General features: G+C 63.7%; 54 protein-coding genes and 1 tRNA gene (2 of these 55 only partly in view). 22 read left to right on the forward strand and 33 right to left on the reverse strand.

The features are described 5' to 3' along the window. The 3 genes from pabB to O3299_RS20270 all read right to left on the reverse strand — a co-directional run. Positions 1-1,582, reverse strand: partial view of an aminodeoxychorismate synthase component I gene (gene pabB, locus O3299_RS20260; RefSeq protein WP_305053698.1) — the 5' portion only. 257 nt of this gene lie to the left of the window's left edge; 1,582 of the gene's 1,839 nt are visible here — the first part of the coding sequence; the start codon lies at positions 1,580-1,582; the stop codon falls past the left edge of the window. A 21-nt stretch (positions 1,583-1,603) separates the two neighbouring features. Further along, positions 1,604-2,179, reverse strand: coding sequence for a nucleoid occlusion factor SlmA (gene slmA / locus O3299_RS20265; RefSeq protein ID WP_305053699.1), 576 nt, complete (start codon positions 2,177-2,179; stop codon positions 1,604-1,606). 102 nt (positions 2,180-2,281) lie between these two features. Then, positions 2,282-3,016, reverse strand: a complete 735-nt coding sequence (locus O3299_RS20270; protein WP_077398423.1) for a pyrimidine 5'-nucleotidase — start codon at positions 3,014-3,016, stop codon at positions 2,282-2,284. 95 nt (positions 3,017-3,111) lie between these two features. Here O3299_RS20270 and O3299_RS20275 point away from each other — a divergent pair, with 95 nt between their 5' ends. Beyond that, positions 3,112-3,981 carry a TraB/GumN family protein gene (locus O3299_RS20275; protein WP_305053700.1) on the forward strand — a complete coding sequence of 290 codons (870 nt, stop codon included), beginning with the start codon at positions 3,112-3,114 and terminating at the stop codon, positions 3,979-3,981. Between the two features lie 170 nt (positions 3,982-4,151). Here the strand turns inward: O3299_RS20275 and O3299_RS20280 are convergent. Then, positions 4,152-4,226, reverse strand: a tRNA-Thr gene (locus tag O3299_RS20280). 65 nt (positions 4,227-4,291) lie between these two features. Continuing rightward, positions 4,292-5,185: an acetylglutamate kinase gene (argB, locus tag O3299_RS20285; protein WP_010393729.1), complete on the reverse strand. Its 894-nt coding sequence runs from the start codon at positions 5,183-5,185 to the stop codon at positions 4,292-4,294. A gap of 231 nt (positions 5,186-5,416) precedes the next feature. On the opposite strand from argB, the gene O3299_RS20290 reads away from it, so the two are divergent. The 3 genes from O3299_RS20290 (at position 5,417) to O3299_RS20300 (ending at position 9,949) form a co-directional block, all read left to right on the forward strand. Continuing rightward, the gene (locus O3299_RS20290; protein WP_305063077.1) at positions 5,417-5,614 is read left to right on the forward strand and encodes a cysteine-rich CWC family protein; all 198 of its coding nucleotides are present in this window, start codon (positions 5,417-5,419) and stop codon (positions 5,612-5,614) included. A 95-nt stretch (positions 5,615-5,709) separates the two neighbouring features. Beyond that, positions 5,710-8,766 (forward strand): response regulator, encoded by a 3,057-nt coding sequence (locus tag O3299_RS20295; RefSeq protein WP_099665915.1) that lies wholly within the window; start codon positions 5,710-5,712, stop codon positions 8,764-8,766. Between the two features lie 31 nt (positions 8,767-8,797). Further along, positions 8,798-9,949, forward strand: coding sequence for a two-component system response regulator (locus O3299_RS20300; RefSeq protein ID WP_251349544.1), 1,152 nt, complete (start codon positions 8,798-8,800; stop codon positions 9,947-9,949). Here the strand turns inward: O3299_RS20300 and O3299_RS20305 are convergent. Continuing rightward, on the reverse strand, positions 9,942-11,195 hold the full coding sequence (locus tag O3299_RS20305) for a PHB depolymerase family esterase (RefSeq protein ID WP_305063078.1): 1,254 nt from the start codon (positions 11,193-11,195) through the stop codon (positions 9,942-9,944). The genes O3299_RS20300 and O3299_RS20305 overlap by 8 nt on opposite strands. Positions 11,196-11,249: 54 nt before the next feature. After that, positions 11,250-11,663 (reverse strand): CopG family transcriptional regulator, encoded by a 414-nt coding sequence (locus O3299_RS20310; protein ID WP_289899651.1) that lies wholly within the window; start codon positions 11,661-11,663, stop codon positions 11,250-11,252. A 277-nt stretch (positions 11,664-11,940) separates the two neighbouring features. Between O3299_RS20310 and O3299_RS20315 the strand changes: the two genes are divergently transcribed. The 3 genes from O3299_RS20315 to O3299_RS20325 all read left to right on the forward strand — a co-directional run bounded on the left by O3299_RS20315 (position 11,941) and on the right by O3299_RS20325 (position 14,158). Continuing rightward, on the forward strand, positions 11,941-12,174 hold the full coding sequence (locus tag O3299_RS20315; RefSeq protein WP_305053704.1) for a DUF1289 domain-containing protein: 234 nt from the start codon (positions 11,941-11,943) through the stop codon (positions 12,172-12,174). 8 nt (positions 12,175-12,182) lie between these two features. Next, on the forward strand, positions 12,183-13,106 hold the full coding sequence (locus O3299_RS20320; RefSeq protein WP_305063079.1) for an MBL fold metallo-hydrolase: 924 nt from the start codon (positions 12,183-12,185) through the stop codon (positions 13,104-13,106). 98 nt (positions 13,107-13,204) lie between these two features. After that, positions 13,205-14,158 (forward strand): nitronate monooxygenase family protein, encoded by a 954-nt coding sequence (locus O3299_RS20325; RefSeq protein ID WP_099665909.1) that lies wholly within the window; start codon positions 13,205-13,207, stop codon positions 14,156-14,158. 48 nt (positions 14,159-14,206) lie between these two features. Here the strand turns inward: O3299_RS20325 and O3299_RS20330 are convergent, their stop codons facing one another. From O3299_RS20330 to O3299_RS20370, 9 genes are all read right to left on the reverse strand, one after another. Then, the gene (locus O3299_RS20330; protein WP_099377742.1) at positions 14,207-14,788 is read right to left on the reverse strand and encodes a hypoxanthine-guanine phosphoribosyltransferase; all 582 of its coding nucleotides are present in this window, start codon (positions 14,786-14,788) and stop codon (positions 14,207-14,209) included. A 63-nt stretch (positions 14,789-14,851) separates the two neighbouring features. Then, positions 14,852-16,108 carry a phenylacetate--CoA ligase family protein gene (locus O3299_RS20335; protein ID WP_305063080.1) on the reverse strand — a complete coding sequence of 419 codons (1,257 nt, stop codon included), beginning with the start codon at positions 16,106-16,108 and terminating at the stop codon, positions 14,852-14,854. Further along, positions 16,105-16,464 carry an MmcQ/YjbR family DNA-binding protein gene (locus O3299_RS20340; protein ID WP_099665907.1) on the reverse strand — a complete coding sequence of 120 codons (360 nt, stop codon included), beginning with the start codon at positions 16,462-16,464 and terminating at the stop codon, positions 16,105-16,107. The genes O3299_RS20335 and O3299_RS20340 overlap by 4 nt, the downstream gene beginning before the upstream one ends. A gap of 17 nt (positions 16,465-16,481) precedes the next feature. Next, on the reverse strand, positions 16,482-17,327 hold the full coding sequence (locus O3299_RS20345) for an ABC transporter ATP-binding protein (RefSeq protein WP_305063081.1): 846 nt from the start codon (positions 17,325-17,327) through the stop codon (positions 16,482-16,484). A gap of 67 nt (positions 17,328-17,394) precedes the next feature. Continuing rightward, positions 17,395-18,714, reverse strand: a complete 1,320-nt coding sequence (locus O3299_RS20350) for an ABC transporter substrate-binding protein (protein ID WP_251349537.1) — start codon at positions 18,712-18,714, stop codon at positions 17,395-17,397. Positions 18,715-18,772: 58 nt separating this feature from the next. After that, positions 18,773-19,831: a branched-chain amino acid ABC transporter permease gene (locus O3299_RS20355; protein ID WP_034752817.1), complete on the reverse strand. Its 1,059-nt coding sequence runs from the start codon at positions 19,829-19,831 to the stop codon at positions 18,773-18,775. A gap of 54 nt (positions 19,832-19,885) precedes the next feature. Further along, positions 19,886-20,782: a branched-chain amino acid ABC transporter permease gene (locus tag O3299_RS20360; protein ID WP_200880402.1), complete on the reverse strand. Its 897-nt coding sequence runs from the start codon at positions 20,780-20,782 to the stop codon at positions 19,886-19,888. A 19-nt stretch (positions 20,783-20,801) separates the two neighbouring features. Beyond that, positions 20,802-21,617: an ABC transporter ATP-binding protein gene (locus tag O3299_RS20365; protein ID WP_305053710.1), complete on the reverse strand. Its 816-nt coding sequence runs from the start codon at positions 21,615-21,617 to the stop codon at positions 20,802-20,804. A gap of 14 nt (positions 21,618-21,631) precedes the next feature. After that, positions 21,632-23,563 (reverse strand): AMP-binding protein, encoded by a 1,932-nt coding sequence (locus O3299_RS20370; RefSeq protein WP_305063082.1) that lies wholly within the window; start codon positions 23,561-23,563, stop codon positions 21,632-21,634. A 180-nt stretch (positions 23,564-23,743) separates the two neighbouring features. Between O3299_RS20370 and O3299_RS20375 the strand changes: the two genes are divergently transcribed. The 7 genes from O3299_RS20375 (at position 23,744) to O3299_RS20405 (ending at position 30,822) form a co-directional block, all read left to right on the forward strand. After that, complete coding sequence (locus O3299_RS20375; RefSeq protein ID WP_099665901.1) at positions 23,744-24,442, forward strand: Crp/Fnr family transcriptional regulator; 699 nt, start codon at positions 23,744-23,746, stop codon at positions 24,440-24,442. Beyond that, the gene (locus O3299_RS20380; protein ID WP_305063083.1) at positions 24,429-26,483 is read left to right on the forward strand and encodes a DUF4132 domain-containing protein; all 2,055 of its coding nucleotides are present in this window, start codon (positions 24,429-24,431) and stop codon (positions 26,481-26,483) included. Before O3299_RS20375 ends, O3299_RS20380 begins: the two co-directional genes overlap by 14 nt. Positions 26,484-26,547: 64 nt before the next feature. After that, on the forward strand, positions 26,548-28,371 hold the full coding sequence (locus O3299_RS20385) for an aminopeptidase P family protein (RefSeq protein WP_305063084.1): 1,824 nt from the start codon (positions 26,548-26,550) through the stop codon (positions 28,369-28,371). Continuing rightward, positions 28,371-28,625, forward strand: a complete 255-nt coding sequence (locus O3299_RS20390; RefSeq protein WP_077398459.1) for a hypothetical protein — start codon at positions 28,371-28,373, stop codon at positions 28,623-28,625. Before O3299_RS20385 ends, O3299_RS20390 begins: the two co-directional genes overlap by 1 nt. After that, positions 28,626-29,366 (forward strand): MgtC/SapB family protein, encoded by a 741-nt coding sequence (locus O3299_RS20395; protein WP_099665898.1) that lies wholly within the window; start codon positions 28,626-28,628, stop codon positions 29,364-29,366. A 16-nt stretch (positions 29,367-29,382) separates the two neighbouring features. After that, positions 29,383-29,970, forward strand: a complete 588-nt coding sequence (locus O3299_RS20400; RefSeq protein ID WP_289906103.1) for a DUF924 family protein — start codon at positions 29,383-29,385, stop codon at positions 29,968-29,970. A gap of 9 nt (positions 29,971-29,979) precedes the next feature. Further along, complete coding sequence (locus tag O3299_RS20405) at positions 29,980-30,822, forward strand: Rossmann-like and DUF2520 domain-containing protein (protein WP_305063085.1); 843 nt, start codon at positions 29,980-29,982, stop codon at positions 30,820-30,822. Position 30,823: 1 nt separating this feature from the next. On the opposite strand, the gene O3299_RS20410 is transcribed toward O3299_RS20405, so the two are convergent. Further along, the gene (locus O3299_RS20410; protein ID WP_305060502.1) at positions 30,824-32,278 is read right to left on the reverse strand and encodes a sensor domain-containing diguanylate cyclase; all 1,455 of its coding nucleotides are present in this window, start codon (positions 32,276-32,278) and stop codon (positions 30,824-30,826) included. A 265-nt stretch (positions 32,279-32,543) separates the two neighbouring features. Here O3299_RS20410 and O3299_RS20415 point away from each other — a divergent pair, with 265 nt between their 5' ends. Further along, positions 32,544-32,906 (forward strand): hypothetical protein, encoded by a 363-nt coding sequence (locus tag O3299_RS20415; protein WP_251349529.1) that lies wholly within the window; start codon positions 32,544-32,546, stop codon positions 32,904-32,906. Positions 32,907-33,052: 146 nt separating this feature from the next. Here the strand turns inward: O3299_RS20415 and O3299_RS20420 are convergent, their stop codons facing one another. Further along, complete coding sequence (locus tag O3299_RS20420) at positions 33,053-33,634, reverse strand: molybdopterin-dependent oxidoreductase (RefSeq protein WP_305063086.1); 582 nt, start codon at positions 33,632-33,634, stop codon at positions 33,053-33,055. A 225-nt stretch (positions 33,635-33,859) separates the two neighbouring features. Between O3299_RS20420 and O3299_RS20425 the strand changes: the two genes are divergently transcribed. Continuing rightward, positions 33,860-34,441 (forward strand): porin family protein, encoded by a 582-nt coding sequence (locus O3299_RS20425; protein ID WP_099665893.1) that lies wholly within the window; start codon positions 33,860-33,862, stop codon positions 34,439-34,441. Positions 34,442-34,613: 172 nt separating this feature from the next. Here the strand turns inward: O3299_RS20425 and ettA are convergent, their stop codons facing one another. Next, positions 34,614-36,281 carry an energy-dependent translational throttle protein EttA gene (gene ettA / locus O3299_RS20430; RefSeq protein WP_034752850.1) on the reverse strand — a complete coding sequence of 556 codons (1,668 nt, stop codon included), beginning with the start codon at positions 36,279-36,281 and terminating at the stop codon, positions 34,614-34,616. 97 nt (positions 36,282-36,378) lie between these two features. Further along, positions 36,379-37,263 carry an EamA family transporter RarD gene (gene rarD, locus O3299_RS20435; protein ID WP_305053717.1) on the reverse strand — a complete coding sequence of 295 codons (885 nt, stop codon included), beginning with the start codon at positions 37,261-37,263 and terminating at the stop codon, positions 36,379-36,381. A 238-nt stretch (positions 37,264-37,501) separates the two neighbouring features. On the opposite strand from rarD, the gene O3299_RS20440 reads away from it, so the two are divergent. Both O3299_RS20440 and O3299_RS20445 read left to right on the forward strand, forming a co-directional pair. After that, on the forward strand, positions 37,502-39,379 hold the full coding sequence (locus tag O3299_RS20440) for a potassium transporter Kup (RefSeq protein WP_077398475.1): 1,878 nt from the start codon (positions 37,502-37,504) through the stop codon (positions 39,377-39,379). A gap of 145 nt (positions 39,380-39,524) precedes the next feature. Further along, positions 39,525-40,004 carry an FKBP-type peptidyl-prolyl cis-trans isomerase gene (locus O3299_RS20445; RefSeq protein ID WP_257218787.1) on the forward strand — a complete coding sequence of 160 codons (480 nt, stop codon included), beginning with the start codon at positions 39,525-39,527 and terminating at the stop codon, positions 40,002-40,004. A gap of 66 nt (positions 40,005-40,070) precedes the next feature. On the opposite strand, the gene O3299_RS20450 is transcribed toward O3299_RS20445, so the two are convergent. The 3 genes from O3299_RS20450 to O3299_RS20460 are packed head-to-tail and all read right to left on the reverse strand — an operon-like array spanning position 40,071 to position 42,164. After that, positions 40,071-40,742 carry a diphthine--ammonia ligase gene (locus O3299_RS20450; protein ID WP_305063087.1) on the reverse strand — a complete coding sequence of 224 codons (672 nt, stop codon included), beginning with the start codon at positions 40,740-40,742 and terminating at the stop codon, positions 40,071-40,073. Continuing rightward, a complete protein-coding gene (locus tag O3299_RS20455; protein WP_251349524.1) occupies positions 40,739-41,215 on the reverse strand; it encodes a GNAT family N-acetyltransferase in 477 nt (158 codons plus the stop codon). The genes O3299_RS20450 and O3299_RS20455 overlap by 4 nt, the downstream gene beginning before the upstream one ends. Before the next feature lie 40 nt (positions 41,216-41,255). Beyond that, complete coding sequence (locus O3299_RS20460) at positions 41,256-42,164, reverse strand: LysR family transcriptional regulator (RefSeq protein ID WP_305063088.1); 909 nt, start codon at positions 42,162-42,164, stop codon at positions 41,256-41,258. 103 nt (positions 42,165-42,267) lie between these two features. Between O3299_RS20460 and O3299_RS20465 the strand changes: the two genes are divergently transcribed. Then, positions 42,268-43,104, forward strand: a complete 837-nt coding sequence (locus tag O3299_RS20465; RefSeq protein WP_305063089.1) for a type 1 glutamine amidotransferase domain-containing protein — start codon at positions 42,268-42,270, stop codon at positions 43,102-43,104. A gap of 68 nt (positions 43,105-43,172) precedes the next feature. Here O3299_RS20465 and O3299_RS20470 read toward each other — a convergent pair whose 3' ends face one another. After that, complete coding sequence (locus tag O3299_RS20470; protein ID WP_034783746.1) at positions 43,173-43,598, reverse strand: organic hydroperoxide resistance protein; 426 nt, start codon at positions 43,596-43,598, stop codon at positions 43,173-43,175. Positions 43,599-43,884: 286 nt separating this feature from the next. Between O3299_RS20470 and O3299_RS20475 the strand changes: the two genes are divergently transcribed. Next, positions 43,885-45,150: a histidine kinase gene (locus O3299_RS20475; protein ID WP_305053721.1), complete on the forward strand. Its 1,266-nt coding sequence runs from the start codon at positions 43,885-43,887 to the stop codon at positions 45,148-45,150. Beyond that, positions 45,137-45,919 carry a LytTR family DNA-binding domain-containing protein gene (locus O3299_RS20480; RefSeq protein WP_305053722.1) on the forward strand — a complete coding sequence of 261 codons (783 nt, stop codon included), beginning with the start codon at positions 45,137-45,139 and terminating at the stop codon, positions 45,917-45,919. Before O3299_RS20475 ends, O3299_RS20480 begins: the two co-directional genes overlap by 14 nt. Before the next feature lie 6 nt (positions 45,920-45,925). Here the strand turns inward: O3299_RS20480 and O3299_RS20485 are convergent, their stop codons facing one another. From O3299_RS20485 to O3299_RS20515, 7 genes are all read right to left on the reverse strand, one after another. Further along, positions 45,926-46,969 (reverse strand): histone deacetylase family protein, encoded by a 1,044-nt coding sequence (locus tag O3299_RS20485; protein ID WP_099665884.1) that lies wholly within the window; start codon positions 46,967-46,969, stop codon positions 45,926-45,928. A 25-nt stretch (positions 46,970-46,994) separates the two neighbouring features. After that, positions 46,995-48,596: a glutamate--cysteine ligase gene (gshA, locus tag O3299_RS20490; RefSeq protein ID WP_305063090.1), complete on the reverse strand. Its 1,602-nt coding sequence runs from the start codon at positions 48,594-48,596 to the stop codon at positions 46,995-46,997. A 215-nt stretch (positions 48,597-48,811) separates the two neighbouring features. Then, entirely contained in the window at positions 48,812-49,642 is an 831-nt protein-coding gene (prmC, locus tag O3299_RS20495; protein ID WP_305053724.1) for a peptide chain release factor N(5)-glutamine methyltransferase, read from the reverse strand. 11 nt (positions 49,643-49,653) lie between these two features. Continuing rightward, positions 49,654-50,124 carry a disulfide bond formation protein B gene (locus O3299_RS20500; RefSeq protein WP_077408913.1) on the reverse strand — a complete coding sequence of 157 codons (471 nt, stop codon included), beginning with the start codon at positions 50,122-50,124 and terminating at the stop codon, positions 49,654-49,656. A 185-nt stretch (positions 50,125-50,309) separates the two neighbouring features. Beyond that, on the reverse strand, positions 50,310-51,386 hold the full coding sequence (gene prfA / locus O3299_RS20505) for a peptide chain release factor 1 (RefSeq protein WP_077398497.1): 1,077 nt from the start codon (positions 51,384-51,386) through the stop codon (positions 50,310-50,312). 84 nt (positions 51,387-51,470) lie between these two features. After that, on the reverse strand, positions 51,471-52,745 hold the full coding sequence (gene hemA / locus O3299_RS20510; protein ID WP_077398499.1) for a glutamyl-tRNA reductase: 1,275 nt from the start codon (positions 52,743-52,745) through the stop codon (positions 51,471-51,473). An 81-nt stretch (positions 52,746-52,826) separates the two neighbouring features. Further along, positions 52,827-53,516, reverse strand: coding sequence for a response regulator transcription factor (locus O3299_RS20515; RefSeq protein WP_099665880.1), 690 nt, complete (start codon positions 53,514-53,516; stop codon positions 52,827-52,829). A 169-nt stretch (positions 53,517-53,685) separates the two neighbouring features. On the opposite strand from O3299_RS20515, the gene O3299_RS20520 reads away from it, so the two are divergent. Next, the gene (locus O3299_RS20520) at positions 53,686-54,189 is read left to right on the forward strand and encodes a YcjF family protein (RefSeq protein WP_251349519.1); all 504 of its coding nucleotides are present in this window, start codon (positions 53,686-53,688) and stop codon (positions 54,187-54,189) included. Positions 54,190-54,192: 3 nt separating this feature from the next. Here the strand turns inward: O3299_RS20520 and minE are convergent, their stop codons facing one another. Together minE and minD are read right to left on the reverse strand one after the other, a co-directional pair. Further along, complete coding sequence (minE, locus tag O3299_RS20525; RefSeq protein ID WP_034752886.1) at positions 54,193-54,444, reverse strand: cell division topological specificity factor MinE; 252 nt, start codon at positions 54,442-54,444, stop codon at positions 54,193-54,195. A gap of 1 nt (position 54,445) precedes the next feature. Further along, positions 54,446-55,069 carry the 3' portion of a septum site-determining protein MinD gene (minD, locus tag O3299_RS20530; protein ID WP_034783730.1) on the reverse strand. The gene runs 192 nt beyond the window's last position, so 624 of the gene's 816 nt are visible here — the last part of the coding sequence; its start codon lies off the right edge, out of view; it ends in the stop codon at positions 54,446-54,448.

Here is a 55,069-nt window from a genome sequence, read left to right on the forward strand (position 1 = left end):
CGAAGCTGCCTCGCGCCTCGGCCGCGCGCCAGGCCGCGTCGTAGCGTGCGCGCACGCTGCTCTTGTGACGCAGGAACAGGTCGCCGGCAGTCGTGGCGTCAGGCGCCAGCAGGATGGTTACCATGTCCGGCAGGGCGGTGAGCGCACTGCTTTGCGTCGTGAACTGGCCATCCTGGCGCAGCGCCAGACGCAGGCGGAAGGGCGCGTCGTCGGGGCGCGCCGCGCAGGCCGCCTGCAGCGCGGCCTGCGCGGCACTCTCACTCCAGGCAAAACCGAAATAGGCGCAGGAGGCGGCCAGGCGCGCCAGGTGGCGCTCTTGCTGGCGACAGCCGCCGGTGCGGCTGGCGTGCAGGGTCTCGAACAGTTCGAAGTCATTGGCCAGCCCCGTCAGGAAGCGGGCCTTGAGCTGGCACTCCGCAAATTCCTCGTGCGGGTCGCTGTCGAGCACGATGCCGGCACCCACGCCCATCTCGCCGCGCCGGATGCTGTCAGGGCCAGCCGGCTGCAAGGCCAGGGTGCGGATCGGCACGGACATGCAAAAGTCGCCCACCGCGTGGGTAGCGCCGGCGGCGGGAGGGTCGAACCAGCCGATGGCGCCCGTATAGATGCCGCGCGGCGCCGGCTCCAGCTCGGCGATGATTTCCATGGTGCGGCGTTTCGGCGCGCCCGTGATCGAGCCGCACGGGTACAAGGCCAGGAAGACGTCGGCCAGGCTGGCGTCGTCACGCAGGCGCGCCTGCACGGTGGAGGTCATTTGCAGCACGCTGCTGTAGCGCGTCACCTCGAACAGTGCCGGCACCTTGACGGAGCCGGTGACGGCGATGCGGCCGATGTCGTTGCGCAGCAGGTCGACGATCATCAGGTTTTCCGCGCGGTTCTTCGGGTCATTGGCCAGGGCGCTGGCGCGGCGCATATTTTCTGCCGTTTGGTCGGCAGGGGCGGCAGGCGCCGTGCCTTTCATGGGGCGCGCCATCAGCTCGCCCTGTGCATGGCGCACGAACAGCTCCGGCGACAGCGACAGCAGGGCGCCGCCATCGGGCAGCATCACCAGCGCGCCGTAGGGCACGGGCTGACGCGCGCGCAGCCGCGCATACAGAGCCAGGGGCGAGCCGAAGGCGTCGAAGCGCAAGCGATACGTGTAGTTGACCTGATAGGTGTCGCCGGCCACGATGTAGTCGTGGATGCGGTCAAGCGCGCGCGTGAATTCGGCTTGGTCGACATTCGCGCGGATATCGGCCACGCCGGCCGGCGCTGCGTCGGCGTGGACACGCACGTCCAGCCATTGCGCCACCTCGTCCTGTGAAAGCTGCGTGCAATGGTCGAAGACAAGCACTTGCGCCAGCGGCGGCGCGTTGATGCCTGCCGCGCGCGGCGGCATGGCCAGCAAATGCGCCCCCAGCTCGTAGCTGCATACGCTGACGGCGTACTGGCCGCGATGTAAGGCGTCTTGCAGGCCTTCCAGCAGCTCGGGCCAGGCCTGCCCCTCGGTGCACTGCAAGACCGCCGCCAGGCCCGTGTACAGGCGCGAACCGGCGCCTGGGGTGCTGGCGTCGTCGAGCAGGGCGAAACAGTCGGTATGCATGGGGACAGCCGCGGCGGTGATTTACCCCAGCAGCATGGCGATTTGCAGCGCCGCTTCCTGGGAGGGATTGATCTTGAAGCCGCTCTTGGCGTAGCGGTGCCAGCGTCCGATGACGAAGCCGACGATCAGGGTGGCGCGCGCCGCCACTTCGCTTTCCTTGCCATGGCCTTCGGCGGCGGCCACGCGCAAGGCCTGCTTGAGCGCCAGTTCCACGCGGTCGTAGAACTGGTTCATGCGCACTTGCAGGCGTTCGTCCTCATTGACCAGCGCATCGCCGATCAATACGCGCGTCATGCCCGGATTGCTGATGGCGAAATTGAGCAGCATGCCGACGATGTCGCGCGTTTGCGTCATGCCATCGCTGTGCTTTTCCGCGATCTGGTTGATCAGGCCGAAGACGCTCGACTCGATGAATTCGATCAGCCCTTCGAACATTTGCGCCTTGCTGGCGAAATGGCGGTACAGGGCCGCTTCCGACACGGTCAGTCTGGCTGCCAGTGCGGCAGTGGTGATCTTTTCGCCTTTCGGCTGCTCCAGCATTGCGGCGAGGGCCTGAAGAATTTGTAGCCTGCGTTGGCCCGGCGGTGTGCTTGCCATATTTTCTCTTGTCGTTAAAAAAAATGCTGCCTTGATGGGGAGGTCCGTCACCGCCGCTAGCGGTGCAGCTTCCGGCGTCAACCGGAAGCCCAGGAGTTCCCTTCAACGCAGACGGTGAAGGCGGCGTGCCAAATGCCGGACAGATTTTACTTTGACATCGACGTAAGCGGGGCGATTTAACGCCTTGGGCAACTTCGCCACGCCGATCGGATCCGCCATTTTCAGGTATTGCGTGACCCATGCCGTGCGCAGGCCCAGTTTTTTCGCACCCTTCAGGTTGGCCAGGGTGTCTTCCACCAGGATGCAGCGGCCAGGGCGGATCTGGTGCTTGCGCATCAGTTTGCGCAGCATCAGGGTCGATGGCTTGGGCCGCAGCTGGCGGTGCACATGCATCGCCTCGATGGCGATATGCTGCGAAAAATGCTGGCGCAAGCCCAGGTGGCGCATCACGTCGCTCGAATAGCGCAGCGGCGCGTTGGTGAGTAAAATTTTACGGCCAGGCAGGCGTTTGAGTAAAGCCCCCAGCCCCCGCTCGGCGCGTATCATGGCGCGCAAATCGTCGAATGCATGCGTCTCGTGCAGAAAATGCGCTGCCTGTACCTGATGGTGCTTGACCATGCCCAGCAAGGTGGCGCCATAGCGGCGCCAGTAGGCCGCGCGCGCCGCATTGACGATGGCGTCGTCGGCCGGCGTCACGCCGTCGCCCAGCACGCGGGCAATATACGTGTTCATATTGGCCGTGATGGTGGGGAAGATGGCGTGCGAGGCATTGTGCAGCGTGTTGTCGAGGTCAAACAGCCAGACCGGCGACGAGCGGTTAAGATGGGACACAGGCACAGGAGTCTTTAGGCAAGATGATAAGCAAGATGAAAAATTCAACAATCAGGAAAACCATGCGACGCCAGATTATAGTGATGTTTTGCGGATTATTCTTGCTGCCGTTGCCGGCGGCCTTTGCCGAAGCACCGCCTGCGGCGCAAAACCGGGGCGCCCTGTTCAAGGTGCAGGACGCCAGCCATACCCTGTATCTGTTCGGCACCATCCACGTCGGCGCGCCCGATTTTTATCCGCTCGAGCCGACGGTGACGCAGGCGCTGCACCAGGCTGGCGCGCTGGCGCTGGAGATCGATCCCGGCGCCGACCCGCGCGCCGCCCTGGGCGCCGTGCTGAAGTACGGCATGGAGGCGCCGGGCAGCCAAGTGCCGCTTGATTGCCGTCAGACTCTGGCCCCGCGCCTGGCCCCGCTGTTGCAAAAATACGGCATTCCAGCCGAGTCGGTGGCGCCGATGAAGCCGTGGATGCTGGCCAGCATGCTGGCCATCGGCGAGTTCTCCACCCTGGGCTACCGCTCCGACCTGGCCGTCGACAATTATCTGTCGCAACAGGCCAAGGCGCGCAAGATTCCCGTGGTGGAACTCGAGTCGATGGAAGGCCAGATGGCGCTGTTCGGCGCCATGTCGCCGGCCGACCAGTGCCGTTTCCTGGAAGACGGCGTGGCGTCGATCGAGGACCAGGAACAAAGCCAGGAAGCGCGCGAGATCGCCAACGCCTGGCGCACGGCCGATGCCGCCGCCTTCGACAGGCTGGCCGCCAAGGCAGCGACAGACCCGTCGTTCGCCGCCCAGTTCGTGCAAAAGGTGTTGCTGGATGGCCGCAACCCCGCCCTGGCCGACGGCATCGCCAGGTTGCTGGCGCGCGAAAAGTCCAGCCTGGCCGCCATCGGCGTGCTGCACCTGGTGGGAACGAAAAGCGTTCCGGATTTATTGCGTCAGAAGGGCTTGAAGGTCGAGCGGATTTATTAGTTTTAACGACAGCAGGAAGAATAGATGACGCTAGCTCCGCCGCGCAAAACACGCGGCAGAGCAGATGGAAAAGTGTTCAGGGCAAGGCGTACTGACGAAGACAGTACGCATGTACGGCGAGGCAGTACAACGCCGCCATAGACATTTTCTCAGCTGCGGGGAAAGGATACTGGTGCCCTTGACGTGGATCGAACACGTGGCCTCTCCCTTACCAAGGGAGTGCTCTACCACTGAGCTACAAGGGCAAATTAAAAGCGGCGCCAGGTGATCTGCGCCGCCAAACTACTCGCTGTGATCCGTTGCGATTTTTTTAGTGCGAACGGATCATAGTACCAAAAGCTTGCTCGGTCAACACTTCCAGCAATAATGAGTGTTCGATGCGGCCGTCGATGATGTGCACCGTGTTCACGCCGGACTTGGCGGCGTCGAGCGCGGACGAGATCTTCGGCAGCATGCCGCCCGAGATCGTGCCGTCGGCGAACATCTCGTCGATTTCACGTGCCGACAGGTCGGTCACCAGGTTGCCCTGTTTGTCCTGGACGCCGGCGATGTTGGTCATCATGATCAGCTTTTCCGCTTTCAGGATTTCCGCGATCTTGCCGGCTACCACGTCGGCGTTGATGTTGTAGGCCTGGCCATCCTGGCCGAAACCGATCGGCGAGATGATGGGAATGAAGGCGTCGTCCTGCAGCGCCTTGACGACGGCCGGGTTGATCGCGTCGATCTCGCCGACGAAGCCGATGTCGAGGAATTCGCCCGGATGTTCGCGGTCCGGCATCTGCATCTTGCGCGCGCGGATCAAGCCGCCATCCTTGCCCGTCAGGCCCACAGCCTGACCGCCGTAATGGTTGATCAGCATGACGATATCCTGCTGCACTTCGCCGCCCAGCACCCACTCCACCACTTCCATGGTTTCTTCATCGGTGATGCGCATGCCTTGCACGAAGGTGCCTTGCTTGCCGATTTTTTTCAGCGCGTTGTCGATCTGCGGTCCGCCGCCGTGCACCACGACCGGGTTCATGCCGACCAGCTTGAGCAGGATGACGTCGCGCGCGAAGCCGTGCTTCAGGCGTTCGTCCGTCATGGCATTGCCACCGTACTTGATGACGATGGTCTTGCCATGGAAATTGCGGATGTAGGGCAGGGCCTCGGCCAGAATCTGCGCCTTGATTTGTGGCGACACCGCCGTCAAGTCGTCATTCATGTCCAGGTTCAAGTTAGCTAGTTGATTCATGGCGAGTCCGGAAAATAGATTTGTGAGATTTTACAGGGAAGAAGAAAATCTTGGAGGCATTATAGGGCGATCTTGTTGTATTTTCCCTGATGATCCTATAGTCTGGCCCGATATGCCCCCCAGCCAGCCCTTTTACTGCCCGTTACATCTGCGTCGCACCCCGGCGCGGCAGGACACACACTTGCCAATTCAAACACAGCCATGAGCGTATGCAGCCTGTGCGGCGCCACCTTCCAGTGTGGTCAGCGCGATCCGGACGCCAAAGAGCCCTGCTGGTGCCTGGCTCTGCCGCCGGCCGTTCCCGTGCCCGGCAGCGCTGCCGTGGGCTGCTGGTGCCCCGCCTGCCTGCAAGAGCGCATCGCCGCCTTGACCCCTCCAGCAGCAACGCCGGCCAAATAAGCGCATCGGCGCGTTTTTTCCTTTGCAAAAGACCTTGCATTTTGTAGGGGAATACGTTCAGACTTCGATTTTTAAGAATTTCTTACAGGAAAGTTATGCGCTTCAGGGATATCCGCATCGGCGTGCGCATCAATGCCGGTTATGCCATTTTGATCGTGCTGATGCTGGTCGTCATCGTCCTGGCGGGGAGCCGCATCTATGCCATCCGCGCCGAGACCGACGATATCTTGCAGCGCGACTGGGTCGCCGCCAAGGCCACCAGCAAGATCCATGGACTGGCGCGCGAGGCGGCCACGCGCATCGGCAACCTGCCGAGCCAGCACGAGCCGGCGCTGCGCCAGGCGAACCAGGCGCGCCTGGAGGCGATCAAGCAGGGCATCGATGAGCAGGTGCGCATCCTCGACGGTCTCGACGCGCGGCCCGAGGAACGGCGCCTGCTGGAGCAGATGCACCTGGCGCGCGCCGACTACTATGTGTCGCTCAAGACGATGTTCGAATTGGTCGAGCGCGGCGAGGATGCCCGCGCCGAGCAGGCCATGCAGACGCAGACCTTGCCGGTGCTGGAAAAAGTGCTGCTGTACGTGAGCCAGCTCGATGACTTGCAGCAGCAACTGATCCGCGACAGCGCGGCCCGGATACGCAACGACATCGATACCTCGCTGCTGCTGATGGGCGGCATCGGCCTGGCAGCCTTGCTGACCGGTCTCGCCTTTGCTTGGTCGGCGCGCTCGATCACGCGTCCGCTGGGCGAGGCGGTGGCGATCGCCACGCGCGTGGCCAATGGCGACCTCAGTTCCGTCATCGAAGTGACGTCGCGCGACGAGACGGGCGAATTGCTGCAGGCGCTCAAGGACATGAGTACCAGTCTGGCTGTCGAGCAGGATCTGCGCCACGCCGTCGAAGTGGCCGAGGATGCGACCAAGATGAAGTCGGACTTCCTGGCCAACATGTCGCACGAGATCCGCACGCCGATGAACGGCATCATCGGCATGACCCACCTGGCACTGCAGACGGACCTCACGTCGACCCAGCGCAACTATCTGGAGAAGGTGGAATCGGCTTCGAAGAACCTGCTGGCCATCATCGACGACATCCTCGATTTCTCGAAGATCGAGGCGGGCAAGATGGCCTTTGAAAAAGTCGATTTCTTCCTCGAGGACGTGCTGGCGCAGATCGCCGACCTTTCCGTGATGCGCGCCCAGGACAAGGGGCTCGAACTGCTGTTCGACATCGCCCCCGATGTGCCGAACGCCTTGCAGGGCGACCCGCTGCGCCTGGGCCAGGTGCTGATCAACCTGACCAACAACGCGATCAAGTTTACGGACAAGGGCGAGATCGTCGTCAGCATCCGCCTGCAGCAGCTGGAAGAACATGCGGCTGTCTTGCGCGTCGATGTGCGCGACACGGGCATCGGCCTCACGCCGCCCCAGCGCAGCAAATTGTTCCAGGCCTTTACCCAGGCCGACACCTCGACCACGCGCCACCATGGCGGCACGGGCCTGGGACTGACCATCAGCAAGCGCCTGGTGGAAATGATGGAAGGCGAGATCGACCTGGTCAGCGAAGCGGGCGTGGGCAGCACCTTCTTCTTCACTGCCCGCTTCGGCCTGGCCGCCGTGCCGCGCGACAGCCTGTCGCAACTGCAGCATCAGCAGCAATTCCAGGGCCTGCGCGTGCTGGTGGTCGATGACAACCCCAGCGCGCGTGAAATCTTCGTCAGCATGCTGACGGCGCTGGGCTTCGAGGCGCGTGCCGTGTCTGGCGGCGTGCTGGCCATCGGCGCCGTGGCGCAGGCGCGCGCCGAGGGGCGAGGGTACGGACTGGTGCTGATGGACTGGAAAATGCCGGGCATGAACGGCCTCGATACCCTGGCCGGCATCCGCGCCGATGCCGCCGGCATCGATGCGACGCCGGCCTGCATCATGGTCACGGCCTTCCATCGCGAAGCGCTGCTGGAGGCGGCGCGCCAGCGGGACTTGCCGTTCGACGGCGTATTGAACAAGCCGGTCAGCGCCTCGACCCTGCTCGACCAGATATCGTTCGTGTTTGGCGGCGTGACGGGGCAGAGCCGCAAGACGCAGCGCCAGAGCAGCTACCGCGACGACGAACGTGCCTTGCGCGGCGCCTGGCTGCTGCTGGTGGAGGATAATGAAGTCAACCAGGAAGTGGCGCAGCATATTCTCAACGACGCCGGCATCCGCGTCGACATCGCGGGCAATGGCGCCATCGCGCTGGCGAAGATCGAGGAAAACGCCTATGACGGCGTGCTGATGGATTGCCAGATGCCGGTGATGGATGGCTACCAGGCGACGCGCAAGCTGCGCCAGGACCCCCGTTATTCGAATTTGCCCGTGATCGCCATGACGGCCAATGCCATGGTGGGCGACAAGGAAAAATGCCTGGATGCCGGCATGAACGATTTCATCGCCAAGCCGATCGACGTGGCGCAGTTGTTCGGTACCCTGGCACGCTGGATCGCTCCAGCCACGCCGCAGGCAATGACGGCGGTGGTGGCGCAGCCGGAAGCGGAGTTGCCCGTGATCGCCGGTCTGAAAATGGCGGAAGCCATGCGTCGCGTGGGCGGCAATGCCGTTTTGATGCGAAAATTGCTGGACCGTTTTGTGGAAACCCAGTTCGACGCCATGCAGCGCATCGTTGCCGCCATCGAGAACAACCAGCTCGAGACGGCGATCCGCGAAGCGCATACCCTGAAGGGCCTGGCCGGCAATATCGGCGCCGGCGGCCTGGCCGACAGCGCCGCGCGGGTCGAGCACTTGCTCAGCCTGGGTTCGCACGACGGCTTGCCGCAGGCGCTGGCCGCCTGCACCCTGGCGCTCGACGAGTTGGTGCCGAAGATCGTGCTGGCCATGCAGTCGCGCGGCCATGTGGCCGAGGCGGGCGGCGCGGCGGTGGCGCCAGTGGCGGCGGTGGACCGGGCGCACCTGGAAGCGGGCTTGCGCGAATTGTCGCAGCTGCTGCTGCAGGACGATGCGCAGGCCGTCAAGCACCTGGACGGCATCGGCCCCGTGCTTGTCGCGGCCGGGCAGGCGGAACACGCGCGCCAGTTGAAGCGCATGCTGGGACAATACGATTTCGAAGGTGCGCTGGCGCAGCTGGGCGAGGTAGCCGATGCGCTGGAGCTGACACTGTGACAAGGATAACTATGCAGAGCGAAGGACGGGCATGAGAGCGCCGGCAAGCAAGCCAACCATTCTGGTGGTCGACGACACACCAGACAATATCGACCTGCTGCGCGCGGTGCTGGAAGACGATTACCGCACCAAGATCGCCGTCAATGGCGAACGCGCCCTGAAGATCGCCGCCGGCAGCGACCAGCCCGACCTGATCCTGCTCGACATCATGATGCCGGGCATGAGCGGCTACGATGTGTGCCGCGCGCTGAAGGCCGATCCCGCCACGGCCGGCATCCCCGTGATTTTTGTCACTGCCATGAGCGAAGTGGCCGACGAGCAGCTGGGTCTGGCGCTGGGCGCCGTCGACTACATCACCAAGCCGATTTCGGCGCCCATCGTGCTGGCGCGCATCAGGACGCAGCTGGCGATGAAGCAGATGCAGGATTTCTTGCGCGACCAGAACCAGTACCTGGAAACGGAGGTGGAGCGCCGCGTGCAGGAGGTGGCGGCGCTGCAGGACGTCACCATCCACGCCATGGCCTCGCTGGCCGAAACGCGCGACAGCGAGACGGGCAACCATATCCGCCGCACCTCGCACTATCTGAAAGCGCTGGCCGAGAAAGTGCGCGGCCTGCCGCGTTTCCGCGATTTTTTGACGGACAAGAATATCGAACTGCTGTTCAAGACGGCGCCGCTGCACGATATCGGCAAGGTGGGCATTCCCGACCATATCCTGCTCAAGCCGGGACGTTTCGAGCCGCACGAAATGGCCATCATGAAGACGCATACCACGCTCGGGCGCGACGCCATCCTGGCGGCCGAGCACGAGCTGGGCATCGAGGTCGATTTCCTCAAGTACGCGAAGGAGATCGCCTACAGCCACCATGAAAAATGGGATGGCAGCGGCTACCCGCAAGGCCTGGCTGGCGAAGCCATCCCGATTTCAGCGCGCCTGATGGCGCTGGCCGACGTGTATGACGCCCTGATCAGCCGGCGTATCTACAAGCAGGGCATGGACCATGCGCAGGCCGTGCAGATCATCGTCGAGGGGCGCGGTTCGCATTTCGACGCCGAGATCGTCGACGCCTTCCTGCAGATCCAGGACCAGTTCATCGCCATCTCCAACCGCTATGCCGACGGCGTGTGCGAGATAGCCGACAAGCAGCGGCAGATCGCGCCGTTCGCCGAAAACATCAGCTGACGGTCTTGAAGAAGCGCAGCATCTCTCGGCTGGCGTCCGGCCCTTTGCCGTCCGTGTAACTGCCGTTATCGCTGCCGCCGGACCAGGCATGGCCGGCGCCGTGGATGACCCAGTGTTCGCCCAGCGGCGAGCCATCGGCCTGGCTGTGCGTGGTGCGCGTGTAGCGGTGGCCATTCGGCACGCTGCCATCGACGGAAGCGGCTTTGGCCGCCTTGCCGCCCGCCTGGCTGCGCACGCCCTGGGCGATCAGTTCATCGCCATTGCGCGGGTTGACGGTGGTGTCGCGGTCGCCGTGGAAAACGATGATGGGCACGCCGCCCGCCGGCGCCTTGCGCTGGGCATTGGGCATGGCGCCGCCCTTCATGGCGGCCAGCGCCGACGGCAAGTCCTGCGCCGAAGCGAAGGGCAGACCCGAATGCACGCCGACAGCGGCAAACAGGTCGGGGTACAGGGTGCCGACGATGACGGCCATGGCGCCGCCCGCCGACAGGCCGGCGACAAACACTTCGCGCTCGTTGACCGGGTAGTCGTCGATGACTTGCCGGGCGATGCCGGCGATCAGCGACGGTTCGCCCTGGTCGCGCTGCTGGTCGATGGCGTTGAACCAGTTCCAGCAGCGCGAACTGTTGGCGCCCTGCGTCTGCGCCGGGTAGACGACAAAACACTCCTTTTCTTCTGCCAGCGCATTCATTTGCGTGCCGGCGGCAAAATCGTCGGGATTTTGAGTGCAGCCGTGCAGCATCACGATCAGCGGCATGGCCTGGCCATGATAGCTGCTGGGGATATACAGCTTGTACGAACGCGTGCCCGCATGGTTGCGGTACACGCCGTCGATGAATTGCGCGCCGGCGGGTATCTCCGCTGGTGTGGCGGCCGGCGCGTTGAAGCCGGACGGGTGGAAGTTTGGCAGCTCGAAGCTGGGCATGTCGAAGCTGTGCTGGCCTAGGCCTGCCGGCACGCCCAGGCGCGCCATGAAATCCTGCGCGAAGTCCTGCGCCGCCTGCGCGGGTGTGGGGGGCGCGGCGTCAGCTTGCGGTTGCGTTGCCGCAGATGGTTGCGCCGGTGGTGGCGCAGGTGGCTGATTGATATCGCGCATCGGCTGCTGTTGTGTGGACGCCGCCTGCGGCGCCAGGCCGGCGGCGGACAGCGCCTGCTGAATGGCTTCGGTGGCGGCGGCGGGACCGCTGCCCAACAGATTGCGGGTTGCGGCGCGCATCTGCGCCAACATGTTGAGAGGTAGTTTCATGACCATCCTTAACGGTGCCGCGCATCGGCCGGGTCATCGCCGCGAACCAATACGCTAGTGAATTCGCCCTGCGAGCGCCGTCTTGACGACGGTGCTGGCGTGCAGGGCACCTAATACGAAGATCGACTCGATGGTGGCAAGTGCCAGTTCCACGGAGACGTCGCTGGCGATGCTGGCCAGTCCCAGCACCTGTATCTGCAGGCGCTGGCCGGCTGCCTGGATCGCTTCCAGGTCGGCGCGCGAATAATGCTGCATGCCCAATACCAGGCTTTTACGGGCGACGGTTTGTTTCACCACGTCGGCGTGCGTATTGAGTTGATTGCGTATGGCCGTACGGATCAGATCCGTGCGGTTGGAATAAAATCCCTCCTGGACCAGCAAATCGATCTGCCCCAGGTCGATCAAGCCGAGGTTGATCGTGATTTTCTCGGATTCCCCAATTTTGGGCTTGCTGTCTTGCTTGGCCATATCTCTCCAAAAACTCCACGTGGCATCCAATTGCCATCTGTATGGATGGTAGTATAGTTCTGAAATATCTCAAGTCAAGCAGGATCTGGCCTGATCACGTTGTAGGACGGGCTCCCGCAGAGTGAGACGGGCCGCAAAATAAATTTTCAAATAATGTATTTTCGATTACTTTTCCGTCGGAAAATATGTTGACAGTGTCATTGCAGGGCGATGCCGCCGACTCGCCGGCGCGGTTTCGCGGCATAATGAATGCCTTCACGTTTACCGATGCCGCTCCATGATGGTCGCTACCCCACCTCCGCCAGCCGCTCCGCTCACTTTGCCGTCGCCGGTGCCGTCGCCCTGCGTCAGTCTGTGCAAGATGAACCGCAACAGCGGCTTGTGCGAAGGCTGCCTGCGCACGCTCGACGAGATCATCGCCTGGAGCAAGGCCGACGACGACTTCAAGCGCGCCGTGTGGGCCGAATTGCCTGGGCGCGAATCCCTGCTCGACTTCGAGCCCGATTACTGAGGAAGCCCATGCCGCGATCGCCAGCGCTGTTCCCCGATTCCATTCAGGTGTTCGAACGCGGCTGGCTGTCGTCGAATAACATCCTGTTCCAGGGCAGGGACGACACGGCCCTGATCGACAGCGGCTATGTCACGCATGCGCCGCAAACCCTGGCCCTGCTGCGCCACAGTCTCGATGGCCGTCCCCTGGACCGCTTGTTCAATACGCATCTGCACTCCGACCATTGCGGCGGCAACGCGCTGCTGCAAGCCGAATACGGCTGCCATACGGCCATTCCCGTATCGGAAGCGGACAAGGTGCGCGCCTGGGATATCGATGCCCTCAGCTTCCAGGCCACGGGCCAGCAATGCCCGCGCTTCGGCTTTGACGCCACCGTCTCGCCCGGCGACACGTTGACCTTGGCCGACATGGCCTGGCAGGCGCTGGGCGCACCGGGCCACGACCCGCACTCGCTGATTTTTTACTGCGGCCAGGAGGGCATCCTGATTTCCGCCGACGCTCTGTGGGAAAACGGCTTCGGCGTGATCTTTCCGGAACTCGATGGCGGCTCCGGCTTTCTGGAAGCGCGCGCCACCCTGGACCTGATCGCCAGCCTGGACGTGCGCGTGGTGATCCCCGGCCACGGGCGGCCATTCACGGATGCCGCCGGTGCCCTGCAGCGCGCGTATTCGCGCCTCGATTACCTGGCGTCCGACCCCGTGCGCAATGCGCAGAACGCCGTGAAGGTGCTGCTGAAATTCCTGCTGCTGGAACGCCAGCGCATCGCCCTCGCCGACATACCGGCCCTGTTGCGCGGCATGCCCATCTTCGAGGAAGCCAACCGGCGCTTTCTGCGCCAGGAGGCGGCCGCGCTGGCCGAGTGGGCCGTGTCCCAGCTGGTTAGGGCTGTAGCGGCGCGCGTCGAGGGTGAGTACTTGCTCAACGAGGGTTGAAGCGTCGGTGCGATAAATTCAGCACGATCGTACTTTTTCTGCACTATAATCAACGTTCAGTGTTTTTTACGTCCGATCAACTTTCCAGCGAGTCCGCCATGGCATTGCCTGTTGCGTTGCAAAACCTCTCCTTACCCGTTATCGCCTCGCCGATGTTCATCGCCAGCGGCCCGGCCCTCGTCGCGGCGCAGTGCAAGGCCGGCATCGTCGGTTCCTTCCCGGCCCTGAATGCGCGTCCCGCCGAATTGCTCGACACGTGGCTGACGGACTTGCAGGCCGAACTGGCCGCCTTCCAGGCCGCCAACCCGGACAAGAAAGTCGGGCCGATCGCTGTCAACCAGATCGTGCACCAGTCGAACGACCGCCTCGCGCACGACGTGGAAGTGTGCGTGAAACACCAGATCCCCATCATCATTTCCTCGCTGCGTGCGCCGCCCAAGGAAATGCTCGACGCCATCCACAGCTATGGCGGCATCGTGCTGCATGACGTGATTTCGATCCGTCACGCGAAAAAGGCGCTGGAGGCGGGTGTCGATGGCTTGATTCTGGTCGCCAGCGGCGCCGGCGGCCACGCGGGCACCCTGTCGCCGTTCGCGCTGGTGGGCGAAGTGCGCAAATTCTTCGACGGTCCGCTGGCGCTGTCCGGTTCCATCGCCACGGGTGACGCCGTGCTGGCCGCGCAAGCGATGGGCGCCGATTTCGCCTACATCGGCTCGCGCTGGCTGGCGACCAAGGAATCGAACGTCAGCGATGGCTACCGCGACGCCATCGTCGATTCCAGCGCGGCGGACATCGTCTACACGAACCTGTTTACTGGCGTGCACGGCAATTACCTGAAAAAATCGATCGAAGCGGCCGGACTCGATCCGGAAGCCTTGCCCGAAGCGGACAAGAGCGCGATGAATTTCGGCTCGGGCAGCGCCAAGGCCTGGCGCGACATCTGGGGCGCGGGTCAGGGCGTGGGCTTGATGGATGACGTGCCGAGCGTGGAAGAGATGGTGGCGCGCCTGAAAGCCGAATACGATGCGGCGCGCGCGCGGTTGAAGCTGTAACTCTGCTGCTGCCGGATGACGCGGCATGCCGCGTCATCCAAGCCATCCTTATTCCTGCTTCAAATCCTCAGGCTTGATGGCCCACAAGCCCGGCAGGTTGCGCCAGTAGCCATACGCATCCATGCCGAAGCCGACGACGAAGCGGTTCGGGATCACCAGGCCGACGATGTCGGCTTGCACGGGTTTTTTCTTGCCGATGGCCTTGTCGGCAAACACGGCCAGGATCACTTCCGAGGCGCCCATGTCCAGCAGGCGCTGCTTGACGTGTGCCAGGGTTTCGCCTTCGTCGAGAATATCGTCGAGCACGATGACGGTGCGGCCCGCTACATTCGAGCGGGGGATGACTTTCCACACCACTTCGCCGCCCTTGTCGTCGTCGCCGTAGCGGCTCACGTGGATGTAGTCGAATTCGAGCGGAAAGCTCAGTTGCGGCAGCAGGTTGCCCGTAAAGACGACGGCGCCGCCCATCACGCCCAGCACCAGCGGGAACTCTTTCGAATCCTCGGCGTTGAAGCGCGTGTTGAGCACATCGGCCATGCGCGTGATCGAAGCCTGCACGGCGTCTTGGTCGAACAGCAGTTCCGCGTTCTTGATCAGGTCACGGGCACGGTTGTGATGAAATTCTTGCATGGACTCTTGCATGGCGATGAATGGGGCTGATGGTCAATGCCGGTATTATCCCGCAAATCGGCCTTATTTGTAATCGCGCATGTCGTCGATGATTTTCCCATCTTGCGCCAGGCTGCCCACGGCCACGAGCACTACGTCGCCGCGCAGCTTGGTCAGTTCGCGGATCGAGCCGATGATGGCTTCCACGCCGCTGGCGTCCAGCGGATCGTCGACTTCGCAATGCAAAGTCATCTCGTCGTTGGCCATGCGTCCCGATACCACCAGCCGTGCTTTTTTGATCTGCGGGTGGCGGCGTGCAATTTCATGCACCTGCGACGGATGCACGAACATGGCGCGCACCTTGGTGGTTTGATCCGCGCGCCCCATCCAGCCCTTGATGCGCGTATTCGTGCGGCCGCACGGCGACTCCGGCGCGTTCGTCAGCACGGCGGACAAGTCTCCCGTGGCGAAGCGGATCAGCGGGTAGTCGGCATTGAAGACGGTGACGACCACTTCGCCTACTTCGCCCGGCGCGACGGGAATGCCGCTGCCCGGATGGACGATTTCCAGCAGCACGTTTTCGTCAACGACCATGCCGGGATTGAGCTTGCCATTGCTGGCCGTTTCATAGGCGATGCTGCCGATGTCGGCCGAGGCATAGGTCTGGAACACGTGCGGCACGCCGTTCTCCGCAAACCAGCTGCGCAGGGACTCGGGCAAGGCTTCCGCACCCATCACGGCCTTGGTGACGCTGCTGATGTCGGCGCCCATTTCGCGCGCTTTCTCGATGATCAGTTTCAGGAATGACGGCGTGCCGATATACGTGTCCGGCTTCAGGTCGACCATCGCCTGCACCTGCATTTCCGTCTGGCCGATGCCGGCCGGGATGACGGTGCAGCCGATGCGCGCGGCGCCGCCTTCGACCATGAAGGCGGCCGGCGTGAAGTGATACGAAAAGCAGTTCTGCAGCAGGCCGCCGGCGCGCACGCCGGCAGCGTACATGGGGCGCGCGAAGCGCCACCAGTCGGGGCCGCGGCCTTCGGGATCGAAGATGGGGCCGGGCGAGACGAACACGCGCGACAGGGCGTTTTTCGGCGTCGTGTTCAAGCCGCCGAACGGCAGTTGCGTGTGCTGCAATTGCTTGAGGTCGGACTTGCGCGTCACGGGCAGCTGCGCCAGCGCGGCGCGGCTGGTGATGTCGGCTGCGTTGACGCCATCGAGGATGCGGGCCCAGCCCGGCGCCTGTTGCGCGCGCGCGATCAGCTGCGGCAGGCCGGCCATCAATTCGCGTTCGCGCGCCTCGGGGGCGCGTGCTTCCAGACTGTCGAGCGTATCGGTCATGTTGCGGATTCTCCAATGTCACGTTGCATTTTTTTCGTCAGCCCCGCAACAATCAGGCTGTATGAGCGCTGCAGCAGGGCGGCCATTTCGTCGTCGTCGAGGGCGTCGGGGCTGGCGACCAGCACCCACTTGGCCCGCGCCAGATAGGGCGCCGGGCGAAAGCCGGGACGGTCCGTCAATTCCAGGAAGCGCTCCGCATCGACCTTGAAGCTCATGCCGCGCGTGCTGTGCGCTTCCGCGCCGCACAGGGCGAACATCTTGCCGCCAACGCAAAACGCCAGTACGTTGCTCCACTTGATGTCTTGCGTCGCGCCGGGAAAGCCGCGGCACACTTGCTTCGCCCGTTCCAGGTCCATGACGGCGACTCCCGATGTCAGGCCAGCCAGCGCTTGCGGCGGCGGTAGAACTTCATGTCGCGGAAGCTCTTGCGCCCGGCGCTGGACACGCCCAGATAAAACTCTTTGACGTCTTCGTTGCTGGCCAGTTCCTGGGCTTGTCCTTCCATCACGACCCGTCCGTTTTCCAGGATGTAGCCGAAGTCGGCATAGCGCAGCGCCACATTGGTGTTCTGCTCGGCCAGCAGGAAAGACACGTTTTCCTTGTGGTTCAGGTCCTTGACGATGCCGAAGATCTCTTCGACGATCTGCGGCGCGATGCCCATCGACGGCTCATCCAGCAAAATCATCGACGGCTTGGCCATCAGCGCGCGGCCGATGGCGCACATCTGCTGTTCGCCGCCCGAGGTGTAACCGGCCTGGCTGCTGCGCCGCGTTTTCAGGCGCGGAAAGTAGTGATACACCTTGTCCAGCGCGTCTTTCAGCTCGCCGCGCGACAGGCTGCGCGTGTAGGCGCCCGTCAGCAGGTTTTCCTCGATGGTGAGGTGGCCGAAACAGTGGCGTCCCTCCATCACTTGCGACAGGCCCCGCTTCACCAGTTCATTCGGCGTCAGCTGGTCCACGCGCTCGCCCTTGAACTGGACTTCGCCCTTGGTGACGTCGCCCCGTTCGCCGCGCAGCAGGGTCGAGATGGTTTTCAGGGTGGTCGACTTGCCGGCGCCGTTGGCGCCCAGGAGCGCCACGATCTTGCCTTGCGGCACTTGCAGCGACACGCCCTTCAGGACCAGGATCACGTGGTCGTAGATGACTTCGATATTGTTCACCGACAGGTAGGGCGGCGGCGTTTCCGCCTGGGGCGTGGATTGCGTGGCAGTGTGGGTCATGGCTGCTTCTTTAAAATGTTCAACACGGGACCGGCGTTGGCCGGTCCGGTTCCTCTCGCCTACGGCATTACTTCATGCACGCCGGCGTGATCTTTTTCTCTTCCGCGTACTTGCCAGAGGATTCCTCGACCAGCTTGCGCACCAGGGCCTTGTCGCCGACGATCCACTTCGGCGTGATGGCGGTCCACTTCTTGCCATCCCACTGCTGCACCTTCACGGCGCCCGAGCCTTCATGGTCGTCGCAGCTGGTCTTCACAGTAGGGAACATGCCCAGCGCGCCCACTGCTTTTTGGCGCGCATCGTCGACGTTCAGGTTTTCCAGGCCCCAGCGCATCTGCTCACCCGTGATTGGTTTGCCCTTGCCGAATTTTTCCTGCGCAGTGCGGATCGCTTCCACCCACAGAATGCCGGCCGTTACGCCGCGCATGTGGTAGACGGAGCCGATGCGCGACTGGTCGGACAGGTTGCCCTTGCCGGACGCGTAGAGTTTCTTGCGGATGTCGTCGAGCACGGGGTAGTTACCTGGCGTATTGAAGGTCATCGCCGTGTAGCCCTTGGCTGCGTCGCCCGATGGAATCGTGTCTTCCTCGGAGCCGGCCCACCAGACGCCCAGCATTTTGTCGCGCGGGAAGCCGTTGCGCTGCGCCGTCTTGATGGCGACGGAATTCATGACGCCCCAGCCCCACAGGATCACGTGGTCCGGCTTGGCCTGGCGGATTTGCAGCCATTGCGATTGCTGTTCGCTGCCTGGCGGCGCGACGGGAATTTTCACCAGTTCGAAGCCGTATTGTTTCGACAGCGCTTCGAGCACGGGCAGCGGCTCCTTGCCGAAGGCCGAATCGTGGTACAGGTGGACGATTTTTTTACCCTTCAGCTTGTCCATGCCGCCATCCTTGTCGCCCAGGTACTTGATCATGGCGGCAGCCTGGCTCCAGTAGCTGGAGATCAGCGGATATACGTACGGGAAGACCTTGCCGTTGGCGGCGTCCGAGCGGCCGTAGCCGATCATCGTCATGGGGATCTTGTCTTGTGCCACGCGGTCCAGGATGCCGTAGGCGACGCCCGTGGACAGGGTTTCCACCAGGGTGGCGCCGCCTTGTTTGGTTTTCAGGCGTTCATAGCATTCCACGCCGCGCGAGGGGTTGTATTCGGTTTCGCATTCTTCCCAGCTGATCTTGACGCCATTGACGCCGCCGGCCTGGTTAACCAGGTTGAAGTAGTCGATGATGCCGCCGTAGAAACCGGAGCCGCCGGCCGCGTAGGGACCCACGCGGTAGGATGGCAGAGCGATGTACTGCTCTTTGTCCTGCGCCTGCGCGCTGCCGGCCATGGTGAGTGCGGCACTGGCGATGGCGGCGGCCAGCATGAGCGATTTGATGTGTTTCATTGTGTGTCTCCTCTTGTTTTATTTGGTATTCAAGTGAACCGACATCGACTGCAAAAACTTAATGGGGGAAGGGCCAGAGTCTCAACTTTTCCTTCGCGATCTGCCACAGCCTGGCCAGGCCGTGCGGCTCGACGATCAGGAAGAAGATGATCAGCGCGCCGAACACCATCAGTTCCAGGTTCGAGGCCACGCTGGTCGGCAATGCCAGGCCATGCGCGATGGTGTTCAGGAAGACGGGCAACAGCACGATGAAGGCCGCGCCGAGGAAGGAACCGAGGATCGAACCGACGCCGCCGATGATGATCATGAACAGGATGCGGAAGGACAGGTCCAGGTTGTACGCTTCCGGTTCCACCGTGCCCAGGTAGGCGTATGCATACAGCGCGCCGGCCACGCCGCAGTAGAACGAGCTGACGGCAAACGCCAGCAGCTTGGTGCGCATCAATCTGAAACCGATCACCTCGGCCGCCATGTCCATGTCGCGCACGGCCATCCACGAGCGGCCCACGTTCGAGCGGATCATGTTCTTGGCCAGTAGCGCCATGCCGGCCACGATGGCCAGCACCAGCAGGTATTTGCTTTGCGGCGTATCGAACTGGTAGCCGAGGATGGTCATCTTCTGCACCGTGATGACGCCCGAGGAGCTGTAGTTGGTGAGATACGGGATCTTGGTCAGGCACCAGACGACAAAAAACTGCGTCGCCAGGGTGGAGGCGGCCAGGTAAAAGCCGCGGATGCGCAGTGACGGCAGACCGAAGGCGATGCCCACCATGGCCGCACACAGGCCGCCGAGGATGAACGACACCAGCAGCGGCAAGCCGGGCAGGCGGGCCATGAAGTTATACGAGGCGAACGCGCCCACGGCCATGAAGGCGGCCGTACCCAGCGACAGCTGGCCCGCGTAACCGGTCAGGATGTTCAGGCCCAGTGCCGCCAGGGCGAAGATCAGGAAGGGGATCAGGATCGCCGACAGCATGTAGGGCGAGGCGAAATACGGCAAGAGGAAGACGGCGACGAGGAGCGTGGCCGTCAGTGCCAGGCGGTCTTGCCTGATCGGGAAAATCTGGTTGTCAGCCTGGTAGCTGGTCTTGAACTGTCCTGCTTCACGGTAAATCATGGCGTGTCCTTTGTGATGGGTGCGTCGTGTGCATCATGCGGCGGCGGTGCGGCGTCAGATACGCCGGATGATCTTCTCGCCGAACAGGCCTTCCGGGCGCACCAGCAGGAACAGCAGGGCCAGCACATACGGGAACCAGCCTTCGATGCCGCCGCCCACCATGGGGCCGAGGTAGACTTCGGCCAGCTTTTCCGACGCGCCGATGATCAGGCCACCGACGATGGCGCCCGGCACCGACGTAAAGCCGCCGAGGATCAGCACGGGCAGCGCTTTCAAGGCGATGAAGGTGAGGGCGAATTGCACGCCGTTGCGCGCGCCCCACAGCAAGCCGGCCACCATGGCCACCAGGCCCGCTACACCCCACACCACGGCCCAGATGCGCTGCAGCGGGATGCCGACCGCCAGTGCCGCCTGATGGTCGTCGGCGACGGCGCGCAGGGCGCGGCCCACCTTGGTTTTCGAGAACAGCAAGGCCAGGCAAATCACCAGCAGCGCGCAGATGCCGGCCGCCATCAGGTCGAACTGCGAGATGTTGATGTCGAAGCGGTCCATCAGGAATTGCATCGGCACGTCTTCGATGGGCAGGTCCAGCTTGTGCACTTGCGAGCCCCACATCAGCTGCGCCAGGCCTTCGATGAAAAAGGTCAGGCCGATGGTGGCCATGAACAGCGTGATTTCGGGCTGGTTGACGAGCGGGCGCAAGACCACTCTTTCAATCGCCATGCCCAGTACTATCATCGTTACCATCGTCAGCGGGATCGCCAGCCACAGCGACAGGCCGAACTTGTCCATGATGCCGACGCAGGTGAGGGCGGCGAAAAACACCATTGCGCCCTGCGCAAAATTGAACACGCCCGATGCCTTGTAGATCAATACAAAACCGATCGCTACCAGCGCATACATGACGCCCGACAGCAGGCCGCCGATCAGCACTTCAAAGAAAAAATTGATATTCATTGCTATTCCTCGTCTAGTGCGCCACACCTAAGTAGGCGTTGATGACATCCTGGTTGCTGCGCACCTCGTCGGGCGTGCCGTCGCCGATCTTCTTGCCGTAATCGAGCACCACCACCCGGTCGGAGATATCCATCACCACGCCCATGTCATGCTCGATCAGCACGATGGTCGTGCCCAGCTGGTCGTTGACGTCGAGGATGAAGCGGCACATGTCCTGCTTCTCCTCCACGTTCATGCCGGCCATCGGTTCATCCAGCAGCAGGATGTCCGGTTCGGCCACCAGCGCGCGGCCCAGCTCCACCCGCTTTTGCAGGCCGTAGGGCAGGCGCCCCACGGGCGTCTTGCGGATGGCCTGGATTTCCAGGAAGTCGATGATTTCCTCGGCCTTCTTGCGGTGCTCGATTTCCTCGCGCCGCGCCGGGCCCCAGTACAGGGCTTGCAAGAGAAAATTCGACTTCATCTTCAGGTTGCGCCCCGTCATGATGTTGTCCAGCACCGTCATGCCCTTGAACAGGGCGATGTTCTGGAAGGTGCGCGCGATGCCGGACTTGGCAGCCTGGTAGCAGTCCATGCCGCGCCGGTGTTCGCCCCGGTAGATGATTTCTCCCTGCTGCGGACGGTACACGCCATTGATCACGTTGAGCATCGAGCTTTTGCCCGCGCCGTTCGGGCCGATGATGGCGCGGATTTCATGCTGTTTGACGTTAAACGAGATGTCGGTCAGGGCTTTCACGCCGCCGAACGACAGCGAGATGTTCTTCAGGTCGAGGATCACGGGACCCGTCTTGCGGGCCGTGCCGAAATGGGCGTCGGGTTCATTCATTTGCATCGTGCTGTGCTCCATCATGCGGCCAGGCCCTGGGGCCGGTACGTTTTGCTGTCCCAGATATGCAGGTTGGCGCTGGTTGAGCCAAGGCGGCCATCCTCGAATTTCACCTGGGTCTCGATGTATTGCGTTGCCTTGCCCTCATACAGGGCGGAAATGAGCACCGCGTACTTTTCGGCGATGAATTTGCGGCGTACCTTGCGCGTGCGCGTCAGCTCGTCGTCGTCCGGGTCGAGTTCCTTGTGCAGCACGAGGAAGCGGTGCACCTGCGTGCGGTCCATCAGCGGGTCGGCTGCCAGTTCCGCGTTGACTTGCTCGATGCAGTCGCGGATCAGGCCATAGGTCTCGGCGCGCGCCGCCAGGTCGGTGTAGCCCGAGTAGGCGATGCCGCGCCGTTCGGACCAGTTGCCCACCGCTTCGATGTCGATGTTGATGAAGGCGCACACCTGGTCGCGCGCATGGCCGAAGGCCACCACTTCCTTGATGAAGGGGAAGAACTTGAGCTTGTTTTCGATGTAGTTGGGCGCGAACATGGCGCCGCAATTCATCTTGCCGACGTCGGCCGCGCGGTCGATGATTTTCAGGTGGCCTTCGCCGTCGAACACGCCCGCGTCGCCCGTATGGAAATAGCCGTCGTCGTCGATCACTTCGGCGGTGGCGTCGGGCCGCTTGAAGTAGCCGCTCATGGTGGCGGGCGACTTCACCAGCACTTCGCCATTGGCCGCCAGCTTGACTTCCACGCCCGGCGCCGGCAAGCCGACGCTGTCGAACTTGATATTGCCGTCCGGCTGCAGGCACACATAGGCGCAGGTTTCGGTGGAACCGTACAATTGCTTGAGGTTGACGCCGATGGAGCGGTAGAAGCGGAACAGGTCGGGGCCGATAGCGGCACCGGCCGTGTAGGCGACGCGCACGCGCGACAGTCCCAGTACGTTTTTCAGCGGGCCGTAGACGAGCAGCTCGCCCAGCTTGTAGCTGAGGCGGTCCGCCAGCGAGACTGGCTTGCCATCCAAAATCTGCGCGCCGCAGCGCTTGGCCACGTCCATGAAATGGCTGAACATGTGGCGCTTGATGCTGCTGGCGTCTTCCATGCGTATCATCACGCTGGTGAGCATGTTCTCGAACACGCGCGGCGGCGCAAAGTAGCAGGTGGGGCCGATTTCGCGCATGTCGATCATCACCGTGTCGCCCGATTCGGGGCAGTTGACGGTGAAGCCGGCCACCATGGCTTGCGCCAGCGAGAACAGGCAGTCGCCGACCCACGCCATGGGCAGGTAGGACAGGATGTCTTCCTCGTCGGTGAGCTGGTCGAAGGCGACGCCGCCAACGCCTGCGGCCAGCAGCGCCGTGTGGCTCTGGCACACGCCCTTCGGCTTGCCCGTGGTGCCCGAGGTGTACAGGATCACGGCGGAGTCGCTGCCCTGGCCCGCTGCCACGGCGGCGTCGAAAAAGCCCGGATGTTCGCGGTCGTACGCGCGGCCCAGCGTCTGCAGTGCGGCAAACGACATCAGTTCCGGCTGGCGGTAATGGCGCATGCCCCGTTCATCGTCATAGGCGATGTGGGCGACGTGCGGATACAGGGCCTTGAGTTCGAGCAGCTTGTCGACCTGCTCCTGGTCTTCGACGATGGCGTAGCGGATCTCCGCATCCTGCAGCACATAGGCCATGTCGGCGGCCGGCGCGTCCTGGTACAGTGGCACGGGCACGCCGCCGAGGCTTTGCGCAGCCAGCATGGCCCAGTACAGGCGGGGACGGTTGTCGCCGATGATGGCCAGGTTCATACCGCGCTGGAAGCCGATGGCGGCCAGGCCGCAGGCCAGCGCGCGCACCTCGTCGTTGACCTCGCGCCAGGTCCAGGTTTGCCAGATGCCCAGGTGTTTTTCGCGAAAGGCGGGCTTGTCGGATCGTACTGTCCCGTGTTGCAATAAGCGCCGCGGAAAAGTCGGCATTGTTGCTGTGGTATTCGTTTGCACCAGTGTCTCCCTGTTGCTTGTCTCAGGCCCCACCTCGTTGGATGGCGCTCTGTGTTTTTTATGTGTAAGGCGTTTGTGCAATGATAGTAGCTTGCGTTAGTTTGCCAAGTTGTCTTTTCGGGGACATTTACCCACTTTTCGATGGTGCATCGCACAATGACCTACCCTGATATCAGTCTCAAGGATGCCGTGCGCGCGGCCAACTGGGCACAGCTGCTCGATCCCGTGCAAATGGCCCGGGTCGAGGCGGATGTGTTCGAGACTTTCGTGCCGAAAGGCGGCTTTGTCTGCCGCAAGGGCGAGCCGGTGGACAACTGGATCGGCGTCATCAGCGGCATGGTCAAGATGAATAATTTTTCCGCCTCCGGCAAGGCCATGACCTTCATCGGCGTGCCGCCCGGCAGCTGGTTCGGCGAAGGTTCATTGCTGAAGAATGAAATCCGCAAATACGACACCATGGCCCTGCGCGATACGCGCGTGGCGCGCCTGCCAGGCGCCACCTTCCACTGGCTGCTGGAAACGAGTTTGCCGTTTACGCGCTTCCTGCTGATGCAGCTCAACGAGCGCCTGGGGCAGTTCATCGGCATGGTGGAAAACGAACGCTTGCTGGACCTGAATACGCGCGTGGCGCGCTGCCTGGCGTCGATGTTCAACTCGCATTTGTACCCCGGCGTGGAGACGCTGGTGCAGCTGTCGCAGGAGGAAATCGGCCTGCTGTCGGGCTCTTCGCGCCAGCGCGCCAACCAGGCCTTGCAGGTGCTGGAAAAGAAAGGCTTGCTGCGCCTCGATTACGGCGGCATCCGCGTGCTGGACCTGGAAGGCTTGCGCCGCTACGAGGCCGATGATGCCATCTGAGACCACGCGTGCCGCAGCCCTGCGCGTACGCCTCGATGGCGGCTTTGTCGACCATGCGCGATTCACGGGGCCGCCCGTCGATTTCAACGACTGGACACCGGAAGAACTGGGCGCCATCTGGGGGGCGTTGCATCGCGCGGCGCGCTTCGGCCATGACGATACGGCGCGGCGCGAGCTGGCGACGGCGCTATTGGCACAAGCGACCAGCATGAACCTGGCGCCGGCGCTGGCAGGCGCCATGTTCCTCGATGCGCTGGACGCGGCCGGCGATTACAACCGGGAATGGGAGTATGTCATCGGCTGCCTGGCTTGCCTGCAGGGCGAGGCACCGGCAGGCACGGCGGGGCAGGCGCGGCGCATTCTCGGCAAAACCTCGGGCTGGGCCGAGTGCCCCTACCAGGCCTACCTGCTGGCGCGCCTTGCTGGCGGCGACGCCCCTGCGCAATTTGCGCAGGCAATGGAGGAGCGTCACGCCCTTTATCCGATGCCATTGACCTTGCATGAATTGGAATTGCTGCCGCAGCTGGAGCAAGCGTCCCTGCTGGCGCTGGCCGGCTCGCGCTACAGCGGCCACTGGAGCCGCGACAGTATCGGCGAGGCGGATCCCGCTGCCGTGCTGGCCGACGATGCGGCGTATGTCGAATTTGCGCGCACGATACTGGAACAGGCGGCACGCCATATCGCCGCCATTCATGACGGCGGCGTGCCGTATGCTGCCGATGCCGCCTTTGCCACGGCAGACTCTCAGGTGCTGGCGCGCGCCGCGCGGGTCGCCGCCTATCGCGATGACGCATGGTTCAGGCCCGTGATCAGCGTCTTGCTGCCCTTGGTATGCGTCGCACCCGGCACGGCCAAGAGCGCGCCGTCGCAATCGTTGGCGATGGCGCTGGGCCATGCGGTGGAAACCATCCCCACGCCGGAAAGCTTGCTGGCCCTGCGCACGGCGCTGGCGCAGGTGCGCCATGCGGGCATCCGCAAGAAGCTGGAACGCAATCTGAAACCGGCCGAACGGGCGCTGGCCGAACGGCCCGATATCGCCTGGAGGATCGGCATGCCCGGTCCCATGGGCAAACGGCGCCAGGCCATGCTGGCGCGCCGCCTGGAAGCGGGCTATGCCAGCGACGTGCGTCTGGGGCTGGATCAATGGCGCGCCTTGCGCGACGATGCCGATATCGATACGGTGGCGCGCGCGCTGGTGTGGCGCACGGGCGACGGCCAGGCTTTCATGCTCGATGGCGAGGGTGCCATCAATGCATGGGGGCAGCCGGCGGATGTGCCGCTACAGGGAGAAGGCGAGATCGGCCTGTGGCATCCCCTGCACGGCAGCGGAGAGCAGCGCGCCGCCTGGCAGGCGCTGGTTACACAGCAGCGCGTGCGCCAGCCGCTGCGCCAGGTGTATCGTGAAATATATGCACCGCCCGGCGACGGCAGCGCCCCATTTTCCGGTTACCAGCTGTCGCTGCCTGCCTTGCTGGGACTGGCCCGCCGCGAAGGCTGGCGGCTGGACGACGATGAAGGCTTGTCGCGCGGGTTCGGCACCTGGCGCGTATTGCTGCGCCTCGAGGGACGTGTCTATCCAGGCGCGGGCGGCGCCTGCACGTCTAACGGGCTGGCGCCCGCGCAGATGCTGCCGCTGGCGCCTGTGGCCTATTCGGAAGCGTGCCGCGCGGTGGATCTGCTGGTCAGCGCCAGCGCGTTGGCGCTGGTGGAAGACGAGCAAAGCGTGCAGCGCGAAGAGCGCTTGTCTTACCTGGCCAACTTGCCCCCGGGGCCGATGGCGGGCATGCGGCGCACCGTGCTGCGTCAAGTGTTTGCGCAGCAGATCGAAGCAGGGCGCATGGCGCTCGAGCCCCGTCACCTGATGGTGGGCAGGCACGCCATCCACCTGACCACGGGCAGGGTCACGCTGGACGGCGCCGAGGTGGCGACCGAGGTGCTCGCGAAGGGGAACAAGCTGGGTGCCGTGCCGTGGCTGCCTTACGACGAGGCGCTGCTGGAAAAAATCGCCGCTACCGCCGGGGTGCTGCTGGCGCTGCACTGAGTGCAGCCCGGCTGCTAATCGCGGTATCATAGGCACTTCCCAGCACCGCTCCATTTTCGCACCCATGCAGACACCTGACCAAGCCACTCCCGCCTCCCGTTTGTCGCAACTGCGCAGCGCCATGCGCGCGCAGCACATCGACGCCTGCATCGTGCCCTCGGCCGACCCGCATTTGTCCGAGTACTTGCCGGCCCGCTGGCAGGGCCGTGAGTGGCTGTCGGGCTTTACGGGGTCGGTCGGCACCCTGGTCGTGACGCAGGAGTTTGCCGGCGTATGGACCGATGGCCGCTACTGGGAACAGGCGGAAGACGAACTGGCCGGCAGCGGCATCGTCCTGAAGAAAATCCCGTCCGGCGCCAGCGTGCTGTATATCGACTGGCTGGGCGAAACCATGCGGCCGGGGCAGACGGTGGCCGTCGATGGCGCCGTACTGGGCCTGGCCAATGCGCGCCTGCTGCAGCAGGCGTTGGGCGCGCAAGTCACCCTGCGCACGGACACCGACGTGCTGCTAGCCGTGTGGCCGGATCGCCCGGCCATGCCCGCCGCCCCCGTGGTTGAACATGCGGCCGCGTATCCCTCGCTGTCGCGCGCGCAAAAACTGGCGGCCCTGCGCGCCGGCATGGCGGCCCACGGCGCCAGCCACCACGTGATTTCCACCCTCGACGACATCGCGTATCTGTTCAACCTGCGCGGCGCGGACGTCAACTACAACCCCGTCTTCCTCGCGCATGCGCTGGTGGGACCCGAGCGCGCCACCCTGTTCGTCGCCGACGGCAAGGTGCCGGCGGCCCTGCGCGCCATTCTGGAAGAGCAGGGCGTGGACGTGGCCGCCTATGACCGCACGGCTGCCGCGCTGGCCGCCTTGCCGGCCGGCGCCACCTTGCTGCTCGACCCGCGCCGCATCACGTTCGGCACGCGCCAGGCCGTGGCCGATGGCGTGCAGGTGGTCGAATCCATCAACCCGACCACCCTGGCCAAGTCGCGCAAGACGGATGGCGAAGCGGCGCACGTGCGCGCCGCCATGGAGCAGGATGGCGCCGCCCTGTGCGAGTTTTTCAGCTGGTTAGATCGCACCCTGGCCGACCCGCAACGTGCGCCGTTGACGGAAATCGGCGTCGACGAGCACCTGACGGCTGCCCGCGCCCGCCGCGCCGGGTTTGTCAGCCCCAGTTTCGGCACCATCGCCGGCTTCAATGCGCATGGCGCCATCATGCATTACCACGCCCATGCGGATTCGGCCGCCACTATCGAAGGCGACGGCTTGCTGCTGATCGACTCGGGTGGCCAGTATTGGGGCGGCACCACGGATATCACCCGCGTGGTCCCCGTCGGCGCGATCACGGCCGAGCACAGGCGCGATTTCACCCTGGTCTTGCGCAGCATGATCGCGCTGTCGCGCGCGCAATTCCCGCGCGGCGTGAAGTCGCCCATGCTCGATTCCATCGCCCGCGCGCCCCTGTGGGCCGAAGGCATCGACTTCGGCCACGGCACGGGCCACGGCGTGGGCTTCTTCCTCAACGTGCATGAAGGGCCGCAATCGATTTCGCAGTCCGCCATGCCGGAGCCGCAGACGGCCATGGAACCGGGCATGATCACCTCCGTCGAGCCGGGCATCTACCGTCCCGGCCAGTGGGGCATCCGCATCGAGAACCTGGTGCTGAACGTTCCCGCGGGGACGACGCCCTTCGGCGAATTCCTGTGCTTCGAAACCTTGACCCTGTGCCCGATCGACACGCGCTGCGTGGAACGTTCGCTGCTGCGCGATGACGAAGCGGCCTGGCTGAACGACTATCACGCCACCGTGCGTGCGCGCCTGGCACCGCACCTGGCCGCGCCGGCCGATGCGCCTGCGCTGGCGTGGCTGGAACAGCGCACGGGAGCCATCTGATGCGCTCGACCCGCGCCACGTCCGCCATCGAGCGGCTCAAGGAACGCACCGGCCACCGCCTCTACACGATGGCGCGCACGGGCGATGAACTGTTCTTCCTCACGGAAGGCCCGGGCTTGCCGCCCCTGTGCCCGCCGCTGGAACTGGACGCCTTTGTCGCCTTCGTGAATGGCCTGGGACCGCAAAAGGCGCGCCGCGTCAGCAAGCTCGATGTGGCGTTTGAAAAGCAGTTGACGAAAAAGCCCCAGGACTAAATGCCGACCATCGACTTCCTGCGCGCCTACTGGTCGCCGGCCGAGCTGGCGACGAATGGCGTGATCCTGCTGAACTTGCTTGGCGCACTGCTGCTGGGCTTGCTGGTGGGATATGAGCGCTCGTATCACGGGCGCGCGGCCGGCATGCGCACCTACAGCCTCGTCTGCATGGCCTCGGCCGCGCTGACGGTGCTGGGCGGCTATCCGGAGTTCTGGTACGGCGGCCATGGCGCCATCGTCGGCAGCGACCCCACGCGCGTCATCCAGGGCATCGTTACGGGCGTGGGTTTCCTCGGCGCCGGCGTGATCATGCGCGAGGGCTTCAATATCAGCGGCCTGACGACGGCCGCCTCGATCTGGGCTTCGTCCGTGATCGGCATCATGGTCGGCATCGGTTTTTACCTGTCGGCCATGGGCCTGGCCTTCCTGTGTGCGATGGCGATGATTTTCCTGTCAAAACTGGAGAACTGGCTGCCGTCGCGCCACGCGGTGGCCATCACCATGCGCTTCAAGCGCGATTTCATTCCGCGCGAAGATGCGCTGCGGCGCATGGCGGCCAAGCGCGGCTACGACATCGCCGGCGGCTCGCTGACCATCGGCAGCACGGACGGCATGCAGGAATGGCGTTTTGTTGCCATCGCGCATGGCAAGAACACGGGCGCCAGCCTGTCGGCCATGTCGGCCGAACTGGCCGCCTTCGAAGGCATCGCCGGCTTCCAGCTGTCGCATGCCCGCAACTGATACGGATGCCGAGAGGATGGACATGGATGCACAGGCTCAAGAGGTACTCGATTTCTGGTTCCTGCCGCCGGATAACCCCGACTACGGCCAGTCGCGCGTGGAATGGTTCCGCAAGGATGACGGCTTCGATGCGCAGATACGCGCGCGTTTCGGCGCGCTGATCGATGCCGCCATCGACGGCGGCTTGCGCGCGTGGGATACCGCGCCGCACGGCGCGCTGGCGCGCCTCATCGTGCTCGATCAATTCACGCGCAATGTCTATCGGGGTACGCCGCGCGCGTTTGCCGGCGATGCCCGGGCGCTGGCCCTGGCCGTCGCCTTGACGGACGCGGGGCAGGACCGCCAGCTGCCGCCGATGCTGCGCGCTTTTGCCTACCTGCCGTTCGAACACGCGGAAGACCTGGCCATGCAGGCACGCGCCGTCGAGCTGTTCCAGCTGCTGTCGCAGGCGCAGCCCGGCTTTGACGGCATGCTCGATTACGCCGAGCGCCACCAGGAAGTGATCGCCCGCTTTGGCCGCTTCCCGCACCGCAACGCCATCCTCGGCCGCGCCTCCACGCCGCAAGAGCTGGAATTTTTGCGCCAGCCGGGATCGAGCTTCTAGAAAACCGCCATGAACGTTACCCTCAATATCATCGGCGCCGGCCACGTGGGCCGTGTGCTGGGCCGTTTGTTCGCCCGCGTGGATGGCACGCAGGGCGGAGCAATCCTGGTGCAGGATGTGCTGACGCGCTCGATGGCGTCGGCGCAGGCGGCCGTCGATTTCATCGGTGCCGGCACACCCGTCGCCAGCTATGCGGCCTTGCGGCGCGCCGACGTCACCATGCTGGCCGTCTCCGACGACCAGATCGGCCCGGCCTGCGCGGCGCTGGTGGCCGAGGGACGCCAGGCGGGCGCCATCGTGTTCCACTGCAGCGGCGCGCTGGCCTCGAACGTGCTGCTGGCCGCCACGCAGGCCGGCGCGTTTGTCGCCAGCGCGCACCCGATCCGCAGCTTTGCCGACCCGCAGCAGGTGGCCGCCACCTTCGACGGCACGTTTTGCGGCGTCGAAGGCGATCCGCTGGCGCTGGCCTTCCTCACGCCCGCCTTGAACGCCATCGGCGCGCGTCCCGTGCCCATCGACCCGGCCGCCAAGACCCTGTATCACGCCGCCGCCGTCTTCGCCAGCAATTACCTGGTGACGGTGCTCGACGCGGCCTTGCGCGCCTACCAGGCGGCCGGCATTCCCGAGCTCGTGGCGCGCGAACTGGCCCAGCCCCTGGTGACGGAAGCGGTGGCGAACGTGTTCCGCCTGGGCGCCGCGCCCGCGCTGTCCGGCCCCATCGCGCGCGGCGACTTTGCCACCGTGCAACGCCAGCAGCTGGCCGTGCAAAGCTGGGATGCCGCCACGGGCGAGTTGTACCGGGCGCTGGTGGCGCCCACGCAGGATCTGGCCAGGCGCAAGCGCGGGGGATGACTCAGGCGGCGTGCACGCCGTTGCGGCCGTGATGCTTGGCCTGATACAAGGCGCTGTCGGCGCGCGAGAAGAAGGCCGACTCGCTTTCCTCTGGCCGGTACTCGGCCACGCCCAGGCTGATCGTCACGGGCAGTTGCGGCGCGGGCAGGCCGAAATCGTGGCGTTCGACGGCGGCGCGCAGGTTTTCCGCCACTTCCGCCGCTTGCGCCAGGCTGCAGTTGTTCAGCAGTACCAGGTATTCCTCGCCGCCCCAGCGCGTGATGACGTCGCTTTCGCGCACGGTGGCGCGCGCCACGTCGGCCACGCCACGGATCACCTTGTCGCCCCACAGGTGGCCGTGGGTATCGTTGACGCGCTTGAAGAAGTCGATGTCGAAGAGGATGGCGGACATCGGTTGTTCGTTGCGTTTGGACAAGAGCATGGCGCGCTGGAACAGCAATTCCAACGATTGGCGGTTCAATAGCCCCGTCAGCGCATCCGTCGAGGCGATGCGTTCGATGCGGCGCTGGTAGCGGTTCACCGTCAGCAGGGTCAATACCAGCACCAGCAGGGTGACGCCAAAGCTGATGGCCAGGTTGAAGATGAAGACGCGCTGCAGCGACTGGACTTCGTCGCTGACATTCTGCTCGACCACCAGGTACCAGCCCAGTTCGGGAATGAAGCGCGAGTTGACGAGGATTTGCGCGCGCCCCAGCTGGTACGACAGGTGCGTCGGTTCGCTCTGGTGGTTGATGATTTGCTCGGCAATGGCGTTTACGCCGGGCAGGCTGCGGATATTGCCATGCCCGTTGCGCATGGTCTTGCCTGCCAGCACCAGGGCGCCGGCGCCGTCGACAAAATAGATGTTGCGGTGGAAGCGCGCCTGGTAGCGGTCGATGATGTGGCTCATGGTGGCCAGGGTCAGGCCGATGCCGGTGGCGCCGATGAACTGGCCGTCGTAGTCGTAGACGCGGTGGTTGATGAAGATGGTCATGCTGTCGCGGTTGGCCATGTCCACGTCGACATTCGTTTCATAGTCGGTGGTGTCCATGGCGCGCACGCGGTAGTACCAGATGTCGCGCGTGGCTTGCGGGCTGACGGATTTCAGGGTGCCTTCCGCATAGTAATATTTGCTGCTCTTGTCCGAGACGAGAAAGCTGGTGATGGCGCCGTACTTCTTCTTGACCTCGGCCAGGTAGCGCACGATCTGTTCCGGCTTGTTTTCGCCGGCGAGTATCCAGTCGCGCACGAAGGTGTCGTGCGCCATCAGCGAGGAAATGAAGACGGGACGCAGCATGTCCTTCTGGATTTCGGAATAGATATTGTCGCCCGTCAATGGCAAGGTCTGGTCGGCGATGCCGTGCTCGATGGCTTGGCGCGAAGCCAGGTAACTGGCCAGGCTGGTGGCCATGAAGCCCGCCCCCAGGATCAGGGTCAGGAGTATGAGCAGGCGGTACTTGATCGACAGAAGACGCATGGAGACGAGGGGTGGCCGGCGGGAAGGCAATCTTGATGCAAGCCAAAAGTATGCAGCAGGCTGGGTATTGGCGCAATGATAACTGGCTTTATTGACAATTTACCTTGGCGAACGCGACAAGATAACCACGACTTACCAAATAAAAGTGCCGATTTGTCGACAAAGATGCAAATTAGCAATAAGATTTGACGAGGGGAATCATTGCGCACCGCCCCTGTCTTGCCGCCCGTTTCAGGCGCGGGACATTACGCGCAGGGAGTGTTGTATGTTATTTTTAAAGAGTACGTCCGTCAGCAAGGCCCCCGGCATCTACGAGGTCGACATCGCTGCGAAACCACCGGGCAAGACCTTCGGCATTTTTCTCGCCACCGATCCCGACCATCCACCGCATGCCTTGCTGGGACAATTGAAGGCGCTCGGCTTCGAGAACACCTATAGTTCGCCCTACCTGCACAAGGATGCGGGCAAGGTGCTGGACCTGCATTTCCAGAAGGATGGCACGGACATCTTCAAGGGCTGGAAAACCGAGGAATGCACGCACAACCTGGCGGCCATCACGGCGCTGTTCGAGGAACACGGCATTACCATCTCGCCGCGCGTCATGTCGATGGCGGAAGCCTACGCCTAAACGCCTATCAAAACCTACTGCGCGTCGGTATAGGCGGCCTGCGATGCTCACTGCCTCGGCGGCCCCGTGCATTAGCACAGCTCCGCTTCTCAGCCACCTCTCCCTTCCGCTCGCTACGGTTTTGTTTGGCGTTGTTTTAAGTAGCGTCAACCCGCCTCCACGCCGATGTGATACAGCGCCCACGGGCAGCTGGCGAACCGTTCGGCCAGGGGTAGGGCCGCCACGGCGGCGATGCGGTCCGCATCGTGGATCGCCCATAGCGGCCCCAGGCCGCCCAGCGCCATCGCCTGCCCGTCCAGGTGGGTGGCGACGATAAAACGCTGTGCGCGCGCCTGCGCCACGGTCAGTGCCGCCGCATAGCCATCCACGGCCCGCAGCAGCAGCCGCACGGCATCGTCCTCGGGCGCGCCGGCCGCCTTCAGTACCTCGACCAGCAGCGGCCCGCGCAGGGCATGCGCCTTGCCATCGTATTCCAGGGTAGGGTGGATGGTGCGCGCCGGCAAGTTCGCCAGCGCCGCGAAGTCGAAGGCCCGCGCCCGCTCAAAACTGATCTTTTGCTTGTGCATCATCTGGTCGCGCACGGCGTCGAACGGACCCCGGTTCGGCTTGTCGATGCTGCCCGTGATGGTCAGCAGGGCGGGACCGCGCAGGCCGGCGGACGCCGCCCGGGCGATGGCGGGCAAGGCCGCGGCGGCCATGCCGGCGGCGAGAAACTGGCGTTTGTGCATGCACTTCTCCTGTGGACTGAAAATAGCTAATGCTCTTAAGTCTATCTTAAGTTCGCTCAACGGTGCGCATTTTACGGTTATTGTCAGTTTGCAATGTCAGCTTACATCTTGTCACAGTTCTTACGGAATGGAGAAAGACGTAGCTTTTTTCGGCTGTTATTGTGTAGTCATCGCACTTCGCTGAACTGCGAATCCAGGCACCATTCACTAATTGAGAGAGAGAACATGATGAAGAAGAAAATCCTGTTTGCAATGATCGCATCCGTTACCGCACTGACCGGCATGAGCGCCGCCCACGCCGAAGGTGCGTATGTGGGTGCCGGCGTCACAGGCAACCGCTATAACTTCGATATTCCTGGCGCCACCAGCGCCGATAATCACAGCGGCTACAAGGCTGGCGCCAAGATCTTCGCCGGTTACGATTTCGATAAAACCTGGGCAATCGAAGGCGGCTATGCCGATTTCGGCAGCAAGGATTACAGCTATGTCACCGGCGCCGGCAACGGTTCCGTGAAAAGCGATTCGCACGGCTATTACCTGGCCGGCAAGGCCACCATGCCCGTGACCGACAAGGTCGGCGTGTTCGGCAAGCTGGGCGTGGCCAAGGTCAAGAACAGCTTGAGCGGCACCGGCTTGTCGACCGGCATCAGCGGCAACGACAAGACGGGCGTGTACGCTTCCGTCGGCGCCCAGTACGCAATCAACGAGAAAGTCTCGCTGACGGCGGAAGTGGAACACTTCGGCAAGAGCGCCGACCAGGGCCGCAAGGCAACCGGCCTCGCTTTAGGCGCACGCTACAACTTCTAAAAACCTACTGCGCGGCACGCTTTGCGGCCTCCGATGCTCACTGTGCTATAGCACAGCTCCGCTTCTCAGCCACAATTCGTTGCCGCTCGCTACGGTTTTAAAAACTGGAAGTGTGCTGAAAAAAAAGGCAGTTACCGCTAGGTAACTGCCTTTTTGCATGGGCGGACCGAAATTACGTGGTCAAGGGCTTGTAGCGGATACGTTTCGGTTTCGCGCCTTCTTCGCCCAGGCGTTTCTTCTTGTCGGCTTCGTATTCTTGATAGTTGCCGTCAAAGAAGGTGACCTGCGAGTTGCCTTCGAAAGCGAGGATGTGCGTGGCGATACGGTCGAGGAACCAGCGGTCATGGGAAATGACCATGACGCTGCCGGCAAATTCCAGCAGGGCGTCTTCCAGCGCGCGCAAGGTTTCCACGTCCAGATCGTTCGACGGTTCATCGAGCAGCAGGACGTTGCCGCCCATCAACAGGGTTTTCGCCAGGTGCAGACGGCCGCGTTCACCGCCGGACAGGTTGCCCACTTGCTTTTGCTGGTCCGAGCCCTTGAAGTTGAAGCGGCCCAGGTAGGCGCGCGACGGCATTTCGAAGCGGCCCACCGTCAGCATGTCGGCGCCGCCGGACACATCTTCAAAGACGGACTTGTTGTCGGCCAGCGAATCGCGGTTCTGGTCGACGATGGAGACGCGCGCCGTCTGGCCGATGGCCACTTCGCCGCTGTCCGGCGTTTCCTTGCCGGTGATCATCTTGAACAGGGTCGATTTACCGGCGCCGTTGGGGCCGATGATGCCGACGATGGCGCCTGGCGGCACCGTAAAGCTCAGGTTATCGATCAGCAGGCGGTCGCCGAACGCTTTCGACACGTTCTTGAACTCGATGACTTCATTGCCCAGGCGTTCTGCCACGGGAATGAAGATCTCCTGCGTTTCGTTGCGCTTCTGGTATTCGTGCTCGGACAGCTCGTTGAAGCGGGCCAGGCGGGCTTTCGACTTGGCCTGGCGCGCTTTCGGGTTCTGGCGCGACCATTCCAATTCCTTCTGCAGCGCCTTTTGGCGCGCCGATTCCGTCGCTTCTTCCTGCTTCAGGCGGGCTTGCTTCTGGTCCAGCCAGGTCGAGTAGTTACCCTTCCATGGAATGCCGTGGCCGCGGTCCAGTTCCAGGATCCACTCTGCCGCGTTGTCGAGGAAGTAGCGGTCATGGGTGATGGCCACCACGGTGCCGGGGAAGCGCAGCAGGAATTGTTCCAGCCAGTCGACCGATTCCGCATCCAGATGGTTGGTCGGCTCGTCGAGCAGCAGCATGTCGGGTTTCGACAGCAGCAGCTTGCACAGCGCCACGCGGCGCTTTTCACCGCCGGACAGCACGCCGATGGTGGCGTCCCATGGCGGCAGGCGCAGCGCGTCGGCGGCCATTTCCAGCTGCAAATTCAGATTGCCGCCGTCGGAGGTCGAAATGATCGCTTCCAGGCGTGCCTGTTCCGTGGCCAGGGCGTCGAAATCGGCGTCTTCCTCGGCATACGCGGCGTACACGGCTTCCAGCTTGGCTTGCGCTTCAAACACTTCGCCCAGGCCCGACTCGACTTCCTGGCGCACGGTTTTGGCCGGGTCCAGCTGCGGTTCCTGCGGCAGGTAGCCGATGTTCAGGCCCGGCATCGGCACGGCTTCGCCCTGGATGTCGGTGTCGATGCCTGCCATGATTTTCAGCAGGGTCGATTTGCCGGAGCCGTTCAGGCCCAGCACGCCGATCTTCGCGCCTGGGAAGAAGGACAGGGAAATATCTTTCAGAATCTGGCGCTTGGGCGGGACGATTTTGCCCACGCGATTCATGGTGTAGACGTAATTTGCCATTAGAAATCTCGGGTGATATACAAAGACGGACAGGATACGGTAAACGCCCGCTTCCGGCCAGCGCTGCGCGCTGCGGAAACGGACGCCAGGGGCAGGACTAGGCGGCGGCGCGCGCCTTGCGGGCCGTCCACAGCCCTTCGGCCGCATACAGGGCCAGCGCCGTCCAGATGACGAGGAAGCCCAGCATGCGCTCGGGCGTGAACGATTCGTGGAAGACCCACACGCCGATCAAGAGCTGGCCCGTGGGGGCGATGTATTGCAATAGCCCCAGCACGGCCAGCGGCAGGCGGCGCGCGCCGGCGGCAAACAGCAGCAGGGGAATGGCCGTGATGGGGCCGGACGCCAGCAGCAGCGCGCGCGTGGCGGTGGAATCCGTGTTGACGAAGCCGCTCTGGCCATGCCACGCCAGCCACAGCATGTAGGCCAGCGCCAGGGGGAACAGAATCAGTGTTTCGAACGACAAGCCTTCCAGCGCGCCCAGCGCGGCCGTCTTGCGCAGCAAGCCATAGCCGCCGAAGGTGGCCGCCAGCAGCAGGGCGATCCACGGCACCTGTCCCGCCTGCCAAGTGAGCCAGGCCACGCCGCAGGCGGCCAGGCCGATGGCCAGCCATTGCAGGCGGCGCAGGCGCTCGTGCAGCAGCAAAAAGCCCAGCATGACATTGATCAGGGGCGTGATGAAGTAGCCGAGGCTGGCGTCGACCACGTGGCCGTTGTTGACGGCCCAGATATAGATGAACCAGTTGGCGGACAGCAAAAATGCGCTGGCGACGAAGCTGGCCACGACCTTGGGCTGCGCTTTCAGGCTGCCCAGCCAGCTCCACTGCCGGCGCACGGTCAGCACGATTCCCAGGAACAACAGCGACCAGACCATGCGGTGCGCCAGGATTTCCTGCGGCGCGATCTCGCCGATGGCGTGGAAGTACAGGGGGAACAGGCCCCAGCACAGGAAGGCGAGGGAGGCGTAGAGCATGCCTGGATTCATGATGGGCTTCGCTGGAGAGTAGACAGTCTGTCATTATGGCTGAAAACATCGGGGGCTGCCCGGCGCCGCTGGCGAGGCGTAGAATGGCAACAAATCAATGGCCGCATGTCCGCGCAGCAAGGCGGAGCGGCACAAAACCACGACCTTGGGGCAGCTGCGGAACCATGCAAAAATACTCTTGCTATTTGCTAATACCTATCATATTGTGCGATGCAACAAAACAAAAACGGGTGCAACCTTGACGTCGGAACATAAAAAAAGCGGCCTTGCCGGCTTGACGCTGGCGGCCGTCGGCATCGTTTACGGCGATATCGGCACCAGTCCGCTGTACACCCTGAAGACCGTCTTCGACCCGGCCCACGGCCTGCTGCTCTCGCACGAGAATCTGCTGGGCATCGTCTCGCTGATTTTCTGGGGCCTGACCCTGATCGTCTCGCTCAAGTACGTGACCCTGGTGTTGCGCGCCGACAACCGCGGCGAGGGCGGCATCATGGCCCTGATGGCGCTGGTGCTGTCATCCGTCAGCCGCCTGTCGCGCTGGCATTTCCCGCTGATGGTGATCGGCGTCTTCGGCGCCACCCTGTTCTATGGCGACAGCGTGATCACGCCGGCCATTTCCGTGCTGTCGGCGATCGAAGGCCTGGAAGTGGCCACGCCCGCCTTCAGTCCGTACGTGGTGCCGCTGACGATCGCCGTGCTGGTGGGCCTGTATTCGGTGCAGTCGCACGGCACGGCCGGCATCGGCCGCTATTTTGCTCCCGTCATGGTGCTGTGGTTTGCCGCGCTGGCCGGCATGGGCGTGGTCAACATCATCAAGTCGCCGGCCATCCTGGCCGCGCTCAATCCCCTGCACGCAGCCACTTTCCTGATGAATAACGGTTTCGTCGCCTTCGTTGCCCTGGGCGCCGTGGTGCTGGCGCTGACGGGCGCCGAGGCGCTGTACGCCGACATGGGTCACTTCGGCAAGAAGCCGATCCGCCTGGCCTGGTTCCTGATCGCCTTTCCCGCGCTGGCGCTGAACTACCTGGGCCAGGGCGGCTTGCTGCTGGCGCATCCGGAAGCCGTCTCGAATCCGTTTTACCAGCAACTGGGCGCGTGGAGCGTGTATCCGCTGGTGATCCTGTCGACCATGGCCACCGTGATCGCCTCGCAGGCGACCATTTCCGGCACCTTCTCGATGACCAAGCAAGCGATCGCGCTGGGCTTCCTGCCGCGCATGCGCGTGCGCCATACGTCGGAAAGCGAAATCGGGCAGATCTACATCCCCGCTGTGAACTGGCTGCAACTGGCCGTGGTGCTGCTGGCCGTCATCGGCTTCGGTTCCTCGGAAAACCTGGCCGCCGCCTACGGCATCGCCGTGACGGCCACCATGCTGTCGACGACGATCCTGACCTTCTTCGTCATCCGCTACCGCTGGAAGATGAACCTGGCCCTGTGCTGGGCCGCCACGGGCTTTTTCCTGATCATCGACGTCAACCTGGTGTCGGCGACTGCCCTGAAACTGTTCCACGGCGGCTGGTTCCCGCTGCTGCTGGGCTCGATTTTGTTCATCGTCATGCTGACCTGGAAGCGGGGCCGCCAGCTGGTGTTCCAGAACCTGGAAAAGCATGCGATTCCGCTCGACGATTTCCTCTCGTCGCTGTTCATCGCGCCGCCGCTGCGCGTGCCCGGCACGGCCATCTTCCTGCGCGGCGAAACGGATGGCGTGCCGCATGCGCTGCTGCATAACTTGCTGCACAACAAGGTGTTGCATGAACGGGTAATCTTCCTCACCGTTTTCATGCATGAAGAGCCGTGGGTGGCGCCATCGGAGCGCGTGCGCGTGGTGGACCTGGGCCACCAGTGCTACCAGGTCAACGTGCATTACGGCTTCAAGGATGAACCCGACATTCCGGCCGCGCTGGCGCAGTGCGCCCAGCAGGGACTGGACTTCGAGATGATGGAAACGTCGTTCTTCATCGCGCGCCAGACCATCATCTCGACGCCGGGCGCCGGCATGATGCCGTGGCGCGAGCACCTGTTCGTCACCATGTCGCGCAATGCGCGCACGGCGGCCGACTACTATCAGATTCCGAGCAACCGGGTGATCGAACTGGGTACGCAGGTAGAAATATAGATATTGTGTCAACGTTGCAGCGAGGCACATTTATTGCCGTGCTTACGTCTGCTTACAAATGGGCTACGCGAGTCCTGTTAAACTCCAGCCCGTACCGGTCCGCACCGTACGGGCTTAGCCACACACCAATATTTAAAGGGAAACCATGAAATCGGTATTTCAAATGATCGCCACCCTCGCTTGCGCCGTGGCCCTGACCGCTTGCGGCGCTGCTGCCAATACCGAGAAACCGGTCGTGCTTGACCCGAATACGCAAGTGAAGGAACTCCTCTTTCCCGACCTGGTGAAAGGCACCGGCACGGCCGCCGCGGCGGGCGATACCCTGACGGTGGCCTATACGGGCTGGCTGTATGACGCGAGCAAGCCGGACGGCAAAGGCGTGCAATTCGAAACGTCGCCCCCTCTCCAGCCTTTTACGTTTGTCCTCGGTATCGGCAAAATGATCCTGGGCTGGGATCGCGGCCTGGTCGGCATGCAGGTAGGCGGCACGCGCCGCCTGCTCATTCCGTATGACCTCGGCTATGGCGTGAGCGGCACCCGCGACAGGGTCACGAATGCGGTGGTGATCCCGCCTTACGCCGGCCTGGTGTTCGACATCACGCTGCAAAAAGTGGAAAAAAAGTAAGCACGCGCAAGGTGCACGGACAAAGGGCGACTCCATGGAGTCGCCCTTGTTGTTTTTGCGGCCAATTCAAACTGGCGCCAGTTCCTGGAAGTAATACGTGGCGCCGCCCAGATTGGTCGGCGCGTCATATTGCAGCACTTGCGTGCGGCGCAGTGCCACCGGTGCGCTGAAGGCGGGGCCGTCGTAGACGAAGGTGTGGAATTCGCCGTTTTCGCCGCAGGCGTCGACGCCGGGCGGCAGGTCGGCCAGGAATGCGGCGTCGAACTCGCGCCCGCAAAATTCGCGCGGCAGGTGCTGGCCATTGATGCAGACGACGATGGCCTTGAAGCCGGCGGCGAGAAATTCATCGACCAGCGCGCGCCGTTCCCCGCCCCACAGGGGCAAATGGGCCGTCAGGCCGGCTGCGGCGCAGACTTTTTCTTCCCAGTCGCGGTGCGGCTGCAAGTCGATGTCGCCGAAGATGGCGTGTTCTATGCCTGCGTCTTTCGCCGCGCGCAGCATGGCGACGAATTGCTCCTCGTAGCTGGCCCAGCTGGCGTGATAGCGCTGCAGGCGCGCGCCCAGGCTGGCTGCCTGCGCTGCGAGCAATTCCGGCGGCACGCCGTGCGAGCGCGACTTGCGGCCGTCTTCATCCATGGCCGTGATCAGCAGCGGCACGCTCGTGCCGGCGTTGCGCGCGCGCCACAGGGCCAGGCAGGAATCCTTGCCGCCGCTCCAGGAAATCAGGGCCGTCGTCATGCCGCCGCGCCCGGCTGCACGGCGCGCAGCATGTCGACGTGCTCGATACCGTCTTCATCGTAGGGCGCGCTGACGGTGACAAAGCCGAAGGACTGGTAGAAGCGCTCCAGGTAGTGCTGCGCGCCGATGCGGATGGCGTGGCCCGGGTGCTGGCGTTCGGCGCGCGCGATGCCCTCAAGCAATAGCTGCTTGCCCGCGCCCGTGGTGCGCGCCTCGGGCGCCGTCAGCACGCGGCCCAGCGACATTTCCACATACTTGGCGCCCGGCGCCAGCACGCGCAGGTAGGCGGCCAGCCGGCGTTCGCCGTCGACCGTTTGCCAACCCAGCAAATGCATGGCTTGCTGGTCATGGCCATCGAGGTCCGGGTAAATGCACTGCTGTTCGATGACGAACACGCGCTGGCGCAAGGCCAGCACCTGGTACAAATCGTGGGGGCCGAGTTCGTCGAACGTGTTCCATTGCCAGCTGATCATGGGTCATCCTTGATTGAGAGTGGCCATGATTTTACCGGCTTCACGCCGCCGGCGCGGGATAGCGCTGCGCATACCACTGCTTCAGGTGCTCGATGCAGCGCGTCACGCGGGGCGCCACCAGCTGGCGCGATGGGTAGATGGCAAACAGCGCCAGGCTGGGACGCTCCACCTCGGGAAACAGCTCGACCAGCGCGCCGCTGGCCAGTTCCTCGCGGCAGACAAAGGTGGGCAGGATGCCGATGCCCAGGCCCCGCAGGATCAGGCTGCGCATGAACAGGGTGTTATTCGTGCGCACCCAGTTCGGCACTTCGATGTCGCTGTGCGGCCCCGCATGGCGCAGCGGCCAGCGGCTGCCGAACAGGGCGTGGCTGTAGATGAAGCAGCGCTGGCGCGTCAGGTCCGTGGGGGCCAGCAGGGGACCGTGGCGTTCCAGGTAGGCGGGCGCGCAGCAGATGTGCAGGCGGTAGTCGTGGATGTGGCGCGCCACATAGCTCGAATCGGTGAGCGCCGTGGTGACGCGGAAACCCAGGTCGTAGTTGGCCGCCGCCAGGTCCACGTATTCATCCTTCAGGTCGACGTCCAGGCGCAAGGTTGGCCACTCGGCCATGAAATCGGCCAGGCCCTCGGCCAGCTCGCCCACGCCCAGCGATAATGGCGCGTTGATGCGCAGGCGGCCCGTCACGTGGGCTGTCGAGTGGGCCACCATGTCCTCGGCCTGCGCCAGTTCGTCGAGCAGCTTGCGGCAGTGCTCGAGGTAGGCGGCGCCCGTTTCCGTCAGGGCCAGCTGGCGCGTGGTGCGCGTCATCAGGCGCCCGCCCAGTTCCTGCTCCAGCTGGCCGATGCGCCGGCTCACATACGAGGCCGACAGGTCCAGTTCATCGGCCGCGCGGCGAAAGCTGCCCAGCTCGGCCACGCGGCGGAACAGCTGCATTGCCTGTAATTTATCCATGGCGTTCCCATTCGGTCGTATTCAGCATTAGTCAGCTGCATTATTCATCATTTTTCTCCATTTTGATTCGGAATATGCTGACGGCTTCTCTACTGGAATCCTCATGATGAAAAAATTACTCTTAAGCAGTGTGCTGCTCGCCGCCTTTTCCACCGCCCAGGCGGCCGACGTTCTCGTCGTGCTGTCCGACGCGAACCACCTCGAATTGCGCGATGGCAAGGTCTTCGCGACGGGCTTTTATCTGAATGAACTGATGCAGCCCGTCAAGAAGCTGCTCGACGCGGGCCACACGGTGACGTTTGCCACGCCGCAGGGCCAGGCGCCCACGCTGGACGCCAGCTCGGATACGGCCGCCTACTTTGGCGGCGACGCGGCCGCGCACGCGGCGCACAAGGCGCTGCTGGACCAGCTGGCGCTGACGGTGCCGGGCCGCTCGCCCGTGATCAGCCTGAAACGGGTGGCGCAGATCGGCTATGGCCACTATGCGGCCGTGCTGGTGCCGGGCGGCCACGCGCCCATGCAGGATTTGTTGAAGGATGCCGGCCTGGGCGCCTTGCTGCGCCAGTTCCACGCGGACGGCAAGCCGACGGCGCTGCTGTGCCACGGCCCCATCTCCCTGCTGTCGGCCCTGCCGCAGGCGGCCCAATTTACGGCCGCGCTGGAAGCGGGCCAGACGCCGCCCGCGCCGGCCGGCTGGATCTACAGCGGCTACCGCATGACGGTGATCAGCAACCAGGAAGAACTGGCGGCGCAGGGCGCGCTCGGCGGCGGCACGATGAAGTTCTATCCGCAGTCGGGCTTGCAGGCGGCCGGCGCGCAGTATGTGCAGAACCAGGCGCCGTGGAGCAGCAACGTGGTGGTCGACCGCGAATTGATCACGGGGCAGAATCCCGCCTCGGCGCCGGCCCTGGCGGACCAGCTGCTGCAGGCGCTGCGCTGAAAAAAATCCCCGGCGGCGCCTGGGGGCGCGGCCGGGGAGGTGCAACGCGTGCAGCGCCGCGTGTGCTATTACACGATCGTCAGGGTGACGTCGATGTTGCCGCGCGTGGCGTTCGAGTACGGGCACACGATGTGGGCGGCGGCGACCAGCGCTTCGGCGGCGGCGCGTTCCATGCCTGGCAGCGAGATTTTCAGTTCCACTTCGATGCCGAAGCCCGTCTCGATGGCGCCGATGCCGACGTTGCCTTCGATGGACAGGTCCGCCGGCAGGGCGATCTTGTCGCGGCCGCCGACGAATTTCATGGCGCCGATGAAGCAGGCCGAGTAGCCGGCGGCGAACAGTTGCTCCGGATTGGTGCCGACGGCGCCATTGCCGCCCAGTTCTTTTGGCGTGGTCAGCTTGACGTCCAGCACATTGTCGGACGACACGGCACGGCCTTCGCGGCCTCCGGTGGCGGTAGCTTGGGCGCGGTACAGGACTTGTTTGATCGACATGATGGTTTTCCTTGAGTTGATTAAATAGTTGACTACTAAATAGTGTGCTACTTGTTTCGTGGGCTGCTGCCCCAGGATGCCCGTCTGAAGAAGCGGTGTGCGGCGTCCATGTACACAATATATATCGTGCGCTATTTAATTGCAAGCGATTTTATTTGCGCGTGGCGCGGATTGAAGCTTTATTTTCTTGCCTTTGTCGCCAGTATTGCCCTTCCATCGCATAATGGCCACCGCCGCTGGCGCCGATAGTTATGCTTGGCCCCACTTCACTCCCCAAGGAAAAATCATGACTAGCCTTTTCTTTATCCTGCGCATCACCGTGGCCACGATGGTCGCCTACATCATCGCCACGGCGATTCTGGTCGAGAATTTCCTGCGCCATGTCTTCGGGCAGACGGAAGGCTTTTTTGTCATCGTCGGCGCGCTGCTGGCCAGCGCCGTCGTCACGAATGCGTTTTCGCACGTGCGGCGCGTGCGCCTGATCGCCGGCGCCGTCAATGCCGGCACCCTGTCGAGCCGCCAGCGGCGCCAGATCGAGATTCCGTTCGAGGCGGGCGAGGCGTTCGACATGATCGACGCGGCCATCCGCGAACTGCCGGGCAGCGAAGTGGTCGAAAGCGCGCGCGACAGCCTGCAGGTGCAGGCCCGCGTGCGCCGCGCCGCTCCCTACACGCACACGGGCTTGCCGCGCATGCGCCTGCTGAGCTTCCTGGAGCCGCGGCCGAACCAGATTCTCGCCACCGTCACGCCGAATGGCGAAGCGGGCAGCGTCACCCTGATCTGCGAACCGGCGCGCAACGCCTGGACCGACTGGTTCCTCGTCGACCATGGCAGCAACCTGGAAAACGCGGAAGCGGTGACGCGGGCGATGACGCGCCGGGTGGCGCAGCGCCGCCGCGGCGAGCAGGCCGAGGCGCGCCAGACGGTGACGGAAAAGGAACTCACGGTGGCCAAGCTGAGCCTGCTGCATGCGCAGGTCGAGCCGCACTTCCTGTACAACACCCTGGCCAGCGCGCAGCTGCTCACGCGCAGCGACCCCGTGCGCGCCGACGAAATGCTCGGCAACCTGATCCTGTACTTGCGCCACTCGCTGCCGCGCACGGAGCAAGCCATGTCGACCCTGGGTACGGAGCTGGAACGGGCGCGCGCCTACCTCGATATCCTGAAAATCCGCATGGGCGCACGCCTGAACCTGCAGATTGAGGTGCCGCAATACCTGCGTCAGGCGGAACTGCCGCCGATGATGCTGCAAACCCTGGTGGAAAACGCCATCAAGCATGGCCTGGAGCCGAAAAGCGGCGGCGGCACCATCTGGATCATGGCGCGCAGCGGCAACGGCACGGTGATCGTCACGGTGGCCGATGACGGCAAGGGGCTCAGCGATGACGGCGCCGGCACGGGCATCGGTTTACGCAATGTGCGCGAGCGCCTGCGTCTGACCTACGGCAATGCCGCCGCGTTTGCCATTGTCGCCAATTTCCCCGATGGCGTGACGGCCACCATCACGGTGCCCGACAGCACGGCGCAAGGAGTTTCCTATGCATCAGCCTGAGATGACTTGCGTCATTGCCGAAGACGAAGCCCTGCTGCGCGACGCGCTGGTGGCCCTGCTGGCCGAAGAGTGGCCCAGTTTGCGCATCGTCGCCGCCTGCGACGACGGCGGCGCGGCGCTCGAGGCCATCGCCACCCTGCGCCCCGATATCGCCTTCCTCGACATCCGCATGCCGGGCTTGACGGGGCTGGAAGTGGCGGCCGGCGCGCTGGAAGCGAGTCCCGCCACGCAGGTGGTGTTCGTCACCGCCTACGACCAGTACGCGATCGATGCCTTCGATAACGGTGCCGTCGATTATCTATTGAAACCGATAGCCCGCGAGCGCCTGCAGGCGACCGTGCAGCGCGTGCAGGCACGGGCCGGCAAGAGCCAGGCGGGCGACGGCGCGCTGGCCGGCTTGCTGCAGCAATTGAGCAGCGCCTTGCCGGCGGCGGCCAAGTCGCCGCCGCTGGTGTGGCTGACGGCCAGCAGCGGCAAGGATACGCGGCTGATCATGGTGGAAGACATCGCCTATTTTCAGTCCGACACCAAGTACACGGCCGTCATGACGGCGGAAGGCGAGGCGCTGCTGCGCAAGCCGATCCGCGAATTGCTCGACGTGCTCGACCCGGCCATCTTCAAGCAGATCCACCGCTCCACCATCGTCAACATGAAGATGGTGGCCTCGGTCACGCGCGACGAGGTGGGGCGTGGCGCCTTGCGCCTGAAAACGCGGCCGGAAACCCTGGCCGTGAGCCAGCCGTTCATGGCGCTGTTCCGCAATATGTAGGCTGGCTTAATCGGCCGTTTCAAAGCCTTCGAGCACGTTGACGACATTGATGCCGATTTCCTTCACGGCATAGCCCCCTTCGAGGATGAAGGCGGTGGGCAGGTTCAGATGCGCGAGGCGTTCGCCCACGCGCAGGTAGTCGCCGCTTTGCAGGGCGAAGTGCGACAGCGGGTCGCCGGCAAAGGTGTCCACGCCGAGCGAGACCACCAGCGCGTCGGGTGCATACATATTGATGCGCAGGCAAGCCGTTTCCAGCGCGGCGAACCAGCTGGCCGTGGACGTGCCGGGGGGCAGCGGCAAGTTGACGTTGTAGCCGAGCCCCGCGCCGCTGCCCGTTTCATCGGCGTGGCCCAGATAAAACGGGTATTCGCTGCGCGGGTCGGCGTGCAGGGAGGCGAACAGTACGTCGTCGCGCTGGTAAAAGATGCTTTGCGTGCCGTTGCCGTGGTGGTAATCGATATCGAGGATGGCGACCTTGCGGGCGCCGTCGTCGAGCAGATGCTGCGCGGCCAGCGCCGCGTTGTTCAGAAAACAGTAGCCGCCGAAGAAATCGCTGCCCGCATGGTGGCCCGGCGGGCGCGTCAGGGCGAACGTGGCCCGCTCGCCCAGGCGCAGCGCGTGGGCCGCATTGACGGCGCAGTCGGCGCCCGTCTTGGCCGCCGTCCACGTGCCGGCCGTCAGCGGCGTGCCATTGTCCATCGAGTACAGTCCCAGCTTGGCCGTGAAGTCATCCGGTTCGATATCGCTGCGCAAGGTGCGCACGGGCCACACGGATGGCAAGGCGTCCTTGCCCGCGTTGTCGGGATCGAGCGCCAGCCAGTCGTGCCAGGCATGGCGCAAAAAATGCAGGTAACGGGGGGTGTGGATGCGCTCCAGCGACGTCAGCGGCACGCCGTGCGGCGTGACGATGCGGCCCAGGTTGCGCCTTCCCAGCTCGGCCACCACCATGTCGGCCCGCTCGGGCGTCTCGAAGCAGGGCACCAGGGTGCCGCGAAACATTTCGAAGCGGCCCCGGTGCTGGCTGTGCAATTCATTGTAGAAGGTCAGCATGGGGGCGCTTTGCGCAAGGTCAGACTCAGGTGTGCGAGCACAGGGTGCTGGCGCGGTAGGCGGCGACGAAATCGTCGAAGCTGCCGGCTGGCGCCGCTTCCATGGCGCGCTGCTCGGCCAGCGAGCTGGCGGCCATCTCGTCGAAATACGCGCTTTGTTCCTGCGTTGCCGGCTGCGTGCGGAAATAGGCGGCGTGGCGTTCGCTCTGGCGCAGGCCGAAGGCGGCAAACGAGCCGCCGTTGGCGCGCAGTTCGGCCAATACCTTCGCCGATGGCGTCGCATCCGGGTCGGCCAGTTTGCGGGCTTGCGCGGCCAGGCTGTCCGCATGCTGCGTGCCGCCAAGGCGCGCGTCGAGCAAGGCCGCCACGGGCGCGATGCGCGCCAGCAACTCTTCGCCCCAGGCCTGCAGGGTGATCTCTTCGCCGTCGCGGCGCAGGGTCAGGCCCGGCTTGCGGCCTTCCTTGACGGTGCGGGCGAAATTGTTCGTGTAGCAGGCGCTTTGCTCGGCTGAGATGGGGCCGCTGTCGTCGAGCGCGCAGAACAGCAAAAACGCGTCGAGGAAGCGGCCCGTTTCCAGGCTGATGCCGACCGGCTCGAACGGGTCGACATCCATGCAGCGCACTTCGATGTATTGCACGCCGCGCAGGCACAGGGCCTGGATCGGGCGCTCGCCCGTGCGGATCACGCGTTTCGGACGGATGGTCGAATAGTATTCATTTTCGATCTGCAGCACGTTGGTGGACAATTGAATCCACTCGCCATCCTTCTTTGTGCCCAGCGCCGCATACGGCGGATATGGGTCGTTGACGGCGTGCGTGAGGGCGTTGACGTAGTCGTCCAGGCTGTTTTCGTGCGGGCGCAGGCCGGACTGGGCATCGTTCTGGTAGCCGAGGTCGCTCATGCGCAGGCTGGTGGCGTACGGCAGGAACAGGGTGTCGTCGGACAGGGTGTCGAGCTTGTGCGGGCGGCCGCGCAGGAAACCGGCCGACAGGGCCGGCGAAGCGCCGAACAGGTACATCAGGAGCCAGCTGTAGCGGCGGAAATTGCGGATCGTCGCCAGGTAGCTTTCCGACTGCACGTCTTTCGGCGTGGCCGCCGCGTGCGTGGGGCTGGCGCTGGTGTCAGGATTGCCGGCCAGCGCCTGCCACAGCTGCTCGTCGAGCGAGTAGTTGTAATGGATGCCGGCGATGCATTGCATGGCTTTGCCATAGCGCAAGGCCAGGCCGCGCCGGTAGACGTGCTTGAGCATGCCCATGTTCGAGCTGCCGTAGTTGGCGATTTCGATGTCCGCTTCGGGCGGCAGCTGGCACGGCATCGACTGGCTCCACAGCAACTCGTCGCCGAGGCGGCTGTAGGCGTGGCGGTGCACGGTGTCGAGTTTGTCCAGCGTGACGGCGATGTCCTGTTCCGCCGGCGTGATGAATTCGAGCAGCGCTTCGGCGTAATCGGTGGTGATTTCAGGGTGCGTCAGCGCCGAGCCCAGGGCGGCGGGGTGGGGCGTGGAAGCCAGATGGCCGGCATGGTCGACGCGCAGGGTTTCACGCTCGATGCCGCGCAAGCCGCCCAGCAGCGCGCGGTTGGCATCTTCGGTCAGCAATGCCAGGCGGCGAGTCAACAGGTTGGGCAATTTGAGCTTCCTTTCTTGTGCAGCATATAAATAATTTGTGCTGAGATTAACCGAATTTTGGCAAATGCGTCGGCGCCGGCCCAAAAAACGCCGCGTCGCCAGCGTCCGCCCCGGGTAACGGGGACGGCGCTTCGGTCAGGAATTCGCTTGATATTTTAACAAACTGCGGGGGATCTGGCGCGCTGCCGGATCAAGCTTTGCGCAGCGAATGGCGGTCAGCCGTGGCGGGCGCCGCTGACCCGTTCGATGCCGGCCAGGTCGCGCCAGCTTTGCACTTTGCTGTAGCCGGCGTCGGCCAGCAAGCCGCGCACGGATGCCGCCTGGTCGTAGCCGTGTTCCATCAGCAGCCAGGCGCCTGACGCCAGGTGGCGCGCGGCGCCGGAGACGATGGTGCGCAGGGCCGACAGGCCGTCCGCGTGGTCGGTCAGCGCGCCGGCCGGCTCGAAGCGCAGATCGCCTTCGGCCAGGTGGCGGTCGCCGCTGGCGATGTAGGGGGGATTCGAGACGATCAGGTCGAACTTTTCCGTGCCCAGCGCCTCAAACCAGTCGCTGGCCATGAAGGTGATATTGACGCCGTTGGCGCTGGCGTTGCGGCGCGCCACGGCCAGCGCCGTGCTGCTCACGTCCAGGGCCGTGACGACGGCGTCGGGCCGCGTATGCGCGAGCGCGACGGCGATGGCGCCGCTGCCCGTGCCCATGTCGAGCACCCGTCCGCCGGGCGGCAGGCGTTCGAGCGCCAGTTCCACCAGCACTTCCGTGTCGGGGCGGGGGATCAGCACGGCGTCGTTCACTTCGAACGGCAGGCCGAAAAACTCGCGCTGGCCGACGATGTAGGCGATCGGCTCGCCCTGCAGGCGGCGCGCCAGCAAGGCTGACAAACGGGCCGCCTCGTCGGAAGTGAGGACTCGCTCCGATTGCGTGATCAGGCTCACGCGCGACAGGCCCAGCGCGTGGCCCAGCAGGATGCGGTTGTCGAGCGGATCGAGCAGGGGACGGATTTGCAGGGCGCCGACAGTGCTGCCGGCGGGGATCAGTGTTTCTGGCATGGTGCTTTCAATTATTTCTGACGGCGCAGCAAGGTCCACAGCAAGGTGAGGGCGAAGATGGCGAACCAGATGAACGCCCATTGCGGGATCGACAGGCCGAAGAATGGCTCACCCGCGTTTTCGCAGGCGCCATACGATTCAAACATGAAGGGCATGAGTTCGGCCGTGAAGACCTTGTTCAGCGCCGTTTCCACCGGGTCGATGCCGCACGAAAAGCCGGGGTTGGCCAGCACGTACAAATGCTTGGCGCCCACGCCCAGGCCGCCCAGGGCCGCCAGCACGCCGACGCCCGCGCCGATCTTCGGCCGGTTGGCCGCCGCGCCGGCCAGGCAGGCGATGCCGATGGCGAGGAACAGGTAGCGCTGGATCACGCACAGCGGGCACGGCGCCATGTTCATGGCATGCTGCAAATACATGGCCACGCCCAGCATCAGGAAACACAGGGCGGCGGTCAACAGGAGGACGGTGCGTGAATTTTTCATGGGCGACACGGTGAGGTGGATGGAATCGAGCTGGTCATTTTCGCACAAGGCCGGATTTTTATTGCTTAGCCGCTACTTAAACCCTTGATTTGACTGGGCGCGTTAAAAAGTGTTCAGGGCAAGGCGCCGCGCCGCAGGCAGTACGAATGTACGGCCAGGCGATGCAACGCCGCCATGGACGCTGTTTAATCGCCCAAGGCTGCCAGCAGCTCCGCCTGGTGCTCTGCCGCCAAGGCATTCGTCAAGTCCGTCAAATCCCCATCCATGATGAAGTCCAGCTTGTACAAGGTCAAATTGATGCGGTGGTCCGTCAGACGGCCTTGCGGGAAATTATACGTGCGGATGCGCTCGCTGCGGTCGCCCGAGCCGATCAGGCTCTTGCGGGTGGCCGCTTCCTTCGACTGCTGTTCGCGCAGCTGCACGTCCTTGATGCGCGCGGCCAGCACTTTCATGGCCTGCGCCTTGTTCTTGTGCTGGCTGCGGTCATCCTGGCATTCCACCACGATGCCGGTCGGCAAGTGGGTGATGCGCACGGCGGAATCCGTTTTATTGATGTGCTGTCCGCCCGCGCCCGAGGCGCGGTAGGTGTCGATGCGCAGGTCGGCCGGGTTGATGTTGACGTCTTCCACTTCGTCCGCTTCCGGCATCACGGCCACCGTGCAGGCCGACGTGTGGATGCGGCCCTGCGTTTCCGTGGCCGGCACGCGCTGCACGCGGTGGCCGCCCGACTCGAATTTCAGTTTCGAATACGCGCCATTGCCGACGATACGCACGATCACTTCGCGGTAGCCGCCCAGGTCGGAGTCGGACGAGGACACGAGTTCCACCTGCCAGCGGTTGCGCTCGGCAAAGCGCGTGTACATGCGCAATAAATCGCCGGCGAACAGGGCCGATTCATCGCCGCCCGTGCCGGCGCGAATTTCCAGGAAGATATTGCGCTCGTCGTTGACATCCTTCGGCAGCAGCATGGTTTGCAATTCGCGTTCCAGCCGCGCCATGGTGGTCTTGGCCGCCTCGATTTCTTCCTGGGCGAATTCCTTCATGTCGGGATCGCCCAGCATCTCTTGCGCTGTCGCAATATCGTTGCCCGCTTCCTGGTAGGAATGGTACAGGGCCACCAGCGGGCCCAGTTCGGCGTGCTCGCGCGTCATCTTGCGGTAGCTGTCCATGTTCGACGTGGCGTCCGGATGCATCAGCAGTTCGTCGAGTTCGACCAGGCGGTTCGCCAGTTGATCGAGTTTGGCCAGCATGGATGGTTTCATAGCGATTCGCGGTAAAAGGTGTAGGGATGATACGGGCCCGGCAGGCGGGCAGGGGCGGCCGCGCGGGCGGCCAGCGGGGCTGCGCTAACGGCGGGGGCGGAACAGTTTCGGCAGCAGGGTGACCAGCTGCTTGCGCTCGTCGCCTTGCGCGTGGTGCAGCGCTTGCTGCGGGCCGTGCAGGAATTTGGCCGTCAAGCCTTTCGACAGCGCTTCCAGGACAGCGTCGATGTCGGCGCCCTTGGCCAGCATCTTGCGCGCCCGTTCCACTTCCATCAGGCGCAAGGATTCGCTGTTTTCATGCAAATGCTGGATGACGGGCACCATGGCGCGGTCGTCGACCCAGCTCATGAACGATTGCACGCGCGTCTCGATGATGGCTTCGGCTTGCGCCACGGCCGCTTGCCGGCTTTCCAGGCCCGTCTGCACGACCTTGCCCAGGTCGTCGACCGTGTACAGGAAGACGTCGTTCAAACGGCCCACTTCCGCTTCGATGTCGCGCGGCACGGCCAGGTCGACCATGAACATGGGTTTGTGGCGGCGCGCCTTGATGGCGCGCTCGACCAGGCCCAGGCCCAGCAGCGGCAACGATGACGCCGTGCACGAGATGACGATGTCGAACTGGTGCAGCTGCTCCGGCAAGTCGGCCAGGCGGATGGCCTTGCCGTTGAAGCGGTGCGCCAGCTCCTCGCCCCGTTCCATGGTGCGGTTGGCAATGGTGATGCTTTTCGGGTTTTGCGCCGCAAAGTGCGTGGCGCACAATTCGATCATTTCGCCGGCGCCGATGAACAGCACGTTCTGCTCGGCGATCTTGTCGAAGATGCGCTGCGACAGGCGCACGGCGGCCGCCGCCATGGACACGCTGTGGGCGCCGATTTCCGTGCTGCTGCGCACTTCCTTGGCGACGGAAAAGCTGCGCTGGAACAACTGGTGCAGATATGTGCCCAGGCCGCCCGCCTCGTCGGCCGTGCGGATGGCGTCCTTGATCTGCCCCAGGATCTGCGTTTCGCCCAGCACCATCGAATCGAGCCCGGAGGCGACGCGGAAGGTGTGGCGCACGGCATCGTGCTGCGGCAACATATATAAGTGGGGGCGCAGCTCGCTGTAGTTGAGCTTGTGATAATCGGCCAGGAAATGCGCGCCCGCGTCGAGCGGATTGGGCACGTGGCTGGCCGCGTACAGCTCGGTGCGGTTGCAGGTCGACAGGATGGCCGCTTCGTCGTTGTCGCGCAAGTCGATGCGCTGGAACCAGGTGCGCGCCGCCATCACCGCCTGGCCCAGGTGCTCAGGCGCAAACGCCAGCTGTTCGCGGAGCGACACTGGGGCGGTGGTATGGTTGAGGCCTACGGCGAGCAGTTGCATTTCAGGGCTGTTGGGATGGCTTATGCCGACATTATAACGCTTTGTGCCCGTGCTTTGAGCAGGTCAGCCGTTTGCCGCCGTTCAGCCGCCCAGTTTTTCCAGGCGATAACCGTAACTGTAGACGGGCACCAGCCTGTAGCCGTGTTCCGGTTTCAGCTGCAGCTTGTTGCGCACGCGCGAGACGTGGGTATCCATGGTGCGCGAAGGCAGGGCCGTGTCGCGCTGCCACACGGCTTCGTGGATGTAGGCGCGCGACAATGGACGGCCCAGGTTGCGGAAAAACAGCAGCGCCAGGGCGAATTCCTTGTGCGTCACGTCGAGCACTTCGCCATCGCGCAGCAGGCGGCCGGGGCGGGTTTCAAACGTGTAATGACCGAATTGCAAGGTTTCGGCGCCATTCTGGGCCGGGTACGCCACGCGCAGCAGCGCCTGGGTGCGCAAGGTCAGTTCGCTGCGCCGCAAGGGCTTGATCATGTAGTCGTCGGCGCCGGCCGTCATGCCCGCCACCACGTCGTCTTCGCCGGAACTGTTGGTCATAAACAACACGGGCGCCTTGGGCGCCAGTTTTTCCCGGGCGCGGCGCAACACTTCGGCACCGTCCAGATCGCTCACATGCCAGTCGAGGATCAGCATGTCGCAACTGTCCTTGCGCAGTTGCCCCAGCATGTCCTTGGCACTCTGAAACTCGTGGCAAGCGTGGCCGGCGGCGGTGAGCACCTGGCAGATCAGTTCTGCCTGGCTATGGTCGCTATCGAGTACGGCAATTCGCATAATGGGCTGGAGTGTGTAGCAACAAACAGACGGTCCGCTCTGCTTATCGTAATGTTAAGGAATGCTCAAGTGAAATATAACAGAGATTGCAACTGTGTCCAGTGAAATCGGCAGCGCAGGCCTTTACGTTACACTTGTTCATCTACCCATCACTCGCGGAGAAACGGCCATGGCAGACAAGAGCACCACCGATTGGACCCTGATACCGGCCAGCCGCGCGGACATCGAGCAAGTGCGCGAACGGTGCCGGCGCCTGGTGCAGCGGCGTGCCATGATGTCGGCGGGCGCCTCGGCCATTCCCATTCCCGGCATCGACCTGATGTCCGATGTAGGCCTGTTTTCCATGCTGATCAACGATATCAACCACGAATTCGGCCTCACGCCCGAGCAGATCGAGCGCCTGAACCCGCAGTTCAAGATGATGGCCTACCGCGCGGCGGTGGGCATGGGCGGCATGCTGGTGGGAAAGTTGGTGTCGCGCGAACTGATCCTCCAGCTGCTCAAGCGCAGTGGCGTCAAGATTGCCACCAAGCAGGTGGCGCGCTTCGTGCCGTTTGCCGGCCAGGCGGTGGCGGCAGCCATCGGCTACGCCGTATTCCGCCAGATCGGCAACCAGCACGTGAACGCCTGCGCCGCGGTGGCGCAGGAATTGCTTACGGTCAGGCCGGATTAGGCCTTACGCGTCCGGCAGCACCACGTTGACGTCGAGTACTTCCAGGTTGCCCTGGCGGTCCAGCGAAATCTTGATGTCGTCGGCATTGACCTTGGTGTACTTGGAAATGACGGCGATCAATTCCTTGTGCAGGGCGGGCAGGAAGTCCGGACCATCGCGTCCGCTGCGTTCGCGGGCGATGATGATCTGCAGGCGTTCCTTGGCCGCGGTGGCCGTCTTCGGCTTGGGGGGGAACAGGAAAGAAAGCAAGGCCATATCACTTCGCCCCAAAAATGCGCTGGAGTAATCCAGGCTTTTCATAGTTGGTAAAGCGCAACTCGACATCTTCGCCGAGGAAACGCGAAACCACGTCTTCATAGGCTTGCGCCACGTCCGTGCCCGTGAAATGGATGGCCGGGTTGCCCTGGTTCGAGGCGGCCAGCACTTGTTCCGATTCCGGAATGATACCCACCAGCGGGATGCGCAGGATTTCCTGCACGTCCTGGTAGGACAGCATTTCATCCGATTCCACGCGTTTCGGCGAGTAACGGGTGATCAGCAAATGTTCCTTGACGGGCTCGCCGCCCGTCTGCGCGCGGCGCGACTTGGCTTGCAGGATGCCCAGGATGCGGTCCGAATCGCGCACCGACGACACTTCCGGGTTGGTGACGATGATGGCTTCGTCGGCAAACGTCAGCGCCATCAGCGCGCCATGCTCGATGCCGGCCGGCGAATCGCAGATGATGAATTCGAAGCCCATGTTGATCAGGTCGTTCAACACGCGTTCCACGCCTTCTTCCGACAAGGCATCCTTGTCGCGCGTTTGCGAGGCTGGCAGGATGAACAGGTTGTCGCAGTGCTTGTCCTTGATCAAGGCCTGGTTCAGGGTTGCTTCCTTGTT

This window comes from Janthinobacterium sp. SUN176 (assembly GCF_030587335.1).
Lineage (GTDB): Bacteria > Pseudomonadota > Gammaproteobacteria > Burkholderiales > Burkholderiaceae_D > Janthinobacterium > Janthinobacterium kumbetense.

What these genes read in the sequence shown, in the direction of transcription:
- hemA (WP_077398499.1), bottom strand. Translation starts at nt 52,745, where the DNA reads ATGCAACTGCTCGCCGTAGGCCTCAACCATACCACCGCCCCAGTGTCG.
- O3299_RS20470 (WP_034783746.1), bottom strand. Translation starts at nt 43,598, where the DNA reads ATGTCGATCAAACAAGTCCTGTACCGCGCCCAAGCTACCGCCACCGGA.
- O3299_RS20375 (WP_099665901.1), top strand. Translation starts at nt 23,744, where the DNA reads ATGACCTACCCTGATATCAGTCTCAAGGATGCCGTGCGCGCGGCCAAC.
- O3299_RS20385 (WP_305063084.1), top strand. Translation starts at nt 26,548, where the DNA reads ATGCAGACACCTGACCAAGCCACTCCCGCCTCCCGTTTGTCGCAACTG.
- O3299_RS20500 (WP_077408913.1), bottom strand. Translation starts at nt 50,124, where the DNA reads ATGAAAAATTCACGCACCGTCCTCCTGTTGACCGCCGCCCTGTGTTTC.
- O3299_RS20480 (WP_305053722.1), top strand. Translation starts at nt 45,137, where the DNA reads ATGCATCAGCCTGAGATGACTTGCGTCATTGCCGAAGACGAAGCCCTG.
- slmA (WP_305053699.1), bottom strand. Translation starts at nt 2,179, where the DNA reads ATGGCAAGCACACCGCCGGGCCAACGCAGGCTACAAATTCTTCAGGCC.
- O3299_RS20420 (WP_305063086.1), bottom strand. Translation starts at nt 33,634, where the DNA reads ATGCACAAACGCCAGTTTCTCGCCGCCGGCATGGCCGCCGCGGCCTTG.
- O3299_RS20345 (WP_305063081.1), bottom strand. Translation starts at nt 17,327, where the DNA reads ATGACCCACACTGCCACGCAATCCACGCCCCAGGCGGAAACGCCGCCG.
- O3299_RS20370 (WP_305063082.1), bottom strand. Translation starts at nt 23,563, where the DNA reads ATGCCGACTTTTCCGCGGCGCTTATTGCAACACGGGACAGTACGATCC.
- O3299_RS20400 (WP_289906103.1), top strand. Translation starts at nt 29,383, where the DNA reads ATGGACATGGATGCACAGGCTCAAGAGGTACTCGATTTCTGGTTCCTG.
- O3299_RS20520 (WP_251349519.1), top strand. Translation starts at nt 53,686, where the DNA reads ATGGCAGACAAGAGCACCACCGATTGGACCCTGATACCGGCCAGCCGC.
- O3299_RS20300 (WP_251349544.1), top strand. Translation starts at nt 8,798, where the DNA reads ATGAGAGCGCCGGCAAGCAAGCCAACCATTCTGGTGGTCGACGACACA.
- O3299_RS20335 (WP_305063080.1), bottom strand. Translation starts at nt 16,108, where the DNA reads ATGACCGATACGCTCGACAGTCTGGAAGCACGCGCCCCCGAGGCGCGC.
- O3299_RS20415 (WP_251349529.1), top strand. Translation starts at nt 32,544, where the DNA reads ATGTTATTTTTAAAGAGTACGTCCGTCAGCAAGGCCCCCGGCATCTAC.
- O3299_RS20365 (WP_305053710.1), bottom strand. Translation starts at nt 21,617, where the DNA reads ATGCAAATGAATGAACCCGACGCCCATTTCGGCACGGCCCGCAAGACG.
- O3299_RS20350 (WP_251349537.1), bottom strand. Translation starts at nt 18,714, where the DNA reads ATGAAACACATCAAATCGCTCATGCTGGCCGCCGCCATCGCCAGTGCC.
- O3299_RS20390 (WP_077398459.1), top strand. Translation starts at nt 28,371, where the DNA reads ATGCGCTCGACCCGCGCCACGTCCGCCATCGAGCGGCTCAAGGAACGC.
- O3299_RS20330 (WP_099377742.1), bottom strand. Translation starts at nt 14,788, where the DNA reads ATGCAAGAATTTCATCACAACCGTGCCCGTGACCTGATCAAGAACGCG.
- O3299_RS20465 (WP_305063089.1), top strand. Translation starts at nt 42,268, where the DNA reads ATGATGAAAAAATTACTCTTAAGCAGTGTGCTGCTCGCCGCCTTTTCC.
- O3299_RS20325 (WP_099665909.1), top strand. Translation starts at nt 13,205, where the DNA reads ATGGCATTGCCTGTTGCGTTGCAAAACCTCTCCTTACCCGTTATCGCC.
- O3299_RS20455 (WP_251349524.1), bottom strand. Translation starts at nt 41,215, where the DNA reads ATGATCAGCTGGCAATGGAACACGTTCGACGAACTCGGCCCCCACGAT.
- O3299_RS20320 (WP_305063079.1), top strand. Translation starts at nt 12,183, where the DNA reads ATGCCGCGATCGCCAGCGCTGTTCCCCGATTCCATTCAGGTGTTCGAA.
- O3299_RS20450 (WP_305063087.1), bottom strand. Translation starts at nt 40,742, where the DNA reads ATGACGACGGCCCTGATTTCCTGGAGCGGCGGCAAGGATTCCTGCCTG.
- rarD (WP_305053717.1), bottom strand. Translation starts at nt 37,263, where the DNA reads ATGAATCCAGGCATGCTCTACGCCTCCCTCGCCTTCCTGTGCTGGGGC.
- O3299_RS20290 (WP_305063077.1), top strand. Translation starts at nt 5,417, where the DNA reads ATGAGCGTATGCAGCCTGTGCGGCGCCACCTTCCAGTGTGGTCAGCGC.
- O3299_RS20405 (WP_305063085.1), top strand. Translation starts at nt 29,980, where the DNA reads ATGAACGTTACCCTCAATATCATCGGCGCCGGCCACGTGGGCCGTGTG.
- prfA (WP_077398497.1), bottom strand. Translation starts at nt 51,386, where the DNA reads ATGAAACCATCCATGCTGGCCAAACTCGATCAACTGGCGAACCGCCTG.
- O3299_RS20425 (WP_099665893.1), top strand. Translation starts at nt 33,860, where the DNA reads ATGATGAAGAAGAAAATCCTGTTTGCAATGATCGCATCCGTTACCGCA.
- O3299_RS20410 (WP_305060502.1), bottom strand. Translation starts at nt 32,278, where the DNA reads ATGCGTCTTCTGTCGATCAAGTACCGCCTGCTCATACTCCTGACCCTG.
- O3299_RS20475 (WP_305053721.1), top strand. Translation starts at nt 43,885, where the DNA reads ATGACTAGCCTTTTCTTTATCCTGCGCATCACCGTGGCCACGATGGTC.
- O3299_RS20355 (WP_034752817.1), bottom strand. Translation starts at nt 19,831, where the DNA reads ATGATTTACCGTGAAGCAGGACAGTTCAAGACCAGCTACCAGGCTGAC.
- O3299_RS20395 (WP_099665898.1), top strand. Translation starts at nt 28,626, where the DNA reads ATGCCGACCATCGACTTCCTGCGCGCCTACTGGTCGCCGGCCGAGCTG.
- O3299_RS20460 (WP_305063088.1), bottom strand. Translation starts at nt 42,164, where the DNA reads ATGGATAAATTACAGGCAATGCAGCTGTTCCGCCGCGTGGCCGAGCTG.
- O3299_RS20380 (WP_305063083.1), top strand. Translation starts at nt 24,429, where the DNA reads ATGATGCCATCTGAGACCACGCGTGCCGCAGCCCTGCGCGTACGCCTC.
- minE (WP_034752886.1), bottom strand. Translation starts at nt 54,444, where the DNA reads ATGGCCTTGCTTTCTTTCCTGTTCCCCCCCAAGCCGAAGACGGCCACC.
- O3299_RS20515 (WP_099665880.1), bottom strand. Translation starts at nt 53,516, where the DNA reads ATGCGAATTGCCGTACTCGATAGCGACCATAGCCAGGCAGAACTGATC.
- prmC (WP_305053724.1), bottom strand. Translation starts at nt 49,642, where the DNA reads ATGCCAGAAACACTGATCCCCGCCGGCAGCACTGTCGGCGCCCTGCAA.
- O3299_RS20295 (WP_099665915.1), top strand. Translation starts at nt 5,710, where the DNA reads ATGCGCTTCAGGGATATCCGCATCGGCGTGCGCATCAATGCCGGTTAT.
- O3299_RS20485 (WP_099665884.1), bottom strand. Translation starts at nt 46,969, where the DNA reads ATGCTGACCTTCTACAATGAATTGCACAGCCAGCACCGGGGCCGCTTC.
- O3299_RS20305 (WP_305063078.1), bottom strand. Translation starts at nt 11,195, where the DNA reads ATGAAACTACCTCTCAACATGTTGGCGCAGATGCGCGCCGCAACCCGC.
- O3299_RS20445 (WP_257218787.1), top strand. Translation starts at nt 39,525, where the DNA reads ATGAAATCGGTATTTCAAATGATCGCCACCCTCGCTTGCGCCGTGGCC.
- ettA (WP_034752850.1), bottom strand. Translation starts at nt 36,281, where the DNA reads ATGGCAAATTACGTCTACACCATGAATCGCGTGGGCAAAATCGTCCCG.
- O3299_RS20315 (WP_305053704.1), top strand. Translation starts at nt 11,941, where the DNA reads ATGATGGTCGCTACCCCACCTCCGCCAGCCGCTCCGCTCACTTTGCCG.
- O3299_RS20310 (WP_289899651.1), bottom strand. Translation starts at nt 11,663, where the DNA reads ATGGCCAAGCAAGACAGCAAGCCCAAAATTGGGGAATCCGAGAAAATC.
- O3299_RS20340 (WP_099665907.1), bottom strand. Translation starts at nt 16,464, where the DNA reads ATGGACCTGGAACGGGCGAAGCAAGTGTGCCGCGGCTTTCCCGGCGCG.
- argB (WP_010393729.1), bottom strand. Translation starts at nt 5,185, where the DNA reads ATGAATGACGACTTGACGGCGGTGTCGCCACAAATCAAGGCGCAGATT.